This window comes from Pokkaliibacter sp. CJK22405 (assembly GCF_046614695.1).
Taxonomy (GTDB): domain Bacteria; phylum Pseudomonadota; class Gammaproteobacteria; order Pseudomonadales; family Balneatricaceae; genus Pokkaliibacter.
In genome coordinates this window covers 171226-228250 of the sequence record NZ_JBKKHQ010000012.1, presented here as the reverse complement: position 1 = coordinate 228250, position 57025 = coordinate 171226, and the positions used below count along the sequence as shown (strand labels likewise).

The following is a 57025-nucleotide window of genomic DNA, read 5'->3' as shown; positions in this document are numbered from 1 at the left end:
TCATCGGCACATGGCCCATGTGTTCAACACCGCCAATCACATAGCAATCACCCTGTTGGCAGAGAATACTCTGCGCGGCACTGTGTAACGCCGCCATCGAGGACCCACACAAACGGTTAACGGTTTGAGCCGGCACCGTGGCAGGCAGCCCCGCCAGCAAACCGACAGCACGACCAATATTGAAGCCCTGCTCCAGCGTCTGATTGACGCAGCCCCAGATCACATCATCGATCTCAGCCAACGGCAGATCGGGATAGCGAGCCAGTAACCCGGCGACCAGTTGCCCTGACAGGGTGTCGGCACGCACATAACGAAAACCGCCACCTTTCGAGCGGCCCATTGCGCTTCGCGCAGCATCAATAATCACGGCATCTCTGGGCTGCAGCTTCATGCGGCACCTCCGGTGACTGAAGGCTGGGGATAAAAGCGCTGATCACTGGCGGCCATGGCGCGCAGGCTGGCGGTGGGCTGGTAAAGCGCACCCAGTTCAGCCAGCTGGTCCGCCCGGGCACAGAACACCGCCAACCCAATTTGATCCATATAACTCAGCGCCCCGCCGAGGAAAGGTGGAAAGCCGAGACCATAGATCAGCCCCATATCCACTTCGGCCGGATGGCTGACGACCTTGTCCTCCAGACAGCGCACCGCCTCAATGCAAAGCGGAATCATCAGCCGGTCAATAATCTCTTCCGGGGTAAAACTGTTGAGGTGTCCGGTGACGCCCGCCAGTAGTTCAGGCACGACGGCATCGGCTTTTTTCTGTGGCTTGCCTCGCTTGTCGGGGACGTACTGATAAAACCCCTGCCCGTTTTTCTGGCCCAGGCGCCCGGCCTCGAACAGCACCGTGAGCGCCGTTTTGTGCGCGCTGTCCGACAGCGTCGCCATACGGTCGGGATACCCCGCAGCCATCACCCGCGCGCCATGACAGGCCGTATCCAGACCCACGACATCGAGAAGATAGGCAGGCCCCATCGGCCAGCCCATTTTCTCCATCACTTTATCGACCTCGGCGAAATCAGCGCCGTCCTGCAGTAGGCGCATAAAGCCCGCGAGATAGGGAAAGAGAATGCGGTTCACCAGAAAGCCCGGGCAGTCATTGACCAGAATCGGCGTTTTCCCCAGAGAACGCGCATAGCCGAGGGTTGTTGCGAGGGCGGCATCGCTGCTTTGTTCGCCACGAATGACTTCAACCAGCGGCATGCGATGCACCGGATTAAAAAAGTGCATACCGCAAAAGTTCTGCGGGCGCGCCAGCCCCTGTGCCAGCAAGCTAATAGCGATCGTGGAGGTATTACTGGTGAGGATGGCGTCTTCGCCCAGGGCGGCTTCGGCTTCTTTCAAAACCGCAACCTTGGCTTCCGGCTGCTCGACCACGGCTTCCACCGCCAGATCGACCTGAGCAAACTCGCCGTAACTCAACGCAGGTTGCAGCCGCGCGAGCCCCGCTGCCAACTGTTCGGTGGTCCAGCGGCCTTTGCCAACCCGGCCATGCAGGGGCGCCGCCGCGTTTTGCATCCCGCGTGCCAGCGCTTCCTGAGAAATGTCCTTGAGATACACAGGCACACCTTTGGCAGCACTCTGGCTAGCGATCCCCGCTCCCATAATTCCAGCACCCAGCACCGCCGCGCAGCGAACTGGTGACACCTCGGCTTCCAGTGATTTATACAGGCGCTTGAGGGTCTGATCCTTCAGAAAGAGCCCGGTGAGCGCCGCAGCCTGGGGCGTTGTCGCCAGTTTGGCAAAGCACCTGGCTTCGATGGCAAGCGCCTGCTCGCGACTGTGACGCGCGGCTTTCTGGAGTGTCGCCAGCGCTTCCAGCGGCGCCGGATAATGCCCGCGCGTCTGACCAAGAATCAGCCCTTTGGCACTTTCAAACACCATCATTTTTTCGATTTCAGACAGATTCAGCGGCGTCTGCTTTTGCCCTCGCCGCTGGCTTATGGTGAAGGAATCAGGCGCTGCGGCAACGTTTGCGAGCAACCCAAGACCCGCCTCCAGTAGCGCATTTTCACGACCCTGCCCATCGATGATGCCATCGGCAGCACCCGCCTGCAGCGCCTCCTCGGCAGTGTGTTCATTGCCCTGACAAATCCACTCCAGCGCATTATCGGCGCCGATCAGTCGCGGCAGCCGTACGGTGCCGCCCCAACCGGGAAAAATACCGAGCTTCACTTCCGGCAAACCCACCCGGGAACTGTGCTCCAGCAGACGAAAATCACAGGCAAGACACAGCTCAAAGCCACCGCCAAGTGCCAGGCCGTTGACCAGAGCCACCGTCGGCATCGGCAAATCCTCGATGCGGTTAAACAGGTTCGCCATGCTGCTGATGGCCTCGGCAATCTGCGCTTCATCCACCGCAAACAGTGCCCCGAACTCGGTAATATCGGCGCCGACAATAAAGGCCGCCTTGGCACTGCTAAAAAGCACACCCTGACATGGCTCAGCGCTCTCCAAGCGGTCAAGCACCTGTGAAAGCTCGCTGAGGGTGGCCTGATTTAAGGTATTCACCCGCCCCTTCTGTGCATCAAAGCAGACGTGGGCGACAACCCTGTCCGCTGCGTTCGGGTCCGGGATCAACTCACAGCGAAGGTGCTGTCCCTGAAAATTCAGATGTTCGGTGCCAGGCATCACCTGCCCTCCCTAGGTTGCGAATCGACAGGCATCAGAGCTTGGACTGAATATCGGGCAAGGCCTCAAACAGATCCGCCACCAGACCATAATCAGCGACCTGAAAGATCGGCGCATCCGGGTCTTTGTTGATGGCGACAATGACCTTGGAGCCCTTCATCCCGGCCAGATGTTGAATCGCACCGGAAATCCCCACCGCGATATAGAGCGCTGGCGCAACGATCTTGCCGGTTTGCCCGACCTGCACATCATTCGGGGCAAAGCCTGCATCCACCGCCGCCCGGGACGCACCCACGGCGCCGCCAAGCTGATCTGCCAGCGCTTCAATCATCTGGAAGTTTTCCTTTGAGCCCAGCCCACGGCCGCCGGACACCACCACCTCGGCGCTGGTCAGTTCAGGTCGCGCGGACTCGACTTTAGAGGCTGAAACGTGACTGGAAATACCCAGCGCAGCAGTCGCCCCGATGTTGTCAATCGGGGCTGCCGTCTGGCTTTCCTTGCTGGCATCAAAGGCCGTCGCGCGAATACTCAGCACTTTAATGGCATCCAGACTTTGTACTGTGGCAATGGCATTACCGGCGTAGATCGGCCGCTTGAAGGTATCGGCGCTCTCAATGGCGATCACATCCGACAGCTGGCCTACCCCCAACAGCGCAGCCACGCGCGGCAGCAGGTTTTTACCGAAGGTAGTGGCGCCGGCCAGCAGGTAATCGCATCCTTCGGCTTCACGTTTCACCAGGACCGCCAGCTCTTCCACCAGCAAATCCGCATAATGGTCTGCCTGGGCAAGCCGCACGCTTTTCACCCCCGGCACCTGCGCTGCCTGCTCCGCCACTGCCTGACAATGCTGCCCGGCCACCAACACGCTAATATCACCCGGGAGCAGACTGGCGGCGGCAAGGGTTGAACGGGTCGCAGCACTCAGACGCTGTTGATCATGTTCGGCAATCACCAGAATACTCATGACTCACCTCCCAGCACCTTGGCTTCATTGCGCAATTTATCCAGCAACTCATCCACAGAACCGACTTTGATCCCGCCCTGGCGAGGTGCAGGCGTTTCCACCCTGAGCAATTGACTATGGGCTTTGAGAGTCACGCCCAGATCGTCAGGGCTCAGGGTTTCCAGCGGCTTGCGCTTGGCTTTCATGATGTTGGGAAGGGAGGCATAACGCGGCTCGTTAAGGCGCAAGTCCGTGGTGACCACCGCGGGCAAGGTCAGCCGTTGCGTGCTCAGACCACCGTCGACTTCACGGGTGACCTCAATGCTGCCTTCCTGCACTTCAATGGCAGAGGCGAAGGTGCCCTGAGGGCGCCCCAGCAAGGCTGCCAGCATTTGTCCGGTCTGATTATTGTCGGAATCAATGGCTTGTTTACCGAGGATGAGCAAATCGGGCGATTCGCGCTCCGCCACCGCCGCCAGCAGCCGGGCGACATTCAGCGAATCCATGCCGGTTTCCGCCTCGATCAGCATGGCGCGATCAGCGCCCAAGGCGAGTGCCGTTCTGAGCTGCTCCTGCGCAGCAGCAGGCCCGATACAGACGACGAGAATGTCGGAGGCTTTGCCCGCTTCCTTGAGGCGCACGGCCTCTTCCACCGCGATTTCACAGAAGGGATTCATCGCCATTTTGACGTTGGCGAGATCCACACCGGACTGATCTGACTTCACGCGCACCTTGACGTTGTAATCAACCACGCGCTTTACCGCGACAAGTATCTTCATGGCGCCCCTCTTATTGTTGTGATGGGGAAGCGGCTCCTGAGCGGTTGGGAACTCAACTCAACGTAAAGTAAATCCACCCAACCCGAGCGCTCAGGATTCCTGAAAAAGCTTCTTGGAGTGTAGCTCTCAAGGGTCATCGGGCAATGACAAAAGCTCTCAGGCTGAGTGACGAAAATCCTCAGCATTCTCAGATGCCACGGATAATCTCAGGGAATTCAAGGCGCTGGTTGCAAGAAGCAGGCATAATCACAGGCCGGTAATTTCTGGCATAAAACAGCACGGGCTTATCAGGACAGGAATCTCAACTCGTGAGTGCATCGAATCGGCAGCAGCCCAGCCCACCGCCTACGCATAAACGTCATCGACGGTCCGGGCCAAAACCTTCGCCTGAGGAGCTACCCTGGCGAGCACCCCATCGACTCTTTGCCGCCTTTACTCCTGTCATCATGAGCATCGCCATAGGCATGCAAGCGCCGATCAGCTGGCTGGTACTGGAGCATCAGACATGGACTGCGCTAAAACCACTGATGACAGTCCTGTGGGTGATATTCTTCGTCCTCACCATGACAAGCTCCTTCGCTATACGCTTTGCCAAGCCCTGGGCTTTGCCTTTGCTGATCACCCTGAGCTCGGGCTTGCTGGTGCTGTCGCTCCTATTCACCCTGCTGATACCAGAAGGTGCCTACGCCGGTCAGCCATTTTTTGAAATGACAGGTGTGCTCTTGCCACTGCTGGCGTTGGGGATGTATCGCTCCCGCGCGATGGCGGCCCTGTTTGACTACAACCGACGGTTCCGGGAACTCAGAAGAAAGGCGCAAGCGGGTCGAGGATAACGAAGCCAGCAAGACGCAGAGCATTTTACGGCCGTGCGAATAGAGCCTTTTTTAGGGGTCATCAACAGCGAAACTTCGGGCTGGCGGATAGGTTCGGAGAAAGAACTGGCGCCCCTTCTGCCTGTGACTTATTAACGCTCGATGAAGCACTTGGGCGGGGAAAGCTTAAGAAAAGCCAACCGGTGTGTACCACCACAGGTTGGCTTTGTTATGAACTTCAGGGAGTCACAGCATCCGCTTGCCTAAGCTGCTCAATTCGGGCCTTCATTGCCGGATGGCTGCTGATCCAGTCGGGGGTATCGCTCAATTCCGGATGCTCTTTGGCCATGTAATTCTCCAGTGCGATAAAGGCCTGAATCATGGGCTCAACGCCCACACCTTCATCCCGCAGAGCCTGGGCAGCAAAGGCGTCAGCTTCACGTTCGGCATCGCGTGAGTAACCCATACTCATGATAAAGAGCGCGCCACCGCTCAGCGTGTCACCAATACCGCTGGCATCACCGACCAGCATGGCAAAGGCCACCGACATCACCGTGCTTTGCACCAGCTGTTTCATCACATGTTGATGATAAGCATGACCCAGCTCGTGCAGCAGCACGGCCATTACCTGATCATCCTTTTTCAGTAAGGCCACCAGCTCATCGGTCATCACCAGCGTGTTACCCGGCAGAGCAAACGCATTTGGCCCATCCTTTAGATGGCGAAACACCAACTGTGGCGGCAGGGAAAAGTGCTTGCCTTCACGCTCCAGCGTTTGCAGCTGTCGGGTGAAATCGGCCTGTAGGCGGTCCTGATCGGCTTGCGGCAACGTGGTGGGTTGCACAATCCCGGCCTTGTCGAGAATCGCCAGATGGCTCTGACCGACCTGCTCGACCACGGCATCAGGAATCATCGGCGCGACGACGGAGGCCAACGCCGGTATGCCGTAACGGTAGATCCCCACTCCGGAAAACAGCGTTAACACCAGGGCCAGCAGAATCCACTTCCAGCTGGACTCCAGCCGATCAATCCATGAAGCACCTTCACGATCATGCAGCATGGCGTTAAAGGCGATGGCATCCCTTGGCAAAAACACCCAGCCATTCGGCAGCGTCATCGCCCGCGGCAGCTGGCCCAGTGGTTGGGCCAGCACAGCATCCCGCCAGGGAAAGTCCAGCGCCACCGGCTCACTTTCCAGCCGCAGACCTCCCTCATCACAATGCAGCGCGGCCGGATGCCGGGTCGAGACTCCCGGCTCCGTCACATAGCCTTCAAAGCAGGTCATCAGATCACGCCCAGGTCGATGTTAAAGGCATTACTCATTTCATCGGCGATGGCAGCGCCTTCATGATCCGCGGCACCGCGCACCACCAGATTGTCCAGATCCCCATTCACCAGCGTATTACCAAGGCTGAGTTTCAGCAGACGCACCTGCGCGATGGGATAGGCAAGGCCACAGGTAAAAATCATTATCAGCAGGTTCATGCCGACGGTGGCAATGTACTTACCCACCGGAATCTGGGACTCCAGCGACAGGTTATCGACGGTCATCTGGCTCATGACATAGTTTCTTGTCATGACATGCATGTAGGACTTCATCACCACAAAAATCAGCATATAGAGGATGTAGCAAGGGACGAGCAGGAGCATATAGATATACGTCCATCCATCAGCATCCAATGACCATAACGCCGAGAAATCACCCAAAATGGCCGATGCTGCAAGAAACAGGATTGCCACAGAAACCGCCAGTAAAGCTGCCGTCAATAAACTGCTATAGAGACCGATTTTGATAAATTGTTTTTCTTTCACCTCACCTTTAAAGGCTTTATCACCGTAGCGATAACCATTGATCAGATAATGGTGAAAACGCTTACGGGTCCAGCCATAAGCACATATTGCCCCTGCGATACCCGCCAACACTCCGATGAGTGATCCTGCACTGTCGTTGATCAGGAAACTAAACAGAACTGAAAAGGTAAAGTAGGGAATGGCAATCATCAGACCCGCGATGATGTTATTCAGGTAGACCACCCTGAAAGCACCGACATAGCTTCCCTGAAAATCAAAACAGACATGCCGGAAACGCGTCATCCGCGCATCAAAACGCAGGTTTCTGACCACCAGGACAGGCACGATTGAACTGACCAAAAACAACATCACCAGAGGAGCATAGATGCTGATATTGGCTAAGTAGCTGTAGAGCGCCAGGGCAATCACGGCGATGATACGCCCGATCAGAATCTGCATCGGTGTCGCCAGATACTCAAAACGATCCCCGCCCAGTGCGGTATTGCCGTAGATATAGCGGTTGTTACGCACTTTGGCCCAGGCAGAGTAAATACCAAGGGTGATAATGCTTAGCAGCAGGTTAGCGATCCAGATACCGAAGTATTCGGAGCCATTCCCCATAAACTGGAAACGATGACGAGGCGTACTGGTAAAACCGGCAGGCGCAGGAGGTGGAGCAACGCTGGAAGCGCCAGCTTCCGGAGCAGAGAGGTCGTATGACACTTAGGCATCCTTGCAAAATGGGCTACAGGATGCACATTACACATAAAAAATTACATTACAGCAACATTTAGAAAGACATATTATGCACTGGAGTAATCCATTGGAAGGAACCGGACATGAGTACCGAGACAATCACCCCACATCGCTGGATACCTTGCCTAGAGCAGTTGCTTACAATCCTGGCTGAGCTTATTGGCTTAGTGCTGACCTATATCACTTTCAAATATGTCGCTAATTATTTTACTGAGAGTTTTAACTCTGACTATTTATTGAGTATTGCTCTATTACCAGCCCTTTATATTTTAAAAAGTATAGGCGTTATTATTGAGCCACTCTTTATAAAAATTGAAAGAAGTGAAAACCACATAACGGCTACAACCGGTATTCTGACCAGACGCAAAGATAAGATTGCTCTAAATAAAATAGAAAACGTTGAAAGAGTTCAAACATTCTTGGGAAGAAGGTGTGGTTACTGCACAATCACTCTTTACGCTCCCGGCGGCTGGGTCAAATTGCCAAATATTCAAGACTCTGACGCGCAAGAACTAGAAGACAAAGTAATAGCCGATCAGCCAGATTAAGAATCTGGCTGATCGAAGTTACAGCATTTACAACTTCAATAAATCCACTCGCGTACTTTCCTTCATGGCACGGTCAACATCCTCGCCGATCAGCTCGACACTCAGCTGCTGAATGCCCTGCCCCTCGGTGCTATAGCGCACCAGCGCAATATTGTTCTGCACAAAGACGCGATGGTTCACAAAGCGATAGCCGCAGCTTTTCCCCTCTGGCATGACTTCGCCGGGGCGGCAGCCAATGGTGCCTTTCGGTGCCACCGCCTTGCCGAGCATGGCCATTTTCGCCGGGCCAAGGGCCGCATAGGTCACCGGGCTGGAAGTCACCTGATAGACCGTCACATCCTTGAACTCGGGTTTATCCGAGAACAGGCTGAAGATCCCGCCAATATGCACATCACCGCTTAACACCACCAACGGACGCCGGGTTCGCTTCGCCGCGCCAAAAAGCACATCCAGTAGCGTGACGATTTCTGCCTGATGGGACTCGTGTGCCCAGTGATCACGCACATCATCACGACCACCAAAGATACTGGCCCAATCGAGCAGGTTGCTGACCATTTCCCGCAAATGCACCAGCGGCACGGTGGAAACCACAAAAATCGGGCCTGGCCGCTCACTGGCTTCCTGCAGATTCTCAGCCCAGTCTTTCAGGCGCTGATGCTGCTTCTTGCCAAGAATCGCGTGACTCTTTTTCTGGAAATCACGACAACCGCGCATGTCCATCACGAAGGTATCGGACTCCGGCAGCTGGAAGGTGTAATCCCAGACACCGGCCGCCGTCACCGGATTATGGCTGTGCTGGTATTCCTCATAGACCTGCGTCGCGGCCTTGAACATGGTTTTGGCCAGCCTGACGTTACGCTTCTCATCTTCCCAGCGCAGTAGCGTATCCAGTTGCTGTGACAGCTCTTTATCCGTGTAGGAGCCCCAGCCATCCATGATCTCGTGATCATCCCAGATCATGTAATTCGGGAAACTGCGGTGCACCTTTTGCAGATCCGGGAACTGCCAGTAGCCGCGGTAAATATCCCGATACCAGGAGACCATGTCCGCCTGCGTCGGGTTGTACTTCTGCACCTTTTTCAGCCAGTTCCAGATACTGAGATAAGGCACGCCATCCGCGTAGACCTGATCACCACCGCCCAGTACGCAGCGCGCATTGGCGTATTTCAGCTCTTCGGCAAAACGTGTCCACAGGCTCGCATTGGCGGAGGAGGCACTGTTGGGATGGAACGGCATATGGCAGCTGTAAAAACCAAAGGTGATATCGCTGCGATGGTCGGCCCGCTCTTCGGGCAGGGTCAGAAAGCTTAGGGTCGAATCCTGGCCGAGAATCCACAGTTTTTCATCCTCGCTGAAGATGCCGTAGTAATAGCGGGTATCCGGGCTGAGATCCGTCAGCTCAAAGGTGTGCGTAAAGTCGCGACTGCCGTCCGCAATGTTTACGGTTTCCTTGTGGCAATGCAGCGCCTCCAGCCAGTGGCGCCCCACCTGCACACCGGGGTGATCACAGCGAACCGGCTGATTGAAAACGCAAAGCGTGTAGTGGCCAGCACGCTTAACCCGCATCCACAACCGCGAGGTCGTGGCCGTGGTATGTCCGACAATAGCAGACTGGTCGAGACGACCGAGCCAGGGGCGGTCTTTCTTGTTGTAGAAACTCAGATCCGGATGAGCAGTTTGCGGCATAAGCACCTCCAGTTGTGCAGCAGCAAGAACAAGCAGGAAAAATCTGGAGGGAAAGCCTAGTCAGCAATGTGCCCAAGCACAATGTCTGAGCCGGGAAAATGGCCAGACAGCCAAACCAGAGGTGTTGGCAACGAGGGATAGCAATTTCAGTCGAGCCGGGGCGTCTCTTCTGTTCCCGCCGGATCACGCAGAGCACGACGCAGAATCTTGCCCACGGGGGACTTGGGCAGCTCGTCACGAAAAACGATCTGGCGTGGCAGTTTGTAGGGAGTGAGATGGCTCTTGCAGAACAACCTGAGGGCTTCCTCGTTCAGCTCAGTCGAGCGCCGCACAACAAAGAGCCGAACGGCTTCGCCGGTTTTATCGTCACTGACGCCAATCGCCGCGCATTCCAGCACCTCAGGATGGGTCATGACCACATCTTCAATTTCATTCGGATAGACGTTAAAGCCGGAGACAATAATCATGTCCTTGCGACGATCAATAATGCGCAAATAGCCATCAGGCTGGCGGATCGCGATATCACCGGTACGGAAAAAACCATCCACGGTAAAGCTCTGCGCCGTTTCCTCCGGCCGCTGCCAGTAGCCTTTCATCACTTGCGGGCCACGCACACACAGCTCCCCCGGCATCCCTTCAGAGACGGGCTGATCCCGGGAATCCAGCAGCACGCATTCGGTTCTCTCAACGGGCAGGCCGATCGTCCCCAGCTGATTCGCCTCAGGAGGATTAAAGCTCACCACCGGCGAGGTTTCGGTCAGGCCATAACCTTCCAGAATCGGACAGCCGGTGATGCTCTCCCACTTTTCCGCCACGCTGTGAGCCAGCGCCATGCCGCCGGAAGAAGTCAGCACCAATTGGGAGAAATCCAGATGCCTGAACTCCGGGTGATCATAGAGGGCGACAAAGAGGGTATTGAGCCCGATAAAGCCCTGAAAAGGCCGCTTGGCCAGCGTCTTGATAAAGCCTGGAATATCGCGCGGATTGGTGATCAGCAGGTTGTTATGACCGCAAACCCCAAGCGCCATGCAGTGCAGAGTAAAGGCATAAATATGATAGAGCGGCAGTGGCGCCACAAAGGTCATGGACTCATCGGTCAGTCGGCACTCAATCCGGTGCAGCACCTGCGCCATGTTCGCCACCAGATTGCGGTGGGTCAGCATCGCTCCTTTAGCGATGCCTGTGGTACCGCCGGTGTACTGCAGCATCACCGTGTCCTTGGCGTGCAGAGGCACCGGCTCAAAGACGAGAGAGCGGCCTTGCAGCAGAACTTCCGGCAAACTGATTTCCCCCGCAATCTGATAAGGCGGCTGCAAGCGTTTGACGTACTTTATGGTCGTGTTAATCAGCCAGCGCTTCGGCCAGGGGTGCAAGTCGCCAATTTCGGTGGTGAAGACGTACTGAATCGCCGTATCTTCCAGCACTTCCTGTGCCTTGCTGGCCATACAGCGATGAATAACCAGCGCCCGCACACCGCTGTCCTGAAACTGGTAGCGCATTTCTTTCGGCGTGTAGAGCGGGTTGGTATTGACCACGATAAGCCCGGCACGCATGGCACCGAGCAACACCACCGGGTACTGCAGCATGTTGGGTAGCTGAATGGCAATGCGGTCTCCGGGTTCGAGATCCGTACAGTGTTGCAGGTAAGCAGCAAAGGCGTTGGCTTCACGGTCCCATTCGCCAAAGCTCAGGGAGTGACCAAAACAGGTGAATGCCGGACGCTTGCGAAAGCGCCTGCAGGCATCGTCCAGTAACTGCGGAATCGTGGCAGAGGCATCATCAAGCAATGCGGCCGTTCCCGACAGTGGATGCATACGCGTCTCCATGGCTCGACCCCGTTATTGTTGTTATCGGGACTTAGTGGACTGAGACTGACGGCCTGGCCGTCGGTTGCATCATGCAAAGTGTTCAAAAATCGCCGGGCATCATGGCTCCGGCGCGCTTCATTCCTGAAGCTGATCGCAGTATAGATCAGCCTCAGGGGTCCGGATGACTATCAGCCCGGCGGGAACAGACGGGTCAGTTTGGTCGCCAGCAGCATATCGCCGTCGGCTTTGATCAGCCCGGCCATAAAGGCCTGCATGCCGTCGACTTCCCCATTCATGAGCCCACGCAAGGTCTCACTTTCCATAATCAGCGTCACCGATGGTTCAGGATGGCTCCCGCCACTGATCACCAGTTTCTGGTGCTGTACCTGAATATAGCCAGGCTCGCCGTCGGTGAGTTCAAACTGATAAATCACTTCCAGCCCTGCGGCGGCGACCGGGTTAAAGCGGTCGGCCAGCTCACTCAGGAGCAGATGGGGTGTCGTCATTTGGGACGCCTCCTCAACACGGGCCTCAGCCGATGCCTTTTCTTCATCCGTAATGCCATAAGGCTGGTACAAATTCTCAGGAGGGACACGACGCTCCACCTGAGGCGTGGCCATTTCCTTTTGCAATTCTCTCATCTGGCGTTCCAGTGCACGCCGGATCATGTACTGACCCAAGCGTGAAGTTGCCATACGTGTGGCCATTCGAAACAACAATCTGCGCATTATCCGTATTCTCGCGAAAAGAGCTCCGCATCCAATGCCATGATAGGTTCCGCCCCTGACTGAATCATAACGGCCAGTGAGCGAGTGCGCGGCAGGATGCGCTTGTAATAGAAATCTGCCGTTGCCAGCTTGGCCTGATTAAATCCCCCGTCACCCTGCCCTTCCTTGAGCTGCCGATGGGCTTCCACTGCCATCCGCGCCCAGAGATACGCCAGGGTGATGTATCCGGAGTACATCAGATAATCCACTGATGCGGCTCCTACTTCTTGCCGATTCTGCATGGCTTTCATACCGATGCCCAGTGTCAGTTCCCCCCATTCTGTATTCAGAGCGGCAAGTTCTGTCACCATTTCCGACAAGGCCGAATGCTCCCGGTGCGCCTGACAGAATTTATGGATCACTTTGGTAAAGGACTTGAGGGTTTCCCCCTGGGTCATCAGTACCTTGCGCCCCAGCAAATCCAGCGCCTGTATCTGGGTTGTACCTTCATACAACATGGCGATACGGGCATCACGCACGTTCTGTTCCATCCCCCATTCAGCAATATAGCCATGACCGCCATAGACCTGTAATCCATGGTTGGCAGACTCAAAGCCCACCTCGGTCAGAAACGCCTTGGCAATGGGGGTCAGCAGCGCGAGCTGGGAATCAGCTTTCTCTCGCGCGGCTGGTGATGTACTGAGTTTGGACCGATCTACCAAAAGTGCACAATAGTAAATAAGTGCACGCCCACCTTCGGCGAAGGCTTTCTGGGTGAGCAGCATCTTGCGAACTTCCGGATGAACGATGATAGGGTCTGCCGGTTGATCTGGCGCAACCGGCCCATTCAAACTGCGCATTTGCAGTCGATCACGAGCGTAATCGAGTGAATTCTGAAATGCCCACTCCGTGTGTGCCAATCCTTGCAATGCAGTTCCCAAACGCGCCGTATTCATGAAGGTAAACATGCAATTCAGGCCTTTATTGGCCGGCCCGATCAGAAATCCCGTCGCGCCATCAAAATTCAGCACGCAGGTGGCATTACCATGAATCCCCATTTTGTGTTCGATCGAACCGCAGCTCAGGCCATTTCGAACGCCAATTCCGCCTTCACTGGTCGGCAAAAATTTTGGCACGATAAAGAGCGAAATCCCCTGAGTCCCCTGGGGTGCATCCGGCAACCGCGCCAGTACGATATGCACGATGTTCTCCGCCAGATCGTGCTCACCGGCCGAGATGAAAATCTTGGTGCCGGTGATGCGATAGCTGCCATCGCCTTCAGGCTCGGCGCGGGTTTTTAAAAGCCCGAGATCAGTACCGCAATGGGCCTCGGTCAGACACATGGTGCCTGTCCACTCACCGGACACCAGCCTGGTCAGATAGACCGCCTTTTGCTCATCGGTGCCGTGAGTCTCAATGGTGTTCATCGCCCCGTGCGACAAGCCCGGATACATACTCCAGGCCCAGCTCGCGGTACTGATCATTTCGTTCATGATCATCCCGAGAGACTCCGGCAACCCCTGCCCGCCATAGGCCGGATCATGAGCAAGCGACGGCCATCCGCCCTCAACATACTGCTGATAGGCCTGCCGAAAACCGCTCGGGGTTTTGACCTCGCCCTGATCAAACCGGCAGCCTTCCACATCCCCCACGCGATTTAATGGCGCGACCACATCCTCAGCGAAACGGGCACCTTCCTCGAAAATGGCGCTGATCAGATCAGGCGTCAGGCTTTCCTCAGCGGGCAATGAGGCATAGTGGGCCTCGCCATCCAGCGCTTGCAGCAGGGTAAATTGCATATCTCGAAGCGGAACCTGAAACCGGGGCATGGCGAACACCTCGCAGGGGCATTTTTATTCTTTTAGGCCAGAAGGCTGACTGTGACCAGCCTTTGTGCTCAGCCAGAAGTCAGGTTATGGATGAGCACCAACGTATAGGGGTCAGCATCCTGCAAAGCCGCCAGAGGGCCAATAACAAAAGGACGCAGTTTCACTGACAATTTGGCCCAGCGCAGAAGGTGCTCAGGCCGAAGAAGAGGTCACCAGAGCACGAATAGAAGCGCAGGCACTGACGGGTAAAACCAGCACATCGGCCTGCAGGTAGGAGAGAATTCGCTCGGCGGTATTGCCAAGCAAGGCACCACTGAATTGATGACGCCGAAGGCTGCCCATCACCACCAGCGCAGCGTCAGCCTGAGTGACTGCCTGAGGAATCCAGTGTTCGGCAGGCCCCTGCCCGATGAGCAGTTGCGGCGTTTGAATTCCCAGCTTTTCACACAACCCCAGTGCATGAGCCGTGCAATCCTCCGATTTTCTCGCCCCGGAGGTGGACTCTGCACCGAGCTGCACGGCACTATAAGCCGAGATCAGCCCCAGCTGACCTTGCGTATGGCGACTGATAAAGTCCGTCAGCGCGACAACGGCCAGATTCAGCTCGGCATGTTCAGCGGAGTGATCCGGCGTCACCGCCGCCAACATGCGACCCTGTTGCCAGTGCACCGAAGGTTTCACCAGCAACACCGGACAGGGACAGTGGCGCAACAGCTGCCAGTCCGCAGGTGCGCGCCAGGAATGGGAAGAGGCGCGTGCAGGCGACTGGCTGTCGACCTCCTTGATCACGAGGCCCACAGAGCACTCCTGCATCACCCGGGCCACCGCATCGGCCAGATCCACATCCGTATCCCGACGCACCTCAAAGTTCAGCGACTTTTGCTGCCACTCATCGAACTTGGGCTGCAGCCAGTCGGCATGATCTGCTCCCGGTCCGGCGACCAGGACGATCATCCGGCACGGCAGCACCGAGGCAATCAACCGCGCTCGTTGCAGGCTGGCAAGGCTTTCAACCTCCGCCCGAACCACCACTAGCAAGGTATCTGCCGGGGATACTGCAACTTGCGCCAGCACTGGGACATGGCTTTGGGTTTCGTCAGCACACATGGTCACCTCCTGAATCAGGGGTTAACCGGATGAGGTCATTCCTGGCTCCTCATCAGGATGATCGGGAGATCGCCTCCCGGATTGACTCTTCCCCGCGCCCAACAGACACACCAGCGCAGGTAGAAGAATAAGCGCTCCAAGCATGTTCCAGAGGAACATAAAGGTCAGCAGCATGCCCATGTCTGCCTGAAACTTGATCGGCGACCAGGCCCAGATACCCACGCTGACCGCCAGCGTCAGGCCGGTAAAGGCCACGGACTTGCCGGTGCTTCGCAGGGCAGAAAGATAGGCTTTGGGCAGCGGCTCATCACGCGCCAGAGCAGCACTCAACCGCGAGTAGATATAAATTCCGTAGTCGACACCAATACCGACTCCCAGCGCGATCACCGGCAGGGTCGCGACTTTCACTCCGATGCCGAGCATCGCCATCAGCGCCTGACAGAGTACCGAGGTCATCGCCAGCGGCAGCAGAATACAGACAACGGTTTTCAGGGAGCGGAAAGTCAGCAGGCAGAGTAACCCCACCACGCCATAGACCCAGGCCAGCATGGTGTATTGCGCCTGCCCAATCACTTCATTGGTGGCCGCCTCGATGCCGGCGTTACCGGCCGCCAGTTTGAACCTGAGTTCATCGCTGTTGTGCCTGCTGGCAAAGTCTTTTACCGCCGCAACCACACGGCTTAAGGTTTCAGCCTTGTGGTCATCCAGAAAGAGAATCACGGGAACGAGGGAGCAGCGCGCATCCATCAGTCCCGGCGGCACAAAACTCAGGCTGGCGTTAATCAGGTACTGATTATCCACCAGTGTGCGCCACTTGAGATTGCCCTCGTTCATGCCCCAGGTGGTTTGCCGGGCAACATCGGCCAGAGACACCGACGATTGCACACCAGCGACATCATCCATGCGCCCCTGAAAACGGTCGATCATCTTAAGGGTCGCGTAGCGGCTGCATTGCTCCGGTGGGGTTTCGGCCATCACCACAAACACATCACTGCTGGCAGAGTAGTGCGCATTGATAAAGGCATTGTCGAGGTTATAGCGGGAGTCGGCCCGAAGCTCCGGCGCACCTTGTTGCAGGTCACCTATTTTCAGATCCCTGGCGAGGTAGGCGCCGCCGGCTGTCATGACCAGCGCGACAATGACTGCAGTCCAGGCACCCGCCGGTTTACTGAACCAGGCAAGCCCCGCCCAAAAACCTTCATGATGGGTCCCCTGCGCCAGCCGGGTATGACGCAGGGAAACCTGCCCCAGCACCACCGGCAACAACAGCAGATTGCACAGAATAATGGCGGCAACGCCAATACTCGCGGTGATGGCCAAATCGCGAATCACCGCAATATTAATCACGATCAGAGTGATAAAGCCGATGGCATCACTCAGTAGCGCCACCATACCGGGAATAAACAGCATCCTGAAGGTATGCCTGGCGGCCGCATCCGGAGTCACATCCGCCAGACTTTCCTGCGCCACACCGTTCACCACCTGTACGCCGTGACTGACGCCAATGGCAAACACCAGAAACGGCACCAGCATGGAGTAGGGATCAAGCCCTTTGCCCATCAGACGCAGTAAACCCAGCTGCCAGATGACCGCCATCAGTGACGTCAGAAGGGGCAGCAGGGCACAACGCCAGGAGCGGCCATAAAACAACAGCAGCACCAGAGTGATGGCCATGGCAATCACAAAGAACACCGCAACCTGCATGGCACCGGCGATCAGATCGCCGACGGCTTTGGCAAAGCCGGTAATGTGGATATGGATGTCAGCATCGGCAAAAGGTTGTCGGATCTTCTGCTCCAGCTGCTCACTCAGGAGCTGCACATTAAGCGGCTGGCCCGTCACGGGGTCTTTATCCAGCAGCGGCACCTGCACAATGGCCGAGCGAAAATCATCCGAGACCAGCGTACCAATCTGTCCTGAGCGCAGTACGTTCTGGCGAAGCTTTTCCATGCTGGCAGGAGAACCGTCGTAATCCTCGGGCACGACCGGGCCACCAGCAAAGCCATCCTCCGTCACTTCGCTCCAGCGTACATTCGGCGTCCACAGGGATTTCAGCCCACTGCGATCCACGCCCTGCAGGAAGAACAGCTCATCGGTAATCTTGTGCAGCTGCTCCTGAAAGCGCGGCTGGAAGATATCACCCTCAGTGGACTCCACCGCCACCCGCAGACTGTTCCCCAGCCCTGACAGCGCCTGCTGGTGCGCCAGATAATTCATCACATAGGGATGACTGGTGGGAATCATCTTGAGGAAGTTGGCATCCGGGCGAATACCCAGCGCCTGATAGCCGAGGAACAGGGTGATCAGCACAAAACTGACAATCACCAGTTTGACGTTATGAAAGAGTTCACGCTCAAGCCATTGTTCAAGGGTGTCCACCGGATGCTTAAGACGCTGACGGAGAGCATCAAAACTCACTGAGCGCCCTCCTTGTTGGTCTGAGCAGACAGGTTCATGGCGCTCGCCGATTCAGGACCGGAGGCGGGAATACGGGTTAAGCCGTCATTACCGGCAATCAGCCAGCCGCTGTCCAGTGGCAATATCGCACTGTGAGCCGCACGCTCAGGCAGCGTCTCAACGGTTAATGCATTCAGCGCCGACTCCTTGCCCTGCGCCCAGAAGCCGCCGTTACCGATCATGACCACTTCGCCAGAGGACTCTGCCGCAGCGGCCACGGACTGGCTGTCACTCAGGCTAACCGGTTGCCAGCCATGACCGGCACTGTCACCGGCAAAGACATTACCGCGCAGCCCCAGCAGATATACCCGCTGCGCACTGCGAAACACCCCAAAGTAGGAACCCTCGTAGGGGCTGTCAGTCTCGGCGACGAAGTCCTGCCCTTCGCCACCGGCTCGCAGCAACAGGCCCGCTTCACCGGCGATCAGCAACTCGCCATCCGCCAGCTCGGTCATCGCATTCAGATGCAGGTTGTCAGGGTTCTCAGTACGGGAGGCGATGGAGTGCCAGTTTGCGCCGCCATCGCGGGTTTCAAAAAGCTGACCATAAGCCCCCAGTAGCCAGCCGTTCTCGGGAGAGCTGAAAAAGACATCCAGCAGTGGATTGCCTGCTGCGCTGGTGGCATTGGCCTTGGCATCTTCGAGCGCATATTCCGCGGTCTCAATGGCGGACTCATCCACATCAATGGAGTTGTTCAACGCCTCAAGATGTTGTTGCCAATCTTCAATAGTGAGCTTTGCCAACCGGTTGCCATCCAGCACTTTCTGCCAGTGCTCACCACGATCGGTACTGTGTAGCACCACACCGCCGTGGCCCACCGCCCAGCCTTCCTCCGGGGAAATAAAAGTCACCGCCGTCAGCATCACACTCACGGGGACTTCGGCCTGATGCCAGCTAACCCCTTCGTTGTCGGAGTAAATCACAATGCCACGCTCGCCCACACTGACGATACGTTTGCCTGCACGGGCCAGATCCACCTGCAGCGTATGCTCAGGATGACGCAGCGCCAGCGCCGGATACTCGCGTAAATCCGCGGAGCCCACCGGGGTGATTTCAGCGGCTCTGGCCATATTCATGATGACGATCAGGAACAGCGTCAGCGACCACTGCCACATCCGGTGATGACGCCTGTAAGCTTCAGCCACAGCCTTCGACGACACCCTGCACTCTTTCATGTTCGTTCCCCTGGCGATCACTGACATCTGGGCCCGGTCACGGGCCACCGCTTCCTTGGGTGGCAGGAAATCGTCAGGCGTTCATCCTTTTTCGCGCCACCCGAAACTTTTACACATTATTGACACTACCGCCCCCCGGCGGTCACTAGGCAATAAGGCTAACGAAAATGTCAGTGCTACCGAGAATGGCAGCAGCGTGACAAAGCCAGCAATGACATCCACCACCAGAATCACTGACATTTCCTGTCACCCGTTTACCCGTCACCTTCGCCGCAGATGCCAAAACCCCGCTGCGCAGGCACAAAAAAGCCGCTGTTACAGCGGCTTTTTTCCAGAATCGGGCATCAACGATTAGTGATCGCCGCCGCTGGCCTTGGCGTGGAATGGTGGTTTTGCCAGCATGATAATCACGATCAGGGCAAAGAAGATCCATCCCAGCAGGCTGAAGAAGTCGATGGTCGACATCATGTAGGCCTGCTGCTCAATCACGCGGTCAATCTGGGCAAAATGTGCCTGACTGGCCCCTCCCATCTGTTCGATGTACTGCTGGGCCTGCGGGTTATAGGCCGTGATATTTTCCGTCAGCTGCGCATGGTGGAAAATCTCGCGGCGATGCCAGAGCCAGGTCGACAGCGACGAGGCAAAGCTGCCACCAAGTACACGCAGGAAGGTCGCCAGACCCGAACCCTCGGCAATCTCCGAATGGGGCAGACTGGAGAGCAGGATGCTGGTGGTCGGCATAAAGAACAGCGCCACCCCAAGCCCCATAAATACCTGCACCTGCACGATGCTGGCAAAGTCGACCTCGGTATTGAATGCCGCTCGCATAAACGAGGTGGTGCCCATCACCAGGAATGACCCGCCCGCCAGCAGACGAAGATCCACCTTCGAGCTGTACTTACCAACAATAGGCGACAGAAATACCGGCAATATCCCCAGGGGTGCAGCGGCCAGACCTGCCCAGATGGCGGTATAGCCCAGCTGGGTTTGCAGCCACTGGGGCAGCAACAGGTTCAGACCGAAGAAGGCGGAATACCCCATCACCAGCGCCAGCGTACCGAAGGTAAAGTTGCGGTACTTAAAGAGGCGCAGGTTGATGATCGGGTGTTTATCCGTCAGCTCCCACATCACCAGCGTCACCAGAGCGACCAACGCAATCAGTGTACCGATGACAATGAAGTTGGAGTCAAACCAGTCCAGGTCGTTACCTTTATCCAGCACCACCTGCAGTGTTCCAACCCCCAGTACCAGCAATATCAGACCGATATAGTCGATAGGCTGTTTGACGGTTTTCTCCGGCATATGGCGCAGCTGCCCAAGCACAATAGTGACCGCGATAATCCCAATCGGCACGTTGATAAAGAAAATCCACGGCCAGCTGTAGTTATCGGTAATCCAGCCACCGGCAATCGGGCCGATGATCGGCGCCACAACCGCCACCATGGCAAGCAGTGACAAAGCCATCCCTCGCTTCGCCGCCGGGAAAATCGCCAGCAACAGCGTTTGTCCCATGGGGTACAGCGGACCTGCCACCAGACCCTGAAGTGCACGAAACAGCACCAGCTCCGGCATGGAACGGGAAATACCACACAGAAACGAGGTCAGAACAAAAAGAATGACCGCGCCGAGGAACAGCTTGAGCTGTCCGAAACGGCGGGCCAGCCAGCCCGTCAGCGGCAGGGCAATGGCATTACACACCGCAAAGGAGGTGATAACCCAGGTGCCCTGCTCCCCACTCACGCCGAGGTTACCGGCGATGGTGGGCAGCGCGACGTTGGCGATAGTCGTATCGAGAACCTGCATGAAAACCGCCAGAGAGAGGCCAAGGGTGGCCAGTACCAGGCTTGCAGGCTTGAAAGTCGCTTGACTCATAACAGCCTCGAATTAGTGCTTGGCAACCTCAGTGTCAGCCATGGCAACAGCCGCTGGGCCGTTGTCGTGGATCAGCTGTTTGATCAGCTCATCCGCTGCTGCGATCTGACGGTCATACACATTGGTCTCGTAACGGGGTTCATCCGGTGACTTGGGTGGCAGCAGTGCGCCATCCTGGTTATGCAGATCCACAGTGACCTTGGTTGAAAGGCCAATACGCAGTGGATGTTTCTGCAGGTTGTCACCTTCGAGGCGAATACGTACAGGCAGACGCTGAACAATCTTGATCCAGTTACCGCTGGCGTTTTGAGCGGGCAGCAACGAGAACGCGCTGCCGGTACCCACGCCCAGGCTTTCCACCTTGCCGCGATAAACGATGTCATCGCCGTACAGATCCGACTCTACTTCCACTTCCTGACCGATGCGCATATCACGCAGCTGAGTCTCCTTGAAGTTGGCATCGATCCAGACCTGATGCAGAGGCACCACCGCCATCAGCGCCGCGCCGGGCTGAACATGCTTGCCAAGCTGCACGGAACGCTGGGCGATATAGCCACTTTCCGGCGCCTTGATCGTGGTGCGTTCATGAGCCAGATAGGCCTGTTTCACTTTCGCTGCCGCCGCACGGATTTCCGGGTGTGAAGACAGTACGGTGTCATCCACCAGCGCCGCATTGGAGTCCAGTTGCTGCTTGGCATTGGTCAGTGCAGAGCGTGCGGCATTCAGGGCATCGCGGGCGTGAGCCAGATCTTCCTTGGAAATAGCACCGCCTTTGGACAGTTTCAGACGACGGGCATAGTCAGCCTCGGCGCGCTGAACCTCAACCTGTTTCTCAGACACCTGAGCCTTGTAGCCATCCACATTGCTGTAGAGACCACGAACCTGACGCACAGTATGCGCAAGCTCGGCTTCGGCGCTTTGCAGCTGAACTTCACTGTCGCTTGGATCAAGCTGCACCAGAGTCTGGCCTTTCTCGACAAAGTCACCGTTATCCACCGCAATGCTGACCACCGTACCGCTGACCTGAGGAGTCAGTTCGATCAGGTTGCCGTCCACATAGGCATCATCAGTGCTTTCATAAAAGCGGCCATAGGTTTCGTGATAGAAGTACACGCCCAGTCCCGCAGCGGCCAGAACCAGAATCAGGCCGATGAAGTAGACTTTGCGCTTGCGGGAGTTTTTTCCCTGTTGCTCGTTTTGAGCTTGATTATTCGCAGTGTCAGTCATGCTCTTTACTCTCAGTGCGTCTCGGCTGCAGCATCAGTTGGCTTGGCTTCAGGTGCCGCAAGATCGTCGGATACCTGATAGCCGCCACCGAGGGCCTGCATAAGTTTGATGGCGCTGGCCACACGCTCGGACTTGAGCGATGCCAGCTGCTGATCGGCATCGAACAATTGCTGTTCAACACTCAGCGCATCCAGATAGCTGCCAATACCGGCGCCGTAACGCTGCATGGCAATGTCATAAGAAGATTTGGCGATATCACGGGCACGGGTCTGCTCGGCAATACGGGCATCCAGTGAACGGAACTGGGTAATCTGCTCGCCGATATCGCCCATGGCGTTCACCAGCGACTGGTTATAGTTCGCCACCGCCAGATCGTACTGGGCATCCTTGCTGGCCAGCTCTGAGCGCAAACGGCCGCCTTCAAAGATCGGCAGGGAAATCGCAGGGCCCACATTAAAGAACTGGCTCTGGCTGGCGAAAATCGCATCACCCAGTACCGCTTTCACACCCGCCGTCGCCGACAGGTTCAGGTTCGGGTAAAAGCTGGTTTTGGCCGAATCAATATTCTTGCTGGCAGCTTCCACTCTCCAGCGCGCCGCGATCAGGTCAGGACGACGACCTGCCAGTGCTGCAGGCAGATTGTCCGGCAGGGAAACCGTATCCGGTGCGATCAGTGTCGGACGCTCGATATCCGTACCGCGGTCCGGGCCTTTACCCAGTAACACCGCCAGCTGAATCTGCGCACTTTTCACCGTCTGCTCGGCAGCCAGCAGGCTGGCGTGGGATGCGGCTTCCTTACTCTGGTTTTGCTTGAGCTGAACCTGGCTATCGAGGCCAGCGTCGTAGCGCTGCTGGGACAACTTCAGCATATTGCGCGCGCGCTTGAGATCCGACTTGGCAATATCTTCCACCGCATAGGCAAGACCGAGCTGGTTATAAGCCGCAGCCACATCCGCCGCGAGGGTCAAACGTGCCGCCTGACGATCAATTTCTGCAGCCTTGGCACTACCCACCGCACCTTCCCAGGCAGCACGCTGGCCGCCCCAGAGATCAAAGGTGTAGCTGGCCGTGGCCGACAGGTTACGCACCGTACCGTAGACATCGCCCTGGCCGCGCGGATCATCCACACGGGAAATACGTGAACGGGTAATACCCGCCTCGCCTTCAACGGTAGGCTTGCGTGCAGCATCCGCTGCGATGACGGCAGCCTGCGCTTCACGGGCACGGGCATCTGCCACCTGCAGGCTTGGGCTGTTTTCCAGCGCTTCCTTGATCAGGGCATTCAGTTTGGGATCATTGAACTGGGTCCACCATTGCTGCTGAGGCCAGGCAAGCTCACTCTGGGAGGTATCGCCCAGGGTGTTTTTACCTTCCAGCGTGGAGGGGTCCATCAGTTTGCCGTGAGTGGATAGTCCATCGGTGGATGCACAACCCGACAGCGTCAGCACTGTCACGGCGGCTATAAGAGTTAAACGCAGTACCATGGAATCAGTCCTCCTGGGCCTGTTCCTTCAGCATTCCTGAAGGAGCCAGTAATTTCTTCATCAGCCGTTCAAGCTCTGTCAGCTCGTCACGACTTAAAGGTTCGGTAAATTCGTTAAGAAAATCGGCCGCCACTTTATGTATTTCGAGGCGGAAGGCTTCGCCCTGCGGCGTCAGCCTGACTTGAATCTGGCGGCGGTCTTCTTCGTTACGAGCACGTTCGACCAGCTCTTTTTGTACCAGACGATCCACCATCCGGGTGGCAGCCCCTGAATCCATCGGCAATGCCTTACTCAGGCAGGCCACACTGCAATCGCCCTGTCGGGCCAGTGTTAACAGCACCTTGAACTGCGCTGCCGTCACGTCATAAGGCGCCAGGTATTTATCCAGCTGGCGGTCCTTATAAACATTCAACAGGTGAACCAGATGCCCCAGGGTATAAGTGACTGAGGCCATTGCCTCACCATCGTAATTAGCCATAGGAGTGTTCCGGGCCGAACAGGCACAGCCTTGTACCTTCGGCAGAGAAAAAGCTGCTCAGCAGCAAAAAGATCACATTACTTATTACTGCCTAGGCAGCAAGTAGGGTGAAATATACTGCCTAGGCAGACAATAGCAAGACGGGGAACTGACAAAGCACTGTTGTAATTGAACAACAGTCAGCGAAAGCCTTAATCGACGCGGGTTGGCGGCAAACCCATGCGTTTTCGCGAACGCATCGCGGCACTGTCACGAACGGCCCAGCGCAGCACACTGGCCACGGTTTTTACTGAGCCGCGAACGGCAATTCTTTGGGGGCGATGTAAATCCAGCTCAAGCTCCTGCGCTGCCCAACGTGGCAACAAATCCGCTGCGGCATACATAAAAAGACGCAATACCGGCAACATGGCCTTGCTGCCAAGATAGCTTGAGCGCAGTAAATCCCGCACTTCGCGAACACGGTCATCCACCAGTAGCTCAGAGCGCATAGCTGCCATGTAGGCCTCAACCTCGTCCACCGACTCCGGGACATTTTCCGCTCCCAGCATCCGTGCATTCAGCGCGACTTCACGGTAATAGGTATCCTGTTCCTCACGTGTCAGCGGATGCTTGTAGCGGCAATAGGCATGCAGAAAGCTTCGCACTTCTGCGACATGCACCCAGGTCAGTAGCGCCGGATCATTAGCCCGGTAATGACGCCCATCTGCCGCGATGCCTTCAATGCGGTCATGTATGCCCCGAACCTTGTCGACAATCGCCTGCGCCTGAGGTTCAGAAGCAAAGGAGGTGGCGGCGATAAACTGCCCGGTGCGGCGCAGCCGGCCAATCATATCCTCACGAAAATTGGAGTGATCCCACACACCCGCCAGTGTCAGTGGATGCATCATCTGCAGCAGCAAGGCGGCCACGCCACCACAAAGCATGCAGGTGAAATCCGAGTGCACACGCCAGACCTGGGAATGCGGGCCATACAGCCCGGGATCACCGAGTGGCTGATCATAATCCACCCCTTTGAGCACCAGCCCGGTCATGCCGATGACGCGTTGTTCAATAAACCGCCGCACGGCAGTACTCCATCACGGGTTACAGGAAAAACGAACGACTGATGCCTCAGGCATGTTCGCTGTGTTGACGCAGAGGCTCGGGAATCAGCCCGATACCCGGGCTGTTAGCGAACCAGCGGCACAACAGTGAGAACACCCCGGGCTCAGCCTTGGCCAGCTGCTGTGGCTGTCGAAAAAAGACTTCGCAAAGCACCGCGAAAAACTCCGCTGGCGCTGTTGCTGCATAGGGATCAATCCAGGGTTTCTGCCCCTGATCCAGTACATGATTCAGCCGCTCATACGCACCAGTCATTACCTGCGTCCACTCTTGCTGGCGAAGGCTGCGCGGCAGAGGCGGCATGCCGTTGGCAGCGCCGTTCATGCCATCCAGCTTGTGAGCAAACTCATGGAAAACCAGCTGGTGCGGAGAGCTCGACTGCTGGCTTTGCTGCCAAAGCGTATCCCAAGAAAGAATCACCGGGCCTCGCAGCCACGACTCCCCGGCCATAGCGGCCACCTTTTCATCCATCACCCCGGCATCGCCTGCCTGAGTATGAGTCGCGCTGAAATCCCCCGGGTACACAATCACTTCCACCCAGCCGGGGAAGATGTCGCCTTCTTCATGAGGCCAGAGCAGACTCGCCAAGAGCGCAATCAACAGGACTTTCTGACGATCGAGGCTAAAATCCCCGGCGGCAGAAAACTGCTTCTGCTCCATAAAGCGCAGTACATTCATGCGCAAATGCGCACGCTGCACCGCATCCAGTGATGAAAGCCAAGGCAGTGTCGCCAGGGCGCTGTGCCACTCGTCATTATCCAGCGGATGGTTATGCAGAAAGCGGCTGGTTTGCCACTGAGTCCAGCGTTGCCGAAGGCTCATGGATGCTCCTTATCCAATAGCAGCGAGTCGTTAGTCACTCACACTGAGGGTCTTGAATTCATCATGGGCCAGCTGATCCGTCATGCCACTCACAAAGTCCTGCAGTAGCCGCCCCCGGTAATAAAACGCCCATTGCTGACGCGTCTGCGCATCGGCCTCGGCAACCGCAGTCTGATAGGCTGCACGCTGTTTGGCAGGAATACGCTTGATCAGGCGGCTCAGAAAAGGACTGCCCCGGCCTTCGTTTAATAACGCATCAAAGGCCTCTGTCGACAGGGTCATCAGCGGTTTATACAAATCCAAAAGCCCGTAAATAATGCGATAGCCCTGCAACTCCAGTGTTTCGACTTCCGGGTGCGAGAAAACCCGTTCGAAGGCGACCTGCTTGAGGGTTGAGACAATGGCGGTGTACACCGAGCCATCTTCCAGCAGCGCCCGATCCAGCGCACCCCGTAAAATCGCGCCGCTATGCTCAATAAACTGTCGGGCGGCATGGCTCACCAGAGGATGAACCAGCTGTACCCGCATCTCGATAAAGAAACGGCCGGTCTGGTCAATAGGCTCGCGACTGGCTTTTTGCTCCACAGCTTCGACGATATCCCTGAAGCTGGACTCACGCCCAAACTGTTCAATCAGAGGCGCCTGCGGATCAAAGCCTGAACGGGCAAAAGCATCAAGCAGATAGCTCTTAAGCTGATGAATATCGAAATAGCCTTTCTCGACGGCATCCTCGATATCGGCGAGGCAATAGGAAATATCATCCGCCGCTTCCATGATGTAGGCCGCTGGATGCCGGCTGCCTGGCTCAAGATGCAGGGTCTGCCAAAGCTTTTTCACCATCGGCGCTTCGGACAGATAATACCCCGGCTTTTTATGCAGATAAGCCTGCGGGTGATCTGCCTGCGGCTTAGGCTCAGCAGCGCAGCGCACATACTTGAGCAAACCTGCGTTTTGCAGGTAGGTAAGGTTCAGGCGAAGGATACTGTGGGTCAGGCGAATGGCCTGGGCGTTGCCTTCAAAACTCTGCAGATCCCGCAGCATCTGCTGCCCCAGTTCATCCGAACCCAGGGCTTCACGCAGCACTTCCTGCTGATCACGAAACCAGTCCTGAATGGCTTGTTCACCAAAATGCCCAAAGGGCGGATTACCCACATCGTGCAGCAGACAGGCCATCTCGACCTGCGTTTCCAGCGCGCGCTCCACCAGATCCAGACCCATGGCCTGTAGCCAATTACGCTTGGCCAGTTTGTAAAGCGTCCGCACGATAAAGCGGCCATTCTGCTGCACTTCCAGCGAATGGGTAAGACGGCTGCGCACCGCCGCGTTGCGCTCAAGGGGAAAGACCTGGGTTTTCTGCTGCAAGCGTCTGACAGCGGCTGAGTTGATAATACGACCACGGTCACTTTCCAGCTGGCGCAGCAGCTCCTCTTCACCGCAATCACCCACCAGATGGCGGCCATAGTCCTGCGCTTGCCATTCACGACGCTTGCTGAACTTGGTCGCAAAGGTCATTACTGCATCCATTTCCCTAATCCTTGAGCAGCCAGATTCTGGAAGGGTAAGGACGAACTCCGCAGCAAACAAGGCCAGCCACACGATTAGCGCGTGACAATGTGCCGGGCGCGGCATATTTCAGGCATAAAAAAAGCGGGATCAAAGATCCCGCTATGAGCACAGAGTCAAGAGGTACACATGAGAAGGAATGTCCGGCCGTGACGCTCAACATTCCTGACAGCCATCGGCTTTCGCCTTGGGCTGCTTCACCTTACCTGCCCTGCCAGTCTATGCCCCGGCGCTGCGGCGGACATTGATGCAAATCAACATCCGGTCAGCTGCAGTGCGCTCTGGTCTGCTCAGTCTCTTACCAGCGGCAACAGAAAACGCCCAATGGCTTCGAGCTGCTGAGGCGCCACCTCATGCTCCAGTCCCGGCAAGGCATGCCATTGGGGAGAGAAGCCCCAGTTTTTAGCATGGGCGATACTTTGCTCACCCAGCTCCAGCGGCACCACATCATCGTTAAGACCGTGCATGACCAGCATCGGCGTATGACGATGAATGGAGAAACTTTCCTGAGACACGCTGTCAGGGGAGGCAATATACGTCGATAGCGCGACTAATCCGCCCAGCGCCCAGGGTGAAGTCAGCAAACTCTGCCAGGCCACTGCGCCGCCCTGGGAGAAACCTCCCAGCACAATGCGATGAGCCGGAATGCCGGACTCCAGTTCATGCTCAATCAGCGCGTGAACCTGTGCCACGGACTCGGCCAGTTCTTTCTCACTGATGACCCGCTCAGGCGCTGCAGCGAGAATGTCATACCATGAGCGAAGTCCCATACCACCGGCCATCGTTACCCGACGTACCGGTGCATTAGGCAGGAGGAAGCGCACATTGTCTGCCAGCCCGAGCTGCTGTGGCAGATCAGCAAAGTCGAAGGCATCCGCCCCCAGACCGTGAAGCCAGATCACCGAAGCCAGATGCTCATCCAGCGGTTGATGAACCAGAGTGTCCTGCATGATTACTGCGTTCCTGTATCAGGGTGAAAGGCGAGCAACCGCCCAGCCATTGTCAGTAAGACGATACTCAAAACGGTCGTGCAGACGAGACGCACGGCCTTGCCAGAACTCCAGACGCTTAGGCACCAGACGATAACCAATCCAGGGTTCCGGGCGCGGAACATCCCCTTCAGGGAACTCGGCTTTAAGCGCTTCAATACGTGCTTCCAGTGCTTCACGGCCCGACACTTCGCTACTCTGCACAGAAGCTGCAGCGCTTAACCGGCTGCCTAAAGGGCGGGAGTTAAAGTATTCATCGGCCTGAGCAGCACTTAAAGGCTCAACATCCCCCTGAATACGCACCTGTCGCTCCATTCCGCGCCAATAGAACAACAACTCGGCACGCGGGTTGGCCGCCAGCGCCTGTCCTTTGCGGCTGCGACTATCGGTAAACCAAATAAAGCCCGCGTCATCACAATGCTTGAGCAGCACAATACGCGCTTCCGGCCAGCCTTCAGGCGAGAGTGTCGAGAGTGCCATTGAGGTCGCATCATCAGGATGATGAATACGTGCTTCCGCCAGCCACTGCTGAAACTGCACCACCGGGCTGTCGTCCAGCATCTCACGGTTCAGTTCCTTGGCTTCATACTCGCGGCGGATATCGCCGTACTTTTGCTCACTCATGGCAGGTCCTTTATGACTTCCGGATTTATTATCCAGCTTTATCAGAACCGGCATCACTGAAGGCGTGCACTTCAGCCCTGACCACCAACGTGGCCAATCACCGGTCTTTGCGATCAAACGTTCCAAGGAGTGTAATCCCGGAATGCCTAACCACAAGACTATTAACGAGTTTTCATGATCCTGCTCAGGATGTTGCCAGCCGCTACCAGCCATTTCATTTGTGATGATCGGGCCGGAGAAGGCGGTAAAAACTCGAACCTCTCCGGGAATATTCGGTAAGATGTCGACACTTCAAGACCGGGAGAGCAGGAGGTTTTCCCGGAACGGCTTTCGACCCCGCGGGTTTCGGCTCAGGGTGTATTCTTAATCTCACTTACCATGAGAGCGCCGCTGCCCATGACGTTACGGATTCTGGCTGTCTGGTTCTTGCTGTCGCTGCTTGGCGGTTGCACCAGTGACCCCCATCGCAGCCTGTCACAACTGGCTAAAACCGATATAGATCTCGTGATTGATGCCTACATCAATGAACAGGAAGCCCTCTGTCGCGCCCTCACCCGCAAGCTGTATAAGCGCAACCCCTTCGAACTGCACAAAAATAAGGGCATGACCATCGATCAGCGCATGGATCAGCTGTTTCGTCGTCCACGTCAATTGGCGTTCGCTGAGCTTAAATTCAATAAGGGAACCAATGCGATTGATCTGGCGTTTGATCCGACCTTTCGGGGTGATCGGGTCTTTGCGCTGATGGTCGGTCTGACCAGCATGCTGGATGCCGCCTACGGCAACCGCACGGACTATTACTTCATTGATCAGCTGCCGGCTGACAAGCTCGATAAAAGTGCGAGAAATCTGGAAATAGTGCTTTGGCGTCTGAAGAATAAAGGCCCTGCCGCTGGCAGTGTCTGGCTGCTTAGCAACTCACTGGACCCTGAAAAGCCCAACCTCAGTTTTGAGCGACTCTTCGGCAAGATGATTGCCCTGCAGGACATGATGGCGACCATCGCGGGTGACGGTGATCAGCGGGCAGTGAATCGCTTTGTGCAGGGTATCGCTTCCACCGCGCTTTTCCCCCTCGGGATTTAACCTGTTCTCTCCCGGAGAGTTAAGCTGGTCCTCGGCATGTGACCTGACGACTAGTCAGGCCATGACATTCTCCGGGGGGCCACCTGCACCTGCGCAATCTGGTGGTAATGGTTCAGGTATAGCGTCACATCTGCCCGTGACGGCATTTCGGTCAGCACATGCCGGGTGATGCGCTCGTAGTGCATGATGAACTGGCGAATCTGCTCGGTATTCATGATACGCAACCCTTCTGTCGCATGATGCGTCCCCATCATCTGCACGCGCTCCGCCAGTTTCTGTTCCTGCTGGGTTCGCCAGGAATACACCGCTTCCATTGAGGGCACTTTGATCATCACGGTTGCGTCAATTTCTGCAAACAGCTCCGCGTATTGACCTTTCAGCTGGTCATTGACATAGGTGCGCCAGATCTGCTCCGGGTCCTGGTCCTGTTCGAGGGAGTTGAGGGGAGTCACCAACTCGGCATCATCCTGCGGCGTGGCTCCCACACACCACCCCTCGAAAATGATGACATCAGCTGCCCCTTCCCACTCCTGCCAGAAAATCGGATCACAGCGATCATCGATGGATTTATCAAAGACAGGGATCTTGGTTGCCTGCATCGGCGCAGCACTTTTCAGGGACTCGATCACCTGCAAGCCAAGCTGCACATCGTGGGTGCCAGGCACTCCACGGGTCATCAGCAGCGGGTGGACTTCACGTGCCAGTGCTTCGCGTTCGGCGCGGGTTCGATAGAGGTCATCAATAGAGAAAACGGCGACACGCTTGCCAAAGCCGGTACCGAGAATAATTTCCAGCAGATTACTTAAGGTCGACTTCCCAGCCCCCTGCGCACCATTGATGCCCAGCACCATCGGCCTTTTAAGACGCTCCTGCCTCTCCACCACCCAGGCGGCCATGGGAACATAGATGGACTCCAGAATACGCACCAGACCGATGTCGATTTGCAAACTGGTAAGGGTTCGGGCGAAGGCAAGCTCTGTGGCACGCACGGCATGCTGGCGCTGTGACTGGCTCAAACAGAGTTGATGGGAAGGCCACTGGGCCAGAGTACTCATGGCGAACCTCGCTTGCTCCGGGGGATAACTTGCCTGACAGGTCAGGATAGCTTAACTTAGCTCTTCCCTTACAACCAAAGTAGAAGAACATAACAGGTGCAAAAAGCACCGGGTCTTAAGACACGTGCCCTAACGTGCTCCTTACCGGGAAAAGGCCAACTCCCCTTTTACGGCAGCAGGATTGATTGAATGAGCGAAATGACGCTTGCCAGCTTTCTCGAGCAAATCGGCCATAACGCCGAGATCGATTTCGAAGATACCATGGGTGTGATTCACGCCAACTACGATTATCACCCCACCAGTTTTACCAACGGTCAGGACGCGGATCAGGTCGTGAATGATGCCGGCACGAATGAAGGCTCATGCAAGATTTTCGCCTTCGCCAAACGCCATGAACTGAGCGAAAGCCAGACACTGGCCTGTTTTGGACGCTTCTATCGGGACGATGTCCTGAACCATCCCGAAGGTTCGGACCATCGCAACATCCGTCAGTTTATGCGTCACGGCTGGCAGGGCATTCAGTTTGCACAAGATCCGCTGATCGACAAAGCCCACTGAGCCTGACCGCTCAACCGGCCCTCTAATAAAAAACGCCCGCAGAATGACGGGCGTTTTTATTTCTGTACACAAGAGAGCCGTCTTCAGAGCGGACGTAGCTCTTTAGGCAGATTCCGTAAATCCAGCTCCAGAACCGTCGCGTAAACATCATCCTGCACCGGATAGGTTTTCACGACACGCGCGCCCCGGATAATTCCAGAGATAGCACTCTGAATTTTCTCGCCCTGCAACACCATGTCATTCATGGAAGAACGGGTGGAAATCACCTGTCCCTGCACAACGGCGGCCAGTTCCTGATAAGCCTGAAGCTTGGAGGCTTTCATGGCCATCAGCTCCTTGTGGGATTGGGTCTGGCCTGGCTGCAAACTGATGGGCGCATAACCCACGACGGTAATGACCTGCGGGTCACGCACCATCTGGCCACGCTCAGGTGCCGTGGCCTGTTGCGCAGCCTGGGGTTGGGTATTCTGGCAGCCAGCAAGCAGAACTACCGCCGCCAGTGCAGCCATCGCCACAACGGTTTTCGACTGGCCCAAATAACGCGGTAGCTTGTCCATTGACGTTGACTCCTTGATACCCAATCCAGACGCCAAGCTTACTTCACCAGCGGCGTATTGTAGAGATACACACCCGGAGCAACATGTTGCTCAACGATACGGCCCTTGAAGTTACGCACCGGATCATAGCCGCCCATGATGCCTTCCACATCATCCGTCTGGATAAAGGCCTGCGCGGTACTCATCACCACTTTGGAATGCAGGTCGATCAGGCGAGCATTCACCATGACGCCTTCAGGGAAGCCGGTATAAGTGCCGGTCAGTACATAATTGATGCGGTACTGACGGGTAAGGTCTTCCAGACGGCGGCTGAAAGCAAAGTCACCGCGCTGGTTCACTCGAATAGCACCCATGGTTTTAAAGTCGACGACCTTGAAACCACGCACCTGCATTTCATGAATCATGTCTTCAGAAATCTGCATGCCAAGCTTGTTGGTCTCATCCAGATTCTCCATGTTCACAAAAGACGTCACCGCGATGGGGGTGTCCTGAACGTTCATGAAATCTTTGTTAACCGCCAGCTGATCTCCCATAAAGCTGACCAGATCAGTCAGGACGGAAGGTGCCGCGCCGCCGGGGCCAAAACGGTCGTATTGAACCTGAGACATAAACTGCGGTTTAGCAGGTGGCGCGGCGACCTCCACCGGTTTGGACTGACAAGCCGCCAGAAATAAGGGAGCAACAAGGCAAGTGCCCAGTCGCAGCCAGGATGCGCGCGAAAAAATCCGGGTCATGAGACTCTCCTTTTGCCTTCTTATTGCTGATTGCAGGGCGTGGAACGGTACTCGTTCTGCTCACGCACGGACACACGGAAGTTTCCGCAAACACGGCACGGCGCATGATACTCCACCTGCGCTACTTTCTTGGCGCACTGCTCTGCCGGCTTGGGTACGACCAACACACGCTGGGAACATTCAGGACAAGGAACAGCATGACCTGAAGGCTGGGTGTTGGAATAGGTCATCGGCGCCGATTGCTGATAGGTTGAGCAGCTCTGACCATTACAGCCTCCATTTTCTGCGAAGGCGGAAGATGAGCCAAAAGCCAGGCCAGCCAGTAACATTAATGCCCCGGCGAGATGCGCGAATCCCCGTGTCGCGCAGATTTTGCGAAGTCGTGCCATCATCGATATAGTCCTGTGTTTGCGCCATTTCAGGTTATCCGGCACCCTGCCAGCGGCCTGAGAAGCTTGATCTTGGGCACTGCGCAGCAATCCATTGAGCTCCAGCTTTCCGTGGATTGAAGGCAACATGCCTTGAGGTTATCGGCAGCGGGGAGTACAACTTTATCTACTCTTTATCGCTGTTCGGCCTTTTCTTGCCAATACGCTGTTTCTGAGCCGCCGTTAGCCGTTTAATACTGGCAGTAGCCAAGATTGAAAACCAGTAGTAACGCCGAACAGTATAGTGTGACTTAAGCCCCCGTGACGGATGCGTCCATGACCTTATTCCAACAACAACGATCCCCGCACAACCGCTTTGCCTTCACCTCGTTCTTCACTCGTCTGCTGATGCTATTGATTGGCCTGACATTCAGCCTTGTGACTCAGGCCATGACCGTCAGCTCTCAGGGTCAGGCGTTGATTGGCCCCGAAGGTAAAGCGAAAGCCCGCGAGGATGCGATTGCAGAAGCCTCCCGCCTGGCACTGCTGCAGGCCGGTAACTGGTTCAGCACCAGTCAGGAAGTCGATAATGGCATTCTGCGCCATGACACCGCCCGCATGGGAGCTGAAGGCCGCATTCGCACCATTAAAGTCACTCGTGAAGTGGTCAGTCAGAATGTACTGACGGTCTTTATTGAGGCCGACATTGAGTCACGCCAGAGCTGCAGCCGCCCCGGCCAGACCAGTAACTATCGCAAGAATGTGGTGATTGCCGCCTTCCCGCTGGTACATCCGGATGATGCCACTCTCGGACGCATCGGCAACATCAGTCAGGATTTAAGCCAGGAAATGGCAAGACGGATGCAGGGGACGCCGGGGCTGAACCTTATACCCTCCGGTCAGCTGCAGGTGTTGCCAGCCAGTACGGCACCGACCGCCGGCGAGCTGCCCAATATCAGTCTGGCGTTGCCGATTCTGCGTCACATGACCAATATTCAGTATGTGATTTCCGGCCGCCTGACAGATCTCTCGTTAGCACCTGTGGGTCAAAGCAAACTGCCTTCAGTGATTGACCCCGAGAACCTGCGCCAGTATCTGCCCTTTGTGGAAGGTCGTTACCGTCAGTTTGCCATTGAGGTCTTTATCCATGATGCGAACGACGGCCAACTGATCTGGCAGCATTCTTACTCTACTCAAGGTGCCTGGATCAGCGACCATACCCAGAGCGTCGGCTTTGGCACCGCCACTTTCTGGAAAAGCCTCTACGGTCAGGCGGTGAATCTGACCCTGAACGATATCGATGCGCATGTGGGTGATTTGCTGCAGTGCCAGCCTTTCAATGCCCGGATTATCCGCTCGGAAGGGCCACGCTTACTGGTCAATGCCGGACGTCAGGCGGGGCTTCGTGTTGGGGACACCTTGCAGGTCTATCGTCAACGATACGACTACGGCCCACAGGGTGATGTTTATCCACAGCTGGATGACACCGGCTCCACCGCGAAAGTCACCAGCATTCAGGGAGACTCGTCCTGGCTGACGCTGCCTTTTGACGCAAGTCAGATCAATATTCAGCAAGATGACCGCGTTTTTGCCTGGTAAATCCGGTAGCATGCCGTCGTCTCTCTTGAGACTCGGGTTTCCCACCCCCACGTAGGCCACGGGAACCCATTTTTTACCGTAATATCAGGATTAGTCCCATGCATAACGAATTACTGTCCAGCCTCGATAACAAAATCCAGAGTCTCATCGAAGAAGTCGAGCTGCTACGAATGGAAGTCACCGAGCTGCGTGATGCCAAAACCAGCCTTGAAGAACAGCAACAGCAATGGGAAGGCGCCCTGAAGGGCATGCTGGACAAGTTTGAACAACTGAATCAGCTGTAAAATCTGTACACCTCGCTTTCAAATGCACAAAGCCCCCAAATGGGGGCTTTGTTTTTTTAGCAGAGAGCCTGAGCTTATTGTATGGGACGAATCTGCAGCTCAACACGGCGGTTCTGTGAACGCCCCTCAGCGGTATCGTTAGTCGCGATGGGGTTACGCTCACCCAGACCACGGGCAGTGACACGGCTTGAAGCCACGCCCTGCTGCAACAGGTAAGAAGCGACCGCATTGGCTCGGCCTTCGGAAAGTACCTGATTGTGCTCAAAGGAGCCGGTGGAGTCGGTGTAACCGATCACATCAAGGTGTGTCTTATCGAATTCTTTCAGCACTTTAACCACTGAATCCAGAGTCGAGTAGAAAGAAGCTTCGAGCTGAGTGCTGTCAGTCGCGAAGGTAATGTTACCGGGCATGATCAGGTTGATCTGATCACCATTACGCTGAACCTGTACGCCGGAGCCCTGTAATTGCTGGCGCAACTGAGCTTCCTGCTTGTCCAGATAATACCCCACACCACCACCGACAGCGGCGCCGAGAGCGGCTCCGGCCAGAGCACCACGACCATGATTTTTACCACTGGTCACAGCGGCACCCAGCGCTGCACCGGCTAACGCGCCAATACCCGCGCCTTTGGTGGTATCGTTCACTTTCTGCTGGCCCGTGTAGGGGTCATTGGTCATACAGCCGCCCAGAAATACCATTAGGGTGGAGGCGACGATAAGTTTCCGTGTTTTCATATGCACTTTCCTTACTTAGTTCGAGAGCGTCATCTACTGGTCACACAGTCGGTTGCTCTATACAATGCGTGGATGCCTGAGAGCTGTTTATGGTGGCAGAAGCAGGGTTTATACAAGTCATCACGCTTTTGTTCTCCTTATGCTCCCCCACCGCGCGTTTCAGAAGGCGCAACCCGGACTTGAGAAGCCGGGAATCTACGACATACATGGTGTGTATTTATCTGTAGCCACCAAACCTCGAGAGGATGTTTCTTTGTCTTATTTGCCTGTCATCGTCGGTTTTGGCGGAGTCAACGCCTCCGGGCGCACCTCTTTTCACCACGGTTATCGTCGCCAGGTTATTGATCAGCTCTCTGACGAAGTTTCTCATCAGACCCTACTCGGTCTGGCCACCATGATGGGATTGGCCCGCGCTGAAAACGGCCAGTTTTTCGATGTTCAGAATCAGCCCCTGTCATCCCGCGATGTGGTTGCGCTTTTCAGAGATTACATCCTGAATAACACCCTGATTCGCCGCATCAATCACGAAGCCTTTGATATCAACAATGTGCCTCATCAGGTGGCGGCAACGCTGGCACCGGAAGAGGACGGCAGCCACAGTTTTGTCATCCGCCAGCGCCATATGCCTGAGCAGATTCCCTCCAGCTGGGTGACTGAAGATATCGGCAGCGGTTATCTCAAGGTAAAAACCGCCGACCCTCTGGATGTTCTTTTATACGACTATCGTACCGCTCCGGTTCAGAGCGGTGGCCAGTTGCCTACCGGCTTTGCGCCGGGCGAGCTTTACCAGTCCCGTCATCATCCGCGTGCATTGCAAATGTCCATCTTCGGCGCGTCCGATTGCTTGGGCTCCATGGGTATCGACTGGCAGCGAATTCGTGATCGTGTTCGTCCTGACCAGATTGCCGTGTATGCCGGTAACTCCATCGGCCAGCTGGATGACTACGGTTTTGGCGGCATGCTCAAAGCCCCTTTCATGGGCAAGCGCACGACGTCCAAGCAGATGCCTCTGGGCTACGGCCAGATGCCTGCTGACTTTATCAACGCCTATGTTCTTGGCAGCGTGGGTGCAACCGGCACTGTGCTGGGCGCGTGTTCTTCATTCCTCTATAACCTGCAGCTTGGCGTTCAGGACATTCGCTCCGGTGCCCGCAAAGTGGTTATGGTGGGCGGCAGTGACACCCCGATTACGCCGGAAATTATTGAAGGCTTCCGCGCCATGGGCGCACTGGCCGAAGACAAGAATCTGCGCGACCTCGACAACATTGCCGAGCTGACAGAGGCGCATTACCGTCGCTCCTGCCGTCCGTTCTCGACCAACTGCGGTTTCACTGTCGGCGAAGCGGCTCAGTTTGTCATGCTGATGTCCGATGACCTCGCCGTTGAAATGGGCGCTCAGGTCTTTGGTTCTGTTCCGGATGTGTTTGTGAATGCCGATGGCAACAAGAAATCCATCTCAGCACCGGGTATCGGTAACTACCTGACACTCGGCAAAACCGCTGGCCTTGTTCGCGCCATGCTGGGCGAAGACTCCCTGCGCAATCGCTCCTTTATTCATGCTCACGGCACCAGCACACCACAGAACCGGACAACGGAATCTCACGTGCTGAATGAAATTGCCAAAGCCTTTGATATCCCCCAATGGCCGGTCGCCGCGATCAAATGCTTCCTCGGCCATTCCCAGGGCACCGCTGCGGGAGATCAGCTGGTGAATGCACTGGGCGTCTGGGCTCATGGCATCATTCCCGGCATCGGCACCATTGATCACGTGGCTGATGATGTGAATGCGTCCAACCTCAGGATTCAGCCCGAGCACACGCAGGTTGGCCTGACGGATATTGATTCCATCCTGCTGAACTCCAAGGGCTTCGGTGGTAACAATGCCAGCTCTGCGGTACTGGCACCTCATGTCACCATGGCCATGCTGGCCAAGCGTCATGGAAAAGATGCCATCACCGCCATGCGCAAAGGTCAGGAAGCGGCTCAAGAGAAAGCGTCGGAATACGACACCGCAGCCACTCACGGTACCGCCAGCCCGGTCTATCATTTCGGACAGGACGTTCTGGCCGGTGAAGACCTGAGCATCAGCGCTGATGAGATTCGTCTGCCGGGCTATGCACAGAGCGTTAACCTGAAACTGGATAATCCGTTCGGAGATATGAGCTGATCGACTTTCCAGTGCATAAAAAACCGGGCCATCTGCCCGGTTTTTTTTATGCTTAACCTCTGCCTAACGCTAACGTGAAGCCAGCTCCACATCACTGAGAGGATAACTGCAGCAGCTCAGAATCATCCCCTCTTCCTGCTCCTGCGAAGATAACGGTGCCACACTACGACTACTGACCTGCCCGGCGATCAGCTTCACCTTACAAGCGCCGCAGATACCTGCACGACAGCTGGAAGGTAACTCCATTCCGGCCTGCTCAATCTGATCAAGCAGTGGACGCTCACCGCTACCCTCGAAACTCCCTTGCCCGGACAAGCTGATCCTATGCGTCGCAGAGTCCGTAACAACTTCCTTCAGCAGCGCCCGGGGACGCTCCGGATAACGTGGCCCCGGTGAGCGCACCAGCACCCTCACATCGTCTCCGGCACGAATGCTGCCCGTGTTCAGGGCGATGAGATTCACCCCAAAGTACACCTCGCCCTTATCGTCCTGTCGAAAGGTTTGCAGCGTCGCCAGCGGCTCCATGTCTTCATCGTAGCTCTGACTGTGGGGATCAAGGGTGGTGAACACACAGCGTGCGCAGGGCTTCACGTTGGCAAAACGCACCTCGCCAATTTGCAATTCGACCCAGTCATCTTCTTCAAAGGGTAAAGTGCCATCAATCACCAGATTGGTCCGAAAGCGCTCCATAGGCACCGCGTCCGGGCTGCGGCGCTGCAGCTCTGCCAGTGAGGCCGAGGTTGTCAGCAGCAGAGGGAAACCGTCAGCAAAGCTGACGCTGTAATCGAGTTTGGCGATGGGCCGGTGCATCTTCGGCCCCTGATAGCGCAAATGTACCGGCTCACCCAGAAACTCGCTCAGCCAGGCATCCGCTTCCATGGTCGTGCACTGGGCATCAATATGACTCGACCAGACGGTGACAGGCTTATAGTCATCGGAGAAATCTGCAATTTTCAATGCCAGCGGGGACATGCCGGGAGCCTGTAGCATCAGACCATCAAACTGCAGATGCGCCTTGATTAGCGTGAGTTTGGAGTGAGATCGTCCGGTGATGAATTTACCGTCCGCATCAACCACCATCCAGCGCCGATCAACACTGAGACCATCTTTCGCCACCCAGGCCTCCGACAGCTGCACGCCCTGACAGGACTTGATCGGATAGACACTGATTTCGGCCAGTTTCATTCATTCACTCCTTAATATCGGCCGCTATCGGCAAGCGAAACAGACGACGGGTATTCTCGGTTAACTGCTGGCCCAGAGCCTCAGCAGACTGGCCCCTTAGCTGAGCCAGCACGTTCAGGGTATCGAGCATGCGAACAGGCAAATTTACCTGCCCCTGAAAACCCTGCACGGGCATATCCGGCGCATCGGTTTCCAGCAGAATATGCTCCACAGGCAGGCGGCTAAAGGTATCACGGGTTTTACTGGCACGCTCGTAGGTGATGGCCCCACCGGCACCCAGGCAAAAGCCCAGATCAACGTAGGCACTGGCCTGCTGGTAGCTACCCGTGTAGGCATGAATCACACCTGCACGTGGCAGGCTGGCTTTTTTAAGTAGCCTGAACAGTTCCTGATGCGCTTTTCTCACATGCAGAATCACCGGCAGATCACAGGCTTTAGCCAGTGCCAACTGGGCCTCACAGAGCTCCAGCTGCCAGTCCCAGTACAGCTCACCTGACAGCATCGCATCCAGCCCACATTCTCCCACCGCCACCAGTGACTGGGCAGGCGCCTCCATGACTCCCCGCCTGAGCCACTCAAGATCTGCCGGAGTATGCTCAGCAATAAAGTAAGGATGAAGTCCCAGGGCAGCGAACAGCCCGGTGTGTTTATCCACCACCGCTCGTTGCTGTGCAGAGGCCTGGCGCGTCGTACCGGGCACAATCCACTGACGAATTCCGGCAGTGCGAGCCTCATCCAGAGCGCTACTCAGCACAGGCGCAAGACGAGCAAAATCCAGATGGCTGTGACTGTCGATCAGGTACCGGGGTAATGCCATTGTCACGGTCTTGTCAGAAACTCGGGAATCAGTGAGCACAGAGTAACAGGACACACAGGTGATAGCAGCGCGACCATCACATTCGAGATTCCCTGACCGAAGCCTCAGGGGGCTATGCTATTATCAACCGATGGGTCAAGAACGCCTTGACCCCTCACCACCCGCCGGGCTTGAGGATTGAATTATCATGGTCACTTTTATCATTTTGCTTAACGTTGAGAAAAAGCGCGTCAATCAGGTGGCCGAACGCCTGGTCGAGCTCAAAGGAATTTCCGAAGTGTTCTCAACCAGTGGCCGTCATGACCTCGTTGCCATCGCCCGTGTTCAGAATAATGACGAGCTGGCCACTTTGGTGACTGAACAAATGCATCAAATCGATGGCATTCTCGAGACCGAAACCATGATGGCGTTTAAAGCCTATTCAAAACACGATCTGGACTCGATGTTCGCAATCTGAGCGTCACGAAGCGAGCTGAAACATTCGGGCGCTGGCGAGTCATGAAGCCCACAAGTAAGCTTAATCAAACTCAGCAGTCCATTTTTTAACAGATTGATCACCACAGCCCTTGAAACACGGGTGATGGGACAGCAAACACTGCTTACCAAGGTGATTGCCCGGTTAAGAATCGCTTAGCATTGTTGAGCAACACTATCTCTGCGTCTGGTTCGTACAGGACCGGAAACGATCGAGCAATAAGGACGAGCCCTCACCTGGCTCCTCGGGCAGTATTCAGGCTGCCGTACTTCAGGAAGATTGAAAGCATGTCTTATCAACGCTGTCTGCTGGCAAGCTGTTTAACTCTGGCCACCCTGCCGGGCTGGACTCTGGCCGCAGGTGCGACTCCAACACCTGTCGTCAATTCTTCAGACAATTCGGCACTGCCCGCCAATGCGACAGAAAAAACCTCTGCTGCATCACGGCCACTGCCTGAGAACCAGTCTGCAATACCGGATGCGAAAGACCCAAAACGGCTCTGGACGCTCAATCTTTATCTGGACAATGACCTCTTTACCAACACTGACCAGCAATACACCAATGGGGTCAAAGCGTCCTGGATCTCTCCTGATCTCAACACCTTTGAGAATGACCCTTCACTCCCCGGCTGGCTTAAGTTTATTAACAGCAACATGGTGTGGCTGAGCGGTAAGAATCCGGCAGAACAGCGTAATGTCGTGGTTTATCTGGGTCAGACCATGTACACCCCGGCGGACAAGGACGCCACCGAGCTGATTCCGGATGACCGCCCCTACGCAGGCTATCTCTTTGGCGGGGTTTCCTATCAGCGTCGTTACAGTAACAAGCTGCTGAAAGTCGCCGAAGTACAGCTGGGCATTGTGGGCCCAGCCTCACTGGCCCATGAATCCCAGGACTTTATTCACAAGCTGCGCGGTTTTGACAAGTTCAAGGGCTGGGATAACCAGCTACACAACGAACCCGGTATCACTGTGACCTATGCAGAAAAGAACCGCCTGTTTCGTTCCGCCCTGGGTGGTCTCTACAGTAATGACTTGATTGGTCACTACGGCGTCTCCGCCGGTAACGTCTTTACCGGCGCTGCCACCGGCCTTGAATATCGAATTGGCTATCGTCTGCCCTCAGACTTTGGTTCTTCCTCGATCCGTCCAGCGGGGGATAACAGCGCCCCTGGTGAGAAGTGGGATAGTCGCGTACTGGATGGCGGTTTCGGCTGGCATGTGTTCGTCTCTGCAGAAGGCAGGATGGTGCTGCACAACATCTTCCTCGACGGCAACACCTTCGAAGACAGCCCGAGTGTTGATAAAAACCTCTGGGTGGGTGACTTGAGTGCCGGTGTCAGTATGTCCTACAGCAACATGAAGCTGACCTTCTCCAACGTTTACAAAACCCGTGAGTTTAAGACCCAGAAGAAATCACACAGCTACGGCTCGATCGCCTTCTCTATGTCTTACTAACACCCTGTTTTTTATAACAACCTGTGCTAACGCCTGAAGACGCTCAGCCCTGACCGTCTTCAGGTGGTTATCCCTTACCCCCTTAGACTTCCATTGCATTTCCTCTGCGCCTGACGCACTCACTTCTCCCTCCGGCCTTTAAGACTCCTCACATTTCACAGCAATTCTTAACAATCGAGTGACGAGCCTACGGTGTAGATCGCCAATTCTTGCCCCAAAAGAAAAGACAAGACTGGTTTACCTGCTGGTCGACGCTTTACCTGTCATGGATAAAAAATGCTAAGGAGCGCGCATGACGCCACCCTCTGTTAAAGCCAGAGCCTGGCTATCCTCACTACTCTTTCTCTGTATGACGCTTTTTGCGATGCCTGGTCTGGCAGCAGAGTCCTCAACCACTTCCGCAGAAGGTGACAAAGCTTCCTATACCGAGCTTGCCAACCTTCTGGAGAATGACAAAAGCCGCGATGCGCTGATTCAGACGTTGCGCAACCTTGCTGATAACAAGGAGCAACCTGCCAGCGGTGCCGATGCGTCGGCGTCCGACAGCAGTAACGCCGATGCTGCCACAGCGGCCGCCAGCAGCGCAGACAACGAGCCGGGTTTACCGCGACAACTTGCCAACTCCACCAAAGCGCTGCTGGATAATATTGGTAGCCAGCTGAGTGCATCGGCGGATTCCCTGAGCGAGCTGACCTCTGGCAACGCCGACTCCGGGATCAACTGGACGGCAGTGGGCAAGGATGCGACGAAACTCGGGCTAACCATTGTCGCTGCGTTCGCGACATTCCTGGTGCTTCGCCTGCTGGGGGCGATGATTTATCGCAAGATCGATCTCTGGCTGTATCGAATCGCTGATCCGCAGTACGCCACGCCGAGCGCGCCGCTGCTGAGAAAAACCGCCGGAATTATTGGCGCAACGCTACTGGACGGCGTGATCGTCATTCTGGCCTACATGATCAGCAACGCGATCACCCTGGCGCTGATTGGTCACCGCGGCACCATTGATACCCAGTCCTCTTTGTTCCTCAACGGCTTTGTGCTGATTGAGCTTTTCAAAGTCATCCTGCGCCTGATTTTCTCACCCCGTTTTGCCTCACTGCGCCTGATGCCCATGAGCACCGAGGCAGCAAGTAAATGGGGGAACTGGCTGGCACTGATGGCGGGCTTCATCGGCTACACCATTCTGGTTATCGTCCCGATTCTCAAGCTTTATGAACTGGGTTCACTGGGTCAGATTCTTGAGCTGGTGGTGATGACAATTGCGCTGGTCTACGCCCTGATCATGATTATCGGTAACCGCAAGGAAGTGGCCGATGGCATTCTTGATCTGGCGTCCAACTCACAGATGGGCGTCACACAGGCCTGCTTGCGCATTCTGGCGCGAACCTGGTTCCTGATTGCTGTTGCCTACGTGGTGGGTCTGTTCCTGGTCACGCAATTGCGTCCTGATGATGCCCTGCCCTTTATGGCAGCAGCCACCATTAAAAGTCTGATTTGCATCGGCGTGGGTCTGCTGCTCTCCAGCCTGCTTGGCCACTTTATTGGCCACCGCATCACCCTGTCGGAGGAAATCCGTCGCAAGGTTCCCCTGCTGGAAAATCGCATTAACAGCTATATCCCGGCAGCACTTCGCGTGGTGCGTCTGATCCTGATGGCCATTGTGATCATACTGGTCATGAATGCCTGGGCGCTGTTTGACACCCTCACCTGGATTAAGTCCGAAGAAGGTGCCCACGTAATCGCCAGCATCGTGCATGTCGCACTGATCCTGCTGTTTGCTGCCCTGATCTGGCTGGTGACCGCCAGTGTGATCGAGCACAAGCTGAATCCTGAAACCGGCGGTGGTGCGCCTTCGGCTCGCGTGCAGACGCTGCTAGGCCTGTTCCGCAATGCCCTGGCCATCATCATCTGCACCATGACCGTACTGATCGTGCTGTCCGAGATTGGCATTGATATCGGCCCCTTGATTGCCGGTGCCGGTGTTCTGGGTCTGGCCATTGGTTTTGGTGCGCAAAAGCTGGTTCAGGACATTATTACCGGTGTCTTTATCCAGCTGGAAAACACCCTGAATACCGGTGATGTTGTTACTGCCGGTGGCGTCACCGGAACGGCTGAACGCCTGACTATCCGCTCGGTGGGTATCCGCGATCTGAACGGCACCTATCATCTGGTGCCCTTCTCCTCAGTCGATACCATTTCCAACTACATGAAAGGCTTCGGCTACCATGTGGGTGAATACGGTGTGGCCTATCGTGAAGATACCGACGAGGTACTGGTCCATCTGCAGAATGCCTTCGATGAGCTGATGGAAGATACCGATCACAACTTCAAAATTCTGGAGCCACTGGAAGTCCATGGCGTCACCGCCCTGGCCGACAGTTCCGTGAATGTCCGTGTTCGTATCAAGACCCGTCCTGGCGATCAGTGGGGTGTGGGCCGTGCCTACAACCGTCTGGTGAAACGTCACCTGGATGCCGCCGGTATCGAGATTCCGTTCCCGCACATGACCGTCTACTTTGGCGAAGACAAGGAAGGCAAGGCACCGCCCGCCAACCTGCGTTTTGCCAATGGCCCGCTGGCGAAAGAAGATGCCATCGAGCTGAAGGCTGAATCCAAAATGCTGGAAGGCAAAAAGCCACCCGTACGGGAGGAAGCCAAGCCGGTATCCGGTGAAGACTTTAACGACGCTGATTAAACCTGCTCGTTAACCGCTCAACCAAAGCCAGCCTCGCGCTGGCTTTTTTTGTTTCCACAAACAAAGTTCAGGCCACTCGGACAATTTTTTAAGAATTCTGCAGAAAGGTAGTAGCTACTGTAGATGGAATAGGTTAGAAACACTTGTTTCCAAACAAGTAAAAAACGTAAACAGTAAAACGCCTTATTTTTCGGCTGTCAGGGAGACTAAATGAGCGCATGGAAAGCGATTATCCTCGGACTGTGTCTGTTCGGGGCCTATCAGGGTTATCAGTCACATCAGCATAAAAAGATCACTCCGGTAGCCTTTGTACAACGCTCCGAGCTCAGTACATTTTTCAGCACTATAGCCAACAAACAGCTGAAGCATAGCCAGTCTTATCATGCCTTTATTGCCCAGTATGGACCTGCTGGTAACGCCCTTATCGAATCAGAAATGCGTGCAGCTATCGCCCGCTACCAGAGTGACTGGAATCAGAAAATGGCGGTGGCGCTGACCCAATACATAACACCAGCGGAGTTGCAGTCTATTTACAATGAGCGAGAAGACTCCTCTTACCGGCATAAGCTCAAGGGTTTTGCCCAGGAGATCGCCGTTGCCTCCTACCCGGACTGCAAACTTCTAATTGATAAGGCGATTAACGAAACCTTGCTTAACGCTCGTCAAAAGGTCTGAAGTACCTGATTACTGGAAGGCCACAGAGGATATGGCCTTAGACTCTCTGCGAATAACTACAACTCAAGAGACTCATTAAGAATGGAGATCATGCACTTTCTGCTACGCGTTTTTGATCTGCGCAATATTCAGAACTTCTTGGGTAACGTGAAAGAAAAGTTCGATATTGGCAGACCCCAGGTCACCCGTGGCGTAATCACTTTTAACTGTGACACACATGCTCGCCTCTACAAAAATGCCCCGATGATTCGCAATACCCATGAAGTTCGGCTTGCCATGTATAACGCGATTAAAAACCAGAAATTCTTCGTGTTGCAGATACCGGAAGGCACCAAAGTCGAGGCATCGATTACAGAATTGATGACAGCACACGGCGGCGAGATTCTGTTCGAGGCTCCGGAGGATTACACCGTCAGCATTTCCCACTTTACGGATAATCAGGAAGAGGTTGATACCTGGGTGTTAGGGACACAAAGCAGCTGGAATCAGCTCAAAAATTCGCTGAAATCTGATTGGCTCAAGTCCACCCTGCAGCTCGGCAGCACCTTCGATGAGTGGTCATTACAACGCCTCGAAAAAGAGATCAGCGGCGAGTCTCTTGACCATCGCAATATGGATCAGGAACTGGTGCAGAAGGCCATTAAACGCATGATCAATGACTGCAAACGCTACGGCGGTTATCTGCTGATTCAATAGACTAAAAACCTCACTATTTCTAACGCTTAACTCAAAGGCATCCATGACGGAAGCCTTAAACAACAAACCAATACAGGAAGTAAACATGATTAAGCAGTTCATTGCTGTAGCAGCACTGGCCACCTTAGTGACCGGATGTGCATCTGTTCCTATGGGTAACACGACACAGGATACACAACTCAAGTCATTCCCTGAGCCAGATGCGGGTAACGCAGGCATCTATGTATATCGTAACTCTGTGATGGGGTCGGGTCTGAAAAAGGACCTCTGGATTGATGACCAGTGCCTGGGTGAGTCGGCCTCTGGCATTTACTTTTATAAGCAAGTCCTTGGCAACCAAAACCATAAAGTGTCGACGGAATCCGAGTTCTCGCCTAATGATCTGATGGTTACCACAGAAGCGGGCAAGAACTACTTCATCAGACAATATATCAAGCCAGGTATGTTTGTGGGTGGCGCAAACCTTGAGCTGATGAGTGAGCAGGAAGGCGAAAAAGCCGTGGCCAAACTTAAACTTGCAGAGTCTGGCCATTGCAGTAAGTAAACAATGAAGTGAGGTTGCTTTAAGCCACCTCACTTGTTTGCCTCTGACAGGTAAGGAGGCACAATAAGCGCTCCATAAACATCAGGGAGCGCTTAGCCATGTGGCATCAGACTCAGGTTCGACTCAAACCGCGCAAACGGGGATTTCACCTGATTACCGACGAAATCCTGCAGGCGGTTCCTGAGATTCATCAACTGAAAGTCGGTCTCTGCCACGTGTTTATCCAGCACACCAGCGCCAGCCTTTCCCTCAATGAAAATGCCGACCCGACGGTTCGCATGGACATGGAAGAACATTTCAATCGCTATGTCCCTGAGCGGGCACCCTACTACCAGCATGACTATGAAGGGGATGACGATATGCCTGCACATATTAAAAATGTGCTGATTGGCTCCAGTGTCAGCCTGCCCATTCATCGCGGTGGTTTTCGTGTTGGCACCTGGCAGGGTATCTATCTATGTGAACACCGCGACCACGGCGGCTCCCGCTCAGTGATTATTACCCTGAACGGGGAGTGAACCTGCACTTACTTACTGACTGGCGACATACCCCACACCCAGCAACATGCGGTCGATCAGGCGATGAAGCTGCGGAACCGCTAAGGGCTCCTGTACAAAAATAGTCCGGTAGATCAGCGCACTGTAAACGCCATCAAGGACGTCATCCACCGTTGGCAGGCCTGTCTCACCCCGAGCGTTGGCGCGGTTCAGAATATGTTCGATCTGCACATTGGTGAACTGACAGCAACGTTCGGCCGGGCCCTGTTGCGCCGTGGACACGACATCCATCAGCAGCTGACGGCCCGGGCCGGAGCCTGTTTCGTCCAGACACTCTTCCAGCCAGCAATACAGGTCTGCCTTCAGGGAGCCATGATCGGCCGGCGGCACTTCCGGCTGCCAGGCCTCAACGGCGACATCGGCCAGCAGACTGGCAATATCGCCCCAGCGACGGTAAATCGTGGTCGGCGTGACACCAGCCCGCTGAGCAATTTGCGGCACGGTGATGGAGTCACGGCTCTGCTCTGCCAAGAGCGCATTCACCGCTTCATGAATAGCCTTTTGTACCCGGGCACTGCGGCCACCGGGGCGTAGCCCTTCACGCATACTTCCCCCCTGTTATCCCACCGTTGTTGTCAGTGTAAGCGTCTTGCTCAACGCACTGTTGCAACAACATAAAAGCTAATAATTTGCTTTAGTGCATTTTCAACGTTAGGTTAGCTTAAAGCTAATATTCAACTTTAGCCAGGAGCTAATGATGAGTTCAACCGCAACTCGCCCTGTACACAGCGATGCAGGGCAGGAACACTGGTCAACCCCGGCCATTCACGGCGCGATTCTGGCCACCTTTATGGCAGCCTCCAGCGCGCCAACCCCGCTGTACCACATGTATCAGCAAGCCTGGGGGTTTTCTTCCTCAACCCTGACGCTGATTTTCGCCATCTACGCCTTCGCCCTGCTGTTTGCCTTGCTGGTCGGCGGCAAGATTTCCGACCATATCGGTCGACGTCCGGTGATTTTCGCATCGCTGATTGTGGAAGCCATCGCCACCCTGCTGTTTACTCTTGCCTCTGACAGCAGCTGGCTGATCGCAGCGCGGCTGGTGCAGGGTCTGGCCACGGGTGTCGGCATGGCGTCCCTTGGCGCAGCACTGCTGGACGTCAACAAAGATCGCGGCGCACTGATCAACTCCATCACGCCATTGGGCGGCATGGCGCTGGGCGCTCTGGGCTGCACCTTGCTGGTACAGTTTGCTCCCGCGCCAATGCATCTGATTTATGACGTGCTACTGGCCATCATGATTCTCGGTGCCATCCTGATCTGGAAAACACCGGAAACAGCGGATGTGCACGCAGGCGCTCTCAGAAGCCTGAAACCCAGCATTCTGGTACCGCAGCGTGCCCGCGCGATGCTGCTGGCATTAAGTCCTCTGAACATTGCGATCTGGGGATTGGGAGGCTTTTATCTTTCCCTGATGCCGTCGCTGGTGGCCAAGGTTACCGGCTCTGAATCGCCATTACTTGGCGGTTTGACCGTCTCCTTGCTGACATTGAGCGGTGCCAGCGCTATTGCCTACCTGCGTAAACACGCCGCGCATCATGTGCTTTACCGTGGCGCAGCGTTGCTGACCGTCGGACTCGTAACCATCATTACCGCTTCAAATCTTGGGCTGGCGTGGTTGCTGCTGACCGGCAGCGTGATTGCGGGACTGGGCTTTGGTAGTGGTTTTTTGGGAGTGCTCAGAAGCCTGATGCCGCTGGCCAATCCACGCGAACGCGCAGGCCTGATGGCGGCTTACTATCTGGAGAGTTATCTGGCCTTCAGCGTTCCTGCCATGGGCGCAGGCGCGCTGGCGCATCATATTGGCCTGATTGCCACGGCCACCTGGTATGGCAGCGGCCAGATTGCATTGATCGTACTGGCGGTGGTGATTCTTCGCTTTACCAGCCGTCATCACCAGACACCGGAACCCGCCTGAGCGGGTCTCCGGTCAGGAGGGGTTTAACCGAAACGGCCGCGGTTCTGACGTTCGGTGTAATCCACCGCAGGCCCTTTGGGCACAATCCGCGTTGGGTTAATAGTCGGGTGACTGGTGAAATAGTGAGTCTTGATGTGATCCAGATTCACTGTCTCAGCGATCCCCGGCTGCTGATACAAATCACAGAGATAACCCCAGAGATTCGGGTAATCCTTAAGGCGCTTCAGGTTGCACTTAAAGTGACCGACATAGACCGGATCAAAGCGCACCAGAGTGGTGAATAACCGCCAGTCGGCTTCCGTGACTTCATTCCCGGTCAGATACCGATTCCCCGCCAGTTGCTGCTCGATGTCATCCAGGCGAGCAAACAGCGCGGTGACAGCTTCTTCGTAAGCCTCCTGCGACGTGGCAAAGCCGGACTTGTAAACGCCATTGTTCACATCGGGATAGATCACCGCATTCCAGGCATCAATGGCTTCACGCTTGTCTGCAGGGTAATAACTGCCGGGTCTGGCGCCGATGCCGTCAAAGGCGGTATCGAACATTCGGATAATATCCGCCGACTCGTTACTGACGATGGTATTGCGCTGCTTATCCCAGAGGACGGGCACCGTAACGCGCCCGCTATAGTGAGGGTCCGCCGCCAGATACACCTCGTACATAAAGCGCGCCTGATGCAGCGGATCAGCAATCACACCCTCACCGGGAGCAAAGCTCCAGCCGTTTTCGCCCATGTGCGGATGCACCACACTGACGGAAATCATCTCCTCCAGCCCCTTGAGTTTGCGATAAATCAGGGTGCGATGCGCCCAGGGACAGGCCAGTGAGACATAAAGATGATAGCGACCGGACTGCGCAGCAAAACCTGCCTCCCCCGTTGGGCCTGCACTGCCATCCGCCGTCACCCAGTGGCGAAACTGCGATTCGCTACGCTTGAAGCGCCCACCGGTCGAGGCCGTGTCATACCACTGGTCATGCCAGACCCCATCGACTAAAAGCCCCATAAAACCTGCCCCCGTTACTGTCAGAAAGTGATCTCTTCTATGTAAGACCTTCTCCCCGTAATTACGACCCTGACGACCGTTTTTAATTCGAATTAATTGTTCGAGTCATCCACGAAGGAACGAAAACCCAGAACGTTTTCTGCACCTTTGAGGCTCACCGTCGCGGTTCTTCCGGCGATCAGGGCGACATGATCCGGCACATGATCCAGCGCGATACGCACGGGAATACGCTGGGCCAGTCGAATCCAGCTGAAGGTCGGCGTTACATTGGCCAGCAAGGAGCCCGGCGCCGTCGAGCGCTGGCGATCAGCAATGCCTGCGGATCGCCCTTCCACATGGCCTTCAATCAGCTTGCTCTCTCCCATGATGCGGACAGTGACCGGCGCACCATCATGAATGTAGGGCAGCTTGGTTTCCTCAAAGTAGCCAACGACGTAATAACTGTGGCGATCCACAATCGCCATCACAGGCTGGCCGGCAGTGGCATAGGCACCGGGGCGCAGGGAGAAGTTGGTGATAACGCCATCCACGGGTGAGCGCACTTCGGCACGTTCAAGGTTTATTTGCGCCAGATCCCGCGAGGCCTTGGCCGCATCGACACGAGCACGGTCCTGCGCGGCCAGATAGCGGCGGTCATCTTTTTCCTGCTGGGAGGCTGCACTGTTGGAAAGCTGCTGATAGCGGTTGAATTCCCGCTGGGCCGACTCGTAATTGGCCTCGGCACTTTCCAGTGCGGCATTGGCCTGATCCAGGGCATTCTGCAGACGCGCCTTGTCGACCACGAACAGCAGATCCCCCTTGTTGACCACCTGATTGTCGTGCACCAGCACCTGATCCACCCGCCCGGAGACATCTGCGGCCAGTGGCACAACGTCTGCCACCACCTTGCCATCACGGGTTTGCGGCGCGTAGGTGTAATAGGTGTAGAGATGCCAGATCACCAACGCCGCGAGGATCACCACCACCGCCGTCACTAACCAGCGGATACTTCGGCTAAGCCAGGATGTCTTCATAAAAGCCTCAAGGAGTCGTCATAAGTCGAAGAACAGTAAACACCCCGCCTGTCAGCAGCAGGAACAGAGCGCTATCAAACAGGGTGCGCTGGGCGATAAAGCGATAGCCCCCGGCCTTATCAATCAGCCAGGAGACGCCGATACGAATAAAAAACGCCATCAGCATGCACAGCAGCAACGGCGAGATAAAAATCCCGCCAAGATTAAGTTCACCGATCATGGTGCAGTCCGTCAGACACTAAGGGTTTCATCAAGCAGTTATTCTCATTCAACAAAGCTCATCAGGCAGACGCTGCAAGCTCGGTGCTGCCATCGGCACGGCGATAACTCAAGCGCCATGGGGAGGCGCTCTCAAACACGCCAAGGCGAATACCGGTCAGCGCACGCAGGATATCCAGACGTTGTGGATGCTCGGAATACCAGAGATCACGCAGGCTTTGATCGAGTTGCTGCAGTAGCTCATCACTGGGCGTACGCGCTTTAAGATCCCGCGCCAGCGTCGCCAGCACACCAAAAAGCTGCGCTGCCACTGGCCCTTCCAGCTGTCGAAGCAGGATCCGAAGATCAGCGATATTGGCGCCAATACGCAGCCGCCTGAGCAGAATAAAGCTCTCTTCCAGCTGACCGCCCGGCACCAGTCGCGGCGTCATCGAGGCGATACGGTCCAGGGCGCGGTACAGATAGGCTTCCTTGCGCCGTAGCGTTGCCCGCTCGATGAGTTTCAGACGGTCATCCAGCTCCTGCTGGCGATAACCTTCAAGCACACTGACCACGCCCCAGCTCCGAAAGAAGCTGACCGAGACAAAGCCCACGTAGATGCCGAGCAGGTTGGCCACACCGGCATCCAGAAAGAAGCCGAAGTCCCACGGACTGTAGGTTCCCTGCAGGTTGATGGAGCTTAGCCCGACCGCCAGCAGCAGAATCGCCATCGGGTTGACCGCCGCCCAGATGCCAAGCGGTACCATCAGACAGGCCATCGCCATGACAAAGAGCGGAAAATTCGTCGCCATCGGCAACAGGCCATAACAGAGGACGCCCGCCAGCGTCAGCGCCAGCAAGGCAAAGCGGCCAAACTTGGCGATCCCCTTGCCGGGTTCATCACCGCCGCCAAAAAAGGCCAGACCGATGACCCCAAGCAGTACCATGTTCGGCCCCTGGGACCAGCCCGTGTAGTACCAGATCAGGCTGAGAATGGTGTAGGCCGTTCCCACGCTAAGCGCCATTCGCACGGCCAGATTCAGATCCGGCGGCAATGGAAAGGCTCGCGTTTCCTTCAGCTCTTTCATGAGCCTGCCGGAAAGAGGACGATGCTCGTACATGGAATCATGCAGCTGCCAGACCTCTTCCCAGTAACGGCTTAGCCGCCCTAACAGATCCGCCAGCTGGTCATGCACCAGACTGAGCCAGGGTACATCCTCGGCGGATGCGGCCGGGTGCTGGCGCAACGCCGCAATCACCTCTGGCGTCAGCTGCTGACGGCTGTGCAGCTGCTGGGTGATCTCATCCAGCGTGGGCTGCAATAATTCACGATCCGCTTCCGACAGCTGCGCCAGGCGCCCGCGGATGGCGGACAAGAGCGGTGCAATTCGCATTAACCGGTGCTGAATCGCCAGCGCACAGCGCAGCTCAAAACGGCTGATGGAAGGGTCATAACGAAACTGGCTGATCAGCTGTGACAAGGAGGCGATATCCGCCAAGGTTTTCAGTCGATCATGAGCAATAGCGGTGTCACTGCTCTGGTGGGACAGGATATCCGTCAGCCATTTTTCCACGTCAGGCAGCCAGCTTTGCATGCGCTGATGCAGCATCGGCGCCATGGAGCGCGGGGCGATGATACTGTCGATCAGCACGGTGGAAACCACGCCCAGACAAATCTCCGTACAACGCGCCACCACGGTATTGAACATGGTTTCCGGGCTGTTGATACCGGCCACCGCCACCAGCATCAGGGTAATGCCGCCCAGCTGAAAGCCATAGGCACGCGGCGTGCGATCAATAAAGGACAGGCCAAAACTGATGGCCGCAACAAGGCCGGTACAAACCACCAGCACCAGCGGCACACTCGCCAGCACTGAGACCAGCGCCAGCGTGATAATGCCCGCGCCAATCGTCCCGCAGATACGATACACCGCCTTGGAACGCAGGGCGCCCATGGTCGGGTTCATCACCACACAGCAGGTCACCATCGCCCAGTATGGCTGCGGCAGCCCCATTTTTACCGCCACGGCAAAGGCCAGCATCGCAGCAATAAAGAGTCGTAAGGCAAAAACGACCTGAAACCCACGGATTTTCACGATGCAGGCTGCTCCTGCTGATCGCCATCGGCCACGGATGCCTCCAAAGCGTTTTTGCCTTGTCCGGGCTTTTGCAGATAACTGGCCAGACGCTGATCAAACTGGCGCAGCACCTTTACGCAAAGGTTAACCTCATCCTCCGGCAAATCCCCCAGTACGGTTTCACGCAGTTCAGCGACCCGCGCCTCAACTTCAGCCGCCATCTCCTGTCCAAGTTCCGTGAGATACACCCGCTTGGAGCGCCGGTCGGTTTCTGATGTTTGCCGAACCACCCAGCCAGAGCTTTCTGCCTGATCCAGAGAACGCGCCATTGCACCGGGATTCACACCGATTTCATCCGCAAGGGCCGCCTGGGTCAGACCGCCGCCCTGACGGGAGGTAATAAGAATAATGCTCGCCATCGACATCGAAAGACCGGTGGCCTCGAAAGTCTGACTGGCAGCCTGAAACCAGCTGCGCCGCAAAGGCTGCAACAGTGTCGTCAGGGCAAAAAGTGAGGCGGCTTTAGCATCCGGCATGAGGAAACTCCATTAGCAACAGCCCATCTTATTAAGGCAGTCTTGCGGGTAATGCCTGAATTGAGCGTAGACCCTGCCGGGTAATACGCCCACTCGCCCGAACCTTTGTTTCAATAAGGCATAGTTTCAATAAGGCATAGTTTCAGTCAGGCATACGTACAGCAGCCTTGGTGCTGAAACGATAAGGCCAACTCCGGGAGCGAGAATAATAGTTGCTTAAGCAACTTTTCTAAACCACCTTCCTGCAGTTTATCTGCCGACATAGTGTTGCAGTCTGCTCTCTTGCGAGGCCTTGGAGACGCCTGAATTCGGGTGCCGGAGCGCTTCTTCACTGTACAGCGACGGACTGTTTACAGATATGACATTGAATACAACGACTACCATGTATACATTGCATCCATCGTAAACAGTTAAGAAGAAGAGTTTGTCATGAAAGATGAAGGCAAATCCCAGGTGGTCTCTGTCCGCCTGAACCCGGAGCAGCTGGAATTTCTGAGCCAGCTTAAAGGTGAACTGGAGCTGGACATGGAAACCGAGGTGTCCATGGCAACAGTGATCCGCCGTATCCTGTCGCGCTACATCAGCAAACATAAAGGCAGCCAAAAGCGTGGCGGTGGTCCGGCGCGGGTCGAAGCCCTTGAGCAGCGGCTGACGGAACTCGAAGCACGCCTCGCCGCACTGGAATCGGCACAGCACTGATCCCTCGCTTCATTCCTTGCTGCCCCCATCAAAACAACAAAGGAGCCACTCATGGCTGGTCCCGGCATGCGCCTGCTGGAGGTTGTTGCCTCCGAACGTATTACTCCCAACATGCAACGCATCACCCTTGGTGGTGAGTCCATGCACGACTTTCCTGAAGGCAAGGAAAGCGCCAACCTGAAGCTCCTGTTGCCACGCGCCTGGCAGAAGCAACCAGTGCTGGAAGCCTTCCGGACCAAAAGCCCGGAAAGCCCCATCGTCCGCACCTACACCGTCCGCAGCTTTGATGCGGTCAATAAGCATCTGGTCATCGACTTTGCCATGCATGGCGATGGCGGCCCTGCCAGCAACTGGGCGAAACATGCAGCAGTGGGCGATACCATCGGTGTCGCAGGCCCCGGCCCCATCAAACTCGACCCGAGTCACTGTGAATGGTTTCTGGTCATGGCCGACATGACCGGCCTGCCTGCGGCCTCGGCCTTTCTGGAAAAACTGCCTGCGACCGCCAAAGGTATGGCGATGTTTGAAATCACCGCTGAAGAAGATGCCCAGAAGCTGAATGTCCCCGAAGGCATTGAGGTTCACTGGCGTGTGCATGCGCATCCCCACAACCCCAGTTACGCCATGCTGGATGTGGCGCGCGCACTGGACTGGCCAGAAAGCATGGACAATGTCTGTGTGTTCGCGGCCGCAGAAGCTCACGGAGTGAAAGCGCTGCGCGATCATGTGCTGAAAGAGCGCGGTGTACCTCGGGCGCAAACCTACCTCAGCCCTTACTGGAAGATCGGTCTGGTGGAAGACCAGCACCAGCAGCTCAAGCGTGAGGAAGCCAAGGCCGAAGAAGCCTGATTGCGCGACTTGCGCCAGTCCGATTGACCATAAAAAAACGCCGGTGATCCGGCGTTTTTTGTTGCACTCAAACGAGCCTGGGCATTAGCCCTGATAGGCGGCCATATCAATCACAAAGCGGTATTTCACATCGCCTTTGATCATACGGTCGTAGGCACCGTTGATGTCTTCCATCTTGATCATTTCCACATCGCAGGTGATGCCGTGCTTTGCAGAGAAATCCAGCACTTCCTGCGTTTCGGCAATACCGCCAATCAGCGAGCCGACCAGACGGCGACGCTTCATGATCAGGTTGGCACCGTGCACCGGCGGGTTATCCATTGGCTCAATCAGCCCCACCATGATGTGCGTTCCATCGTACTTCAGGGCATTGAGGTAGGGGTTGAGGTCATGCTGCACCGGCACCGTATCCAGCATGAAATCAAAGCTTTCCGTCGCAGCTGCCATCTGGGCCTCATCGGTGGAGATGATCACATGGTCGGCGCCCTGCTTCTTGGCCTCAGCCACCTTGCTTTCGCTGCGGGTGAAAATCGTCACTTCCGCGCCCAGCGCCTTGGCGTATTTAACGCCCATGTGGCCGAGGCCACCCATACCAATCACACCGATCTTATGGCCTTTGCCCACACCGTAGTGCTTTAGCGGTGAATAGGTCGTGATACCGGCACACAGAATCGGCGCGGCGGATTTGATATCCAGCGCATCGGGGATTTTCACCACAAAGTTCTGGGTGACGACGATCTGTTTGGAGTAGCCGCCAAAGGTCGGCAGGTTATCGGAGAATTTGTGGGTGCCGTTGTACGTCGGCACCATGCCTTCCAGACAATACTGCTCAAGATCATCTTTACAGGCGCTGCACTGCTGGCAGCTTTCCACCATGCAACCGACACCCACCATGTCGCCGACTTTATACTTTTTAACCTCGCTGCCCACAGCGGCAACACGGCCAATAATTTCGTGCCCGGGCACCATGGGGTACATGGAACCGCCCCACTCATCACGCGCCTGGTGAATATCCGAGTGGCACACACCACTGTAGAGAATCTCGATAGTCACATCGTCGGCCCGTGGGTCACGACGCTCAAAAGTAAAAGGCTTCAGCGGAGAAGTTGCAGATTCGGCGGCGTATCCTAAAACGTTCAGCATGATCATTCCTTTTATTGTTGGGGTCTGTCGTTGGCACAGTCACAGGCAAGGGATGGGCATTAAGGCCCGCAGGTTTCGGTCTTGCCTGACGATCCGTCAAGGAGGCGATGACCTCCGACAGACCACCTGCACTTCAGTCACCCAAGCGAGTAACCAAAGCG

At 55.8% G+C, this 57025-nt stretch carries 53 protein-coding genes (1 of these 53 cut by a window edge); 17 read left to right on the top strand and 36 right to left on the bottom strand.

Annotated elements, in window-relative coordinates; genetic code table 11:
- The 4 genes in view from fadA to ACKC9G_RS08270 are tightly spaced (at most 34 nt apart) and all read right to left on the bottom strand, a layout consistent with a single transcriptional unit that may run on beyond the window.
- Window positions 1-391, bottom strand: the 5' end (the start) of a protein-coding gene (gene fadA / locus ACKC9G_RS08285) for an acetyl-CoA C-acyltransferase FadA (RefSeq protein ID WP_411404473.1). The gene continues 785 nt to the left of window position 1, outside the view; the window shows 391 of its 1176 coding nt (coding positions 1-391); the start codon lies at window positions 389-391; its stop codon lies off the left edge, out of view.
- Window positions 388-2628 (bottom strand): fatty acid oxidation complex subunit alpha FadB, encoded by a 2241-nt coding sequence (fadB, locus tag ACKC9G_RS08280; protein WP_411404472.1) that lies wholly within the window; start codon window positions 2626-2628, stop codon window positions 388-390. The genes fadA and fadB overlap by 4 nt, the downstream gene beginning before the upstream one ends.
- 34 nt (window positions 2629-2662) lie before the next feature.
- Window positions 2663-3592 (bottom strand): electron transfer flavoprotein subunit alpha/FixB family protein, encoded by a 930-nt coding sequence (locus ACKC9G_RS08275; RefSeq protein WP_411404471.1) that lies wholly within the window; start codon window positions 3590-3592, stop codon window positions 2663-2665.
- Window positions 3589-4350, bottom strand: coding sequence for an electron transfer flavoprotein subunit beta/FixA family protein (locus ACKC9G_RS08270; RefSeq protein ID WP_411404470.1), 762 nt, complete (start codon window positions 4348-4350; stop codon window positions 3589-3591). The genes ACKC9G_RS08275 and ACKC9G_RS08270 overlap by 4 nt, the downstream gene beginning before the upstream one ends.
- Before the next feature lie 308 nt (window positions 4351-4658).
- Here ACKC9G_RS08270 and ACKC9G_RS08265 point away from each other — a divergent pair, with 308 nt between their 5' ends.
- Entirely contained in the window at window positions 4659-5183 is a 525-nt protein-coding gene (locus ACKC9G_RS08265; RefSeq protein ID WP_411404469.1) for a hypothetical protein, read from the top strand.
- A gap of 217 nt (window positions 5184-5400) precedes the next feature.
- On the opposite strand, the gene ACKC9G_RS08260 is transcribed toward ACKC9G_RS08265, so the two are convergent.
- Together ACKC9G_RS08260 and ACKC9G_RS08255 are read right to left on the bottom strand one after the other, a co-directional pair.
- Window positions 5401-6447, bottom strand: coding sequence for a M48 family metallopeptidase (locus tag ACKC9G_RS08260; protein ID WP_411404468.1), 1047 nt, complete (start codon window positions 6445-6447; stop codon window positions 5401-5403).
- Complete coding sequence (locus tag ACKC9G_RS08255; protein WP_411404467.1) at window positions 6447-7676, bottom strand: YjgN family protein; 1230 nt, start codon at window positions 7674-7676, stop codon at window positions 6447-6449. The genes ACKC9G_RS08260 and ACKC9G_RS08255 overlap by 1 nt, the downstream gene beginning before the upstream one ends.
- A 116-nt stretch (window positions 7677-7792) precedes the next feature.
- Here ACKC9G_RS08255 and ACKC9G_RS08250 point away from each other — a divergent pair, with 116 nt between their 5' ends.
- A complete protein-coding gene (locus ACKC9G_RS08250) occupies window positions 7793-8257 on the top strand; it encodes a PH domain-containing protein (protein WP_411404466.1) in 465 nt (154 codons plus the stop codon).
- 27 nt (window positions 8258-8284) lie between these two features.
- On the opposite strand, the gene ACKC9G_RS08245 is transcribed toward ACKC9G_RS08250, so the two are convergent.
- The 16 genes from ACKC9G_RS08245 to pdxH all read right to left on the bottom strand — a co-directional run bounded on the left by ACKC9G_RS08245 (window position 8285) and on the right by pdxH (window position 29186).
- On the bottom strand, window positions 8285-9943 hold the full coding sequence (locus ACKC9G_RS08245) for an alkaline phosphatase D family protein (protein WP_411404465.1): 1659 nt from the start codon (window positions 9941-9943) through the stop codon (window positions 8285-8287).
- 146 nt (window positions 9944-10089) lie between these two features.
- Entirely contained in the window at window positions 10090-11757 is a 1668-nt protein-coding gene (locus ACKC9G_RS08240) for an AMP-binding protein (protein WP_411404464.1), read from the bottom strand.
- A gap of 182 nt (window positions 11758-11939) precedes the next feature.
- Window positions 11940-12446 carry an SCP2 sterol-binding domain-containing protein gene (locus ACKC9G_RS08235; RefSeq protein WP_411404463.1) on the bottom strand — a complete coding sequence of 169 codons (507 nt, stop codon included), beginning with the start codon at window positions 12444-12446 and terminating at the stop codon, window positions 11940-11942.
- Between the two features lie 32 nt (window positions 12447-12478).
- Window positions 12479-14287, bottom strand: a complete 1809-nt coding sequence (locus tag ACKC9G_RS08230) for an acyl-CoA dehydrogenase C-terminal domain-containing protein (protein WP_411404462.1) — start codon at window positions 14285-14287, stop codon at window positions 12479-12481.
- Between the two features lie 192 nt (window positions 14288-14479).
- Window positions 14480-15394 carry a universal stress protein gene (locus tag ACKC9G_RS08225; RefSeq protein ID WP_411404461.1) on the bottom strand — a complete coding sequence of 305 codons (915 nt, stop codon included), beginning with the start codon at window positions 15392-15394 and terminating at the stop codon, window positions 14480-14482.
- Window positions 15395-15415: 21 nt separating this feature from the next.
- On the bottom strand, window positions 15416-17812 hold the full coding sequence (locus tag ACKC9G_RS08220; RefSeq protein ID WP_411404460.1) for an efflux RND transporter permease subunit: 2397 nt from the start codon (window positions 17810-17812) through the stop codon (window positions 15416-15418).
- A complete protein-coding gene (locus tag ACKC9G_RS08215) occupies window positions 17809-19011 on the bottom strand; it encodes a WD40/YVTN/BNR-like repeat-containing protein (RefSeq protein WP_411404459.1) in 1203 nt (400 codons plus the stop codon). Before ACKC9G_RS08215 ends, ACKC9G_RS08220 begins: the two co-directional genes overlap by 4 nt.
- A gap of 366 nt (window positions 19012-19377) precedes the next feature.
- Window positions 19378-20898, bottom strand: a complete 1521-nt coding sequence (locus ACKC9G_RS08210) for a DHA2 family efflux MFS transporter permease subunit (RefSeq protein ID WP_411404458.1) — start codon at window positions 20896-20898, stop codon at window positions 19378-19380.
- A 12-nt stretch (window positions 20899-20910) separates the two neighbouring features.
- Window positions 20911-22125 carry an efflux RND transporter periplasmic adaptor subunit gene (locus ACKC9G_RS08205; RefSeq protein WP_411404457.1) on the bottom strand — a complete coding sequence of 405 codons (1215 nt, stop codon included), beginning with the start codon at window positions 22123-22125 and terminating at the stop codon, window positions 20911-20913.
- 11 nt (window positions 22126-22136) lie between these two features.
- On the bottom strand, window positions 22137-23609 hold the full coding sequence (locus tag ACKC9G_RS08200; RefSeq protein ID WP_411404456.1) for an efflux transporter outer membrane subunit: 1473 nt from the start codon (window positions 23607-23609) through the stop codon (window positions 22137-22139).
- 4 nt (window positions 23610-23613) lie between these two features.
- Window positions 23614-24087 carry a MarR family transcriptional regulator gene (locus ACKC9G_RS08195; RefSeq protein WP_411404455.1) on the bottom strand — a complete coding sequence of 158 codons (474 nt, stop codon included), beginning with the start codon at window positions 24085-24087 and terminating at the stop codon, window positions 23614-23616.
- A 191-nt stretch (window positions 24088-24278) separates the two neighbouring features.
- Entirely contained in the window at window positions 24279-25151 is an 873-nt protein-coding gene (locus tag ACKC9G_RS08190) for an oxygenase MpaB family protein (RefSeq protein ID WP_411404454.1), read from the bottom strand.
- 46 nt (window positions 25152-25197) lie between these two features.
- A complete protein-coding gene (locus ACKC9G_RS08185) occupies window positions 25198-26010 on the bottom strand; it encodes a zinc-dependent peptidase (RefSeq protein WP_411404453.1) in 813 nt (270 codons plus the stop codon).
- Between the two features lie 30 nt (window positions 26011-26040).
- Window positions 26041-27534, bottom strand: coding sequence for a dGTPase (dgt, locus tag ACKC9G_RS08180; protein WP_411404452.1), 1494 nt, complete (start codon window positions 27532-27534; stop codon window positions 26041-26043).
- A gap of 329 nt (window positions 27535-27863) precedes the next feature.
- Complete coding sequence (locus ACKC9G_RS08175) at window positions 27864-28523, bottom strand: alpha/beta hydrolase (protein WP_411404451.1); 660 nt, start codon at window positions 28521-28523, stop codon at window positions 27864-27866.
- 18 nt (window positions 28524-28541) lie between these two features.
- Window positions 28542-29186: a pyridoxamine 5'-phosphate oxidase gene (pdxH, locus tag ACKC9G_RS08170; protein WP_411404450.1), complete on the bottom strand. Its 645-nt coding sequence runs from the start codon at window positions 29184-29186 to the stop codon at window positions 28542-28544.
- Window positions 29187-29582: 396 nt separating this feature from the next.
- Between pdxH and ACKC9G_RS08165 the strand changes: the two genes are divergently transcribed.
- A complete protein-coding gene (locus tag ACKC9G_RS08165; RefSeq protein WP_411404449.1) occupies window positions 29583-30269 on the top strand; it encodes a hypothetical protein in 687 nt (228 codons plus the stop codon).
- Between the two features lie 50 nt (window positions 30270-30319).
- On the opposite strand, the gene ACKC9G_RS08160 is transcribed toward ACKC9G_RS08165, so the two are convergent.
- Entirely contained in the window at window positions 30320-31324 is a 1005-nt protein-coding gene (locus ACKC9G_RS08160; protein ID WP_411404448.1) for a hypothetical protein, read from the bottom strand.
- Between the two features lie 189 nt (window positions 31325-31513).
- Here ACKC9G_RS08160 and ACKC9G_RS08155 point away from each other — a divergent pair, with 189 nt between their 5' ends.
- Entirely contained in the window at window positions 31514-31882 is a 369-nt protein-coding gene (locus ACKC9G_RS08155; protein ID WP_411404447.1) for a HopJ type III effector protein, read from the top strand.
- Window positions 31883-31965: 83 nt separating this feature from the next.
- On the opposite strand, the gene ACKC9G_RS08150 is transcribed toward ACKC9G_RS08155, so the two are convergent.
- From ACKC9G_RS08150 to ACKC9G_RS08140, 3 genes are read right to left on the bottom strand one after another with little or no spacing between them, the layout of a single operon-like run.
- Entirely contained in the window at window positions 31966-32439 is a 474-nt protein-coding gene (locus ACKC9G_RS08150; RefSeq protein ID WP_411404446.1) for an LPP20 family lipoprotein, read from the bottom strand.
- Between the two features lie 38 nt (window positions 32440-32477).
- Window positions 32478-33173: a FlgO family outer membrane protein gene (locus ACKC9G_RS08145; RefSeq protein WP_411404445.1), complete on the bottom strand. Its 696-nt coding sequence runs from the start codon at window positions 33171-33173 to the stop codon at window positions 32478-32480.
- 20 nt (window positions 33174-33193) lie between these two features.
- A complete protein-coding gene (locus tag ACKC9G_RS08140; protein ID WP_411404444.1) occupies window positions 33194-33565 on the bottom strand; it encodes a hypothetical protein in 372 nt (123 codons plus the stop codon).
- A 312-nt stretch (window positions 33566-33877) separates the two neighbouring features.
- On the opposite strand from ACKC9G_RS08140, the gene ACKC9G_RS08135 reads away from it, so the two are divergent.
- Both ACKC9G_RS08135 and zapB read left to right on the top strand, forming a co-directional pair.
- Window positions 33878-35140 (top strand): flagellar assembly protein T N-terminal domain-containing protein, encoded by a 1263-nt coding sequence (locus ACKC9G_RS08135; RefSeq protein ID WP_411404443.1) that lies wholly within the window; start codon window positions 33878-33880, stop codon window positions 35138-35140.
- 98 nt (window positions 35141-35238) lie between these two features.
- Window positions 35239-35424, top strand: coding sequence for a cell division protein ZapB (zapB, locus tag ACKC9G_RS08130; protein ID WP_411404442.1), 186 nt, complete (start codon window positions 35239-35241; stop codon window positions 35422-35424).
- A gap of 74 nt (window positions 35425-35498) precedes the next feature.
- Here the strand turns inward: zapB and ACKC9G_RS08125 are convergent, their stop codons facing one another.
- The gene (locus ACKC9G_RS08125) at window positions 35499-36158 is read right to left on the bottom strand and encodes an OmpA family protein (RefSeq protein WP_411404441.1); all 660 of its coding nucleotides are present in this window, start codon (window positions 36156-36158) and stop codon (window positions 35499-35501) included.
- 253 nt (window positions 36159-36411) lie between these two features.
- Here ACKC9G_RS08125 and ACKC9G_RS08120 point away from each other — a divergent pair, with 253 nt between their 5' ends.
- Window positions 36412-38325 carry a beta-ketoacyl synthase gene (locus ACKC9G_RS08120; RefSeq protein WP_411404440.1) on the top strand — a complete coding sequence of 638 codons (1914 nt, stop codon included), beginning with the start codon at window positions 36412-36414 and terminating at the stop codon, window positions 38323-38325.
- A 69-nt stretch (window positions 38326-38394) separates the two neighbouring features.
- On the opposite strand, the gene ACKC9G_RS08115 is transcribed toward ACKC9G_RS08120, so the two are convergent.
- Window positions 38395-39510 (bottom strand): YcbX family protein, encoded by a 1116-nt coding sequence (locus ACKC9G_RS08115; protein WP_411404439.1) that lies wholly within the window; start codon window positions 39508-39510, stop codon window positions 38395-38397.
- Between the two features lie 4 nt (window positions 39511-39514).
- Window positions 39515-40327 carry a TatD family hydrolase gene (locus ACKC9G_RS08110; protein WP_411404438.1) on the bottom strand — a complete coding sequence of 271 codons (813 nt, stop codon included), beginning with the start codon at window positions 40325-40327 and terminating at the stop codon, window positions 39515-39517.
- A gap of 187 nt (window positions 40328-40514) precedes the next feature.
- On the opposite strand from ACKC9G_RS08110, the gene ACKC9G_RS08105 reads away from it, so the two are divergent.
- The 7 genes from ACKC9G_RS08105 (at window position 40515) to ACKC9G_RS08075 (ending at window position 47387) form a co-directional block, all read left to right on the top strand.
- Complete coding sequence (locus ACKC9G_RS08105; protein WP_411404437.1) at window positions 40515-40784, top strand: Lrp/AsnC family transcriptional regulator; 270 nt, start codon at window positions 40515-40517, stop codon at window positions 40782-40784.
- A gap of 305 nt (window positions 40785-41089) precedes the next feature.
- Window positions 41090-42259, top strand: coding sequence for a lipid A deacylase LpxR family protein (locus tag ACKC9G_RS08100; protein WP_411404436.1), 1170 nt, complete (start codon window positions 41090-41092; stop codon window positions 42257-42259).
- A gap of 292 nt (window positions 42260-42551) precedes the next feature.
- Complete coding sequence (gene ybiO / locus ACKC9G_RS08095) at window positions 42552-44954, top strand: mechanosensitive channel protein (RefSeq protein ID WP_411404435.1); 2403 nt, start codon at window positions 42552-42554, stop codon at window positions 44952-44954.
- 210 nt (window positions 44955-45164) lie between these two features.
- Window positions 45165-45629, top strand: a complete 465-nt coding sequence (locus ACKC9G_RS08090; RefSeq protein WP_411404434.1) for a hypothetical protein — start codon at window positions 45165-45167, stop codon at window positions 45627-45629.
- Between the two features lie 90 nt (window positions 45630-45719).
- Complete coding sequence (locus tag ACKC9G_RS08085) at window positions 45720-46325, top strand: hypothetical protein (RefSeq protein ID WP_411404433.1); 606 nt, start codon at window positions 45720-45722, stop codon at window positions 46323-46325.
- Between the two features lie 85 nt (window positions 46326-46410).
- A complete protein-coding gene (locus ACKC9G_RS08080) occupies window positions 46411-46869 on the top strand; it encodes a DUF2846 domain-containing protein (RefSeq protein ID WP_411404432.1) in 459 nt (152 codons plus the stop codon).
- 98 nt (window positions 46870-46967) lie between these two features.
- A complete protein-coding gene (locus ACKC9G_RS08075; protein ID WP_411404431.1) occupies window positions 46968-47387 on the top strand; it encodes a secondary thiamine-phosphate synthase enzyme YjbQ in 420 nt (139 codons plus the stop codon).
- Between the two features lie 12 nt (window positions 47388-47399).
- Here the strand turns inward: ACKC9G_RS08075 and ACKC9G_RS08070 are convergent, their stop codons facing one another.
- Window positions 47400-47972: a TetR/AcrR family transcriptional regulator gene (locus ACKC9G_RS08070; protein WP_411404430.1), complete on the bottom strand. Its 573-nt coding sequence runs from the start codon at window positions 47970-47972 to the stop codon at window positions 47400-47402.
- A 151-nt stretch (window positions 47973-48123) separates the two neighbouring features.
- On the opposite strand from ACKC9G_RS08070, the gene ACKC9G_RS08065 reads away from it, so the two are divergent.
- Window positions 48124-49344 carry an MFS transporter gene (locus tag ACKC9G_RS08065; protein ID WP_411404429.1) on the top strand — a complete coding sequence of 407 codons (1221 nt, stop codon included), beginning with the start codon at window positions 48124-48126 and terminating at the stop codon, window positions 49342-49344.
- Between the two features lie 23 nt (window positions 49345-49367).
- Here the strand turns inward: ACKC9G_RS08065 and ACKC9G_RS08060 are convergent, their stop codons facing one another.
- From ACKC9G_RS08060 to ACKC9G_RS08040, 5 genes are all read right to left on the bottom strand, one after another.
- The gene (locus ACKC9G_RS08060; protein ID WP_411404428.1) at window positions 49368-50348 is read right to left on the bottom strand and encodes a glutathione S-transferase family protein; all 981 of its coding nucleotides are present in this window, start codon (window positions 50346-50348) and stop codon (window positions 49368-49370) included.
- A gap of 92 nt (window positions 50349-50440) precedes the next feature.
- Window positions 50441-51361, bottom strand: coding sequence for an efflux RND transporter periplasmic adaptor subunit (locus ACKC9G_RS08055; protein WP_411404427.1), 921 nt, complete (start codon window positions 51359-51361; stop codon window positions 50441-50443).
- 7 nt (window positions 51362-51368) lie between these two features.
- The gene (locus ACKC9G_RS08050; protein ID WP_411404426.1) at window positions 51369-51581 is read right to left on the bottom strand and encodes a DUF1656 domain-containing protein; all 213 of its coding nucleotides are present in this window, start codon (window positions 51579-51581) and stop codon (window positions 51369-51371) included.
- Window positions 51582-51642: 61 nt separating this feature from the next.
- A complete protein-coding gene (locus tag ACKC9G_RS08045) occupies window positions 51643-53655 on the bottom strand; it encodes an FUSC family protein (protein WP_411404425.1) in 2013 nt (670 codons plus the stop codon).
- Complete coding sequence (locus ACKC9G_RS08040) at window positions 53652-54173, bottom strand: MarR family winged helix-turn-helix transcriptional regulator (RefSeq protein ID WP_411404424.1); 522 nt, start codon at window positions 54171-54173, stop codon at window positions 53652-53654. The genes ACKC9G_RS08045 and ACKC9G_RS08040 overlap by 4 nt, the downstream gene beginning before the upstream one ends.
- 429 nt (window positions 54174-54602) lie before the next feature.
- On the opposite strand from ACKC9G_RS08040, the gene ACKC9G_RS08035 reads away from it, so the two are divergent.
- Window positions 54603-54872 carry a hypothetical protein gene (locus tag ACKC9G_RS08035; protein ID WP_411404423.1) on the top strand — a complete coding sequence of 90 codons (270 nt, stop codon included), beginning with the start codon at window positions 54603-54605 and terminating at the stop codon, window positions 54870-54872.
- A gap of 51 nt (window positions 54873-54923) precedes the next feature.
- Window positions 54924-55721 (top strand): siderophore-interacting protein, encoded by a 798-nt coding sequence (locus ACKC9G_RS08030; RefSeq protein ID WP_411404422.1) that lies wholly within the window; start codon window positions 54924-54926, stop codon window positions 55719-55721.
- Between the two features lie 84 nt (window positions 55722-55805).
- Here ACKC9G_RS08030 and ACKC9G_RS08025 read toward each other — a convergent pair whose 3' ends face one another.
- Window positions 55806-56864, bottom strand: coding sequence for an NAD(P)-dependent alcohol dehydrogenase (locus tag ACKC9G_RS08025; protein ID WP_411404421.1), 1059 nt, complete (start codon window positions 56862-56864; stop codon window positions 55806-55808).
- Between the last annotated feature and the right edge of the window lie 161 nt (window positions 56865-57025).

What these genes read in the sequence shown, in the direction of transcription:
- ACKC9G_RS08185 (WP_411404453.1), bottom strand. Translation starts at nt 26,010, where the DNA reads ATGAGCCTTCGGCAACGCTGGACTCAGTGGCAAACCAGCCGCTTTCTG.
- ACKC9G_RS08140 (WP_411404444.1), bottom strand. Translation starts at nt 33,565, where the DNA reads ATGATGGCACGACTTCGCAAAATCTGCGCGACACGGGGATTCGCGCAT.
- dgt (WP_411404452.1), bottom strand. Translation starts at nt 27,534, where the DNA reads ATGGATGCAGTAATGACCTTTGCGACCAAGTTCAGCAAGCGTCGTGAA.
- ACKC9G_RS08025 (WP_411404421.1), bottom strand. Translation starts at nt 56,864, where the DNA reads ATGCTGAACGTTTTAGGATACGCCGCCGAATCTGCAACTTCTCCGCTG.
- ACKC9G_RS08100 (WP_411404436.1), top strand. Translation starts at nt 41,090, where the DNA reads ATGTCTTATCAACGCTGTCTGCTGGCAAGCTGTTTAACTCTGGCCACC.
- ACKC9G_RS08145 (WP_411404445.1), bottom strand. Translation starts at nt 33,173, where the DNA reads ATGACCCGGATTTTTTCGCGCGCATCCTGGCTGCGACTGGGCACTTGC.
- ACKC9G_RS08270 (WP_411404470.1), bottom strand. Translation starts at nt 4,350, where the DNA reads ATGAAGATACTTGTCGCGGTAAAGCGCGTGGTTGATTACAACGTCAAG.
- ACKC9G_RS08115 (WP_411404439.1), bottom strand. Translation starts at nt 39,510, where the DNA reads ATGAAACTGGCCGAAATCAGTGTCTATCCGATCAAGTCCTGTCAGGGC.
- ACKC9G_RS08040 (WP_411404424.1), bottom strand. Translation starts at nt 54,173, where the DNA reads ATGCCGGATGCTAAAGCCGCCTCACTTTTTGCCCTGACGACACTGTTG.
- ACKC9G_RS08085 (WP_411404433.1), top strand. Translation starts at nt 45,720, where the DNA reads ATGCACTTTCTGCTACGCGTTTTTGATCTGCGCAATATTCAGAACTTC.
- ACKC9G_RS08110 (WP_411404438.1), bottom strand. Translation starts at nt 40,327, where the DNA reads ATGGCATTACCCCGGTACCTGATCGACAGTCACAGCCATCTGGATTTT.
- ACKC9G_RS08030 (WP_411404422.1), top strand. Translation starts at nt 54,924, where the DNA reads ATGGCTGGTCCCGGCATGCGCCTGCTGGAGGTTGTTGCCTCCGAACGT.
- ACKC9G_RS08060 (WP_411404428.1), bottom strand. Translation starts at nt 50,348, where the DNA reads ATGGGGCTTTTAGTCGATGGGGTCTGGCATGACCAGTGGTATGACACG.
- zapB (WP_411404442.1), top strand. Translation starts at nt 35,239, where the DNA reads ATGCATAACGAATTACTGTCCAGCCTCGATAACAAAATCCAGAGTCTC.
- ACKC9G_RS08205 (WP_411404457.1), bottom strand. Translation starts at nt 22,125, where the DNA reads ATGACTGACACTGCGAATAATCAAGCTCAAAACGAGCAACAGGGAAAA.
- ACKC9G_RS08275 (WP_411404471.1), bottom strand. Translation starts at nt 3,592, where the DNA reads ATGAGTATTCTGGTGATTGCCGAACATGATCAACAGCGTCTGAGTGCT.
- ACKC9G_RS08105 (WP_411404437.1), top strand. Translation starts at nt 40,515, where the DNA reads ATGGTCACTTTTATCATTTTGCTTAACGTTGAGAAAAAGCGCGTCAAT.
- ACKC9G_RS08035 (WP_411404423.1), top strand. Translation starts at nt 54,603, where the DNA reads ATGAAAGATGAAGGCAAATCCCAGGTGGTCTCTGTCCGCCTGAACCCG.
- ACKC9G_RS08065 (WP_411404429.1), top strand. Translation starts at nt 48,124, where the DNA reads ATGAGTTCAACCGCAACTCGCCCTGTACACAGCGATGCAGGGCAGGAA.
- ACKC9G_RS08225 (WP_411404461.1), bottom strand. Translation starts at nt 15,394, where the DNA reads ATGTGTGCTGACGAAACCCAAAGCCATGTCCCAGTGCTGGCGCAAGTT.
- ACKC9G_RS08135 (WP_411404443.1), top strand. Translation starts at nt 33,878, where the DNA reads ATGACCTTATTCCAACAACAACGATCCCCGCACAACCGCTTTGCCTTC.
- ACKC9G_RS08080 (WP_411404432.1), top strand. Translation starts at nt 46,411, where the DNA reads ATGATTAAGCAGTTCATTGCTGTAGCAGCACTGGCCACCTTAGTGACC.
- ACKC9G_RS08260 (WP_411404468.1), bottom strand. Translation starts at nt 6,447, where the DNA reads ATGACCTGCTTTGAAGGCTATGTGACGGAGCCGGGAGTCTCGACCCGG.
- ACKC9G_RS08150 (WP_411404446.1), bottom strand. Translation starts at nt 32,439, where the DNA reads ATGGACAAGCTACCGCGTTATTTGGGCCAGTCGAAAACCGTTGTGGCG.
- ACKC9G_RS08235 (WP_411404463.1), bottom strand. Translation starts at nt 12,446, where the DNA reads ATGGCAACTTCACGCTTGGGTCAGTACATGATCCGGCGTGCACTGGAA.
- ACKC9G_RS08125 (WP_411404441.1), bottom strand. Translation starts at nt 36,158, where the DNA reads ATGAAAACACGGAAACTTATCGTCGCCTCCACCCTAATGGTATTTCTG.
- ACKC9G_RS08240 (WP_411404464.1), bottom strand. Translation starts at nt 11,757, where the DNA reads ATGCATCCACTGTCGGGAACGGCCGCATTGCTTGATGATGCCTCTGCC.
- ACKC9G_RS08230 (WP_411404462.1), bottom strand. Translation starts at nt 14,287, where the DNA reads ATGCCCCGGTTTCAGGTTCCGCTTCGAGATATGCAATTTACCCTGCTG.
- ACKC9G_RS08175 (WP_411404451.1), bottom strand. Translation starts at nt 28,523, where the DNA reads ATGCAGGACACTCTGGTTCATCAACCGCTGGATGAGCATCTGGCTTCG.
- ACKC9G_RS08250 (WP_411404466.1), top strand. Translation starts at nt 7,793, where the DNA reads ATGAGTACCGAGACAATCACCCCACATCGCTGGATACCTTGCCTAGAG.
- ACKC9G_RS08165 (WP_411404449.1), top strand. Translation starts at nt 29,583, where the DNA reads ATGACGTTACGGATTCTGGCTGTCTGGTTCTTGCTGTCGCTGCTTGGC.
- ACKC9G_RS08075 (WP_411404431.1), top strand. Translation starts at nt 46,968, where the DNA reads ATGTGGCATCAGACTCAGGTTCGACTCAAACCGCGCAAACGGGGATTT.
- ACKC9G_RS08070 (WP_411404430.1), bottom strand. Translation starts at nt 47,972, where the DNA reads ATGCGTGAAGGGCTACGCCCCGGTGGCCGCAGTGCCCGGGTACAAAAG.
- ACKC9G_RS08055 (WP_411404427.1), bottom strand. Translation starts at nt 51,361, where the DNA reads ATGAAGACATCCTGGCTTAGCCGAAGTATCCGCTGGTTAGTGACGGCG.
- ACKC9G_RS08195 (WP_411404455.1), bottom strand. Translation starts at nt 24,087, where the DNA reads ATGGCTAATTACGATGGTGAGGCAATGGCCTCAGTCACTTATACCCTG.
- fadB (WP_411404472.1), bottom strand. Translation starts at nt 2,628, where the DNA reads ATGCCTGGCACCGAACATCTGAATTTTCAGGGACAGCACCTTCGCTGT.
- pdxH (WP_411404450.1), bottom strand. Translation starts at nt 29,186, where the DNA reads ATGAGTGAGCAAAAGTACGGCGATATCCGCCGCGAGTATGAAGCCAAG.
- ACKC9G_RS08155 (WP_411404447.1), top strand. Translation starts at nt 31,514, where the DNA reads ATGAGCGAAATGACGCTTGCCAGCTTTCTCGAGCAAATCGGCCATAAC.
- ACKC9G_RS08050 (WP_411404426.1), bottom strand. Translation starts at nt 51,581, where the DNA reads ATGATCGGTGAACTTAATCTTGGCGGGATTTTTATCTCGCCGTTGCTG.
- ACKC9G_RS08090 (WP_411404434.1), top strand. Translation starts at nt 45,165, where the DNA reads ATGAGCGCATGGAAAGCGATTATCCTCGGACTGTGTCTGTTCGGGGCC.
- ACKC9G_RS08160 (WP_411404448.1), bottom strand. Translation starts at nt 31,324, where the DNA reads ATGAGTACTCTGGCCCAGTGGCCTTCCCATCAACTCTGTTTGAGCCAG.
- ybiO (WP_411404435.1), top strand. Translation starts at nt 42,552, where the DNA reads ATGACGCCACCCTCTGTTAAAGCCAGAGCCTGGCTATCCTCACTACTC.
- ACKC9G_RS08245 (WP_411404465.1), bottom strand. Translation starts at nt 9,943, where the DNA reads ATGCCGCAAACTGCTCATCCGGATCTGAGTTTCTACAACAAGAAAGAC.
- ACKC9G_RS08200 (WP_411404456.1), bottom strand. Translation starts at nt 23,609, where the DNA reads ATGGTACTGCGTTTAACTCTTATAGCCGCCGTGACAGTGCTGACGCTG.
- ACKC9G_RS08210 (WP_411404458.1), bottom strand. Translation starts at nt 20,898, where the DNA reads ATGAGTCAAGCGACTTTCAAGCCTGCAAGCCTGGTACTGGCCACCCTT.